Genomic DNA, 57,671 nt, shown 5'->3' with positions numbered 1-57,671 from the left:
CTCTCAGCGCGACACAATTCGGCCATGCAATTGGCGAACAAATGCGGACATTTACTGCTTTGCTGCGGAACGACGCAGCCGATCTCGTCGGATCGTCCGGCATGCTTGACTATTCGCACAGGCTTGGGCGGTTCCATGGCAATGCATGATGCATTCACTGCAAACAGCTAGAATCTTTTTCGGCGTCGGCGTTGCGATAGTCAAGACGGGTCAGGGCCAGAATCATTTGAAATAAACTGGCTTCGTCGCGACAGAACCGCGTATTTCTCGGCCTGACCCACGGTATATCGGCCAACCCCACATTGCTCTTTTATGATTTGGAGACTATGTTCGAACGGAAAGCGCGTTGGCTCGACGGGATGGCGAAGCTCCCGCCATCGATGCCTGTTCGCTGATGACGCGATCAAGCTTCTGGTGTCCTGATCCGTCGAAGAAGATAACGTGGACATGGCTATGACGCAGCGTATTCATGGTTCCGGAAGGCCGCCCAAACCCCAGGCACCCCGGTGTCTGCGCGCCAGACGTCGGGGCGTGCGCGAGCAGGATTGAGAATGGACCATTCAATTCCCGGTGATCTATCGTCGTGGCTTACGCGCATCGGCCTCGGTGCCCACGCTGCGAACTTTATTTCGCAAGGTATCGACTGGGATGTGATAGGTGATCTGTCCGAGCAGGATCTCAGAGAGCTGGGGCTCCAGCTTGGCGAGCGCAAGCGCCTGCTGAAAGCGCTGGGGGGGTTGAACAGCACTGGCGCGCTGTCGTGCGAGCCGGCCACTCCGACAGACGCGACAGAAAAAGTCCGTCCAGTCCCGCCGATCCAATCGATGCCGGCTGAGCGACGGCAGGTGACTGCCATGTTCGTGGACCTGGTCGGCTCGACGGAGCTAACCCATCATCTGGATCCAGAAGACACGCGCCGCCTGCTGGGTGGCTACCATGAGGTCTGCGCGAGCGCCATAGAAACACATGAAGGCCATATCGCACAGTACCTCGGCGACGGGCTTGTCGTCTACTTCGGCTATCCACGGGCGCACGAGGACGACCCAGTGCGGGCGGTGATGGCCGGGCTCGCGATTCTCTCAACGCTCGGGCACGCCAGTGCCGCCACCGCAACAGGCGGGCACGGGCGCATGCACGTTCGCATTGGCATTGAGACCGGTCTTGTTGTCGCCGGCGAGGTTGGCGCAGGTTCGTCGCTGGACCGTCAGGCGATTGTCGGTGAGACGCCCATCATCGCGGCGCGGCTGCAGGCGATTGCCCCGTCGGACTCGCTCGTGGTTGGGCCGGCTACCAAGCGGTTGGTCGAGCGATCGTTCGTGCTTGAAGAGCTCGGCTGGCGGGAACTGAAGGGAATCTCCGAACAGGTTCTCATCCACCGCGTTCTCGCGCAGTCCGAACCGCGAGCCCGATCAGAGATTTCGCTCATCGGTCGGGTACCCGAGCTGGAGATGATCCGTCAGCGTTGGCAGCAGAGCACCGACGGGGAGATGCGTTGCGTGCTGCTCACGGGGGAGCCGGGCATCGGCAAGTCCCGAGTGCTGCGCGCTTTCGGCAGCGCGATCGACGCCGAAGCGCACGCGGTGGTGTCGCTGCACTGCTCTGCTTACTACCGCAACAGTCCCTTTTGGCCCCTCGTACAGTGGCTGCAGCACAGGTTCGGCATCGGTCAGAAGGCCGGGGATGGCAGCGATGCCAGCCGGCTCGACGCGAGCATTCGGGCAATGGACGTCGACCACGCAGAGACAGTGGTGGTGCTCTCTTCGCTACTGGGCGTGTCCACCGACGGACAACAACCCGCGCTCGACGCGTCCTCGCCAGATTTCAGGAGTCGCTATCTGAACGTGCTTATCGCTCTCATTGCGCAGTTGGCTAGTACACAGCCACTACTGGTCGTTGTCGAGGACGCGCACTGGGTTGATCCGTCCACGTTTGATTTCATCACGGTGATGCTTGAACGTCTGGTGTGCGCGAAGCTGATGATCCTGATCACGGCCCGTCCCGAATTCCAGCCGCGATGGCCCTGCCCGCATCTTGTCCAGCTCAATCTGGACAGGCTTTCGCGCAGTGACTGCAACGCGATGATAGAGCGCATGACACCGGGCAAGCCGCTGCCCCAGGTCGTCGTCGACATGATCGTCGCGAAAACGGATGGCGTACCGCTCTTCGTCGAGGAACTGACCAAAGCAGTGATCCAGGGAGACTTTCTGCGCGATGCAGGCAGCCATTATGAACTCAAGCCGACGTCGCGGATGATTGCGATCCCAGACACGCTTCAGGGCTCACTGCTCTCCCGGCTCGACCGGCTTGAACCGGCGGTACGGGAAGCCGCCCTGATCGCGTCGACGATCGGGCGCGAGTTCAGTCGCAGGCTGCTCTCGATCATTTCGACCATTCCCGAGAGCGAGCTGCAGCAAACCCTCAACCAGCTGATCGCGGCTGAAATCATACTGCCCGCACCGCGCGCGCCCACGACAGGGAACACATTTCTCTTTCGTCATGCATTGATCCAGGAGATCGCCTACCAGTCCCTGCTGATAACGCGCCGTCGGCACTACCACGCCAGGATTGCCACCGCACTCGAAGAGCAGTACCCGCAGGTGGCGGAGCAGCAACCGGAACTACTTGCCCAGAATCTCACGGCTGCAGAGTTGCATGAACCCGCCATCGCTTACTGGCAGCGCGCTGGCGAGCGTGCGCTGACGCGCGCCGCCTTCACTGAGGCGATTGTTCACGCGGAGCGTGGACTGCAACTGGTCGACAGTCTCCACGTGGACCAGAACGCTCGCGTTAATCGCATGCTGCCCCTTATGCTTATCCGCGGCGAGGCCGAACAGAGATTGGGGCGGCGCGACGCAATGGTCACGTTTCGCGACGCCGCAAAGATGGCACGGGACGCGAAGCTGCGCGGATACCTGCTTCAGGCGGCGCTCGGATTTGACCAGGCTGAAACGTTTCTCGAAGGCTCGGGCAAAGAGTCCATCGCGCTCCTCGAAGAGGCGCTTGTACAGCACGGAACCGAAGAGACGGTCGAACGCTGCCGCCTGTTGAGCCGACTCGTGCGCACGTCTCAAATGACGGGGGAGTCGAACCGGGGCCTGCAGTTCGCCATCGAAGCAGTCGCGCTTGCGAGACGCCTGAACGATCGGCCAAGTCTGTTTGACGCGCTCGCATGCAAGCTGATGCATGTCGGCGCCGAGCCGCTACCTGCGCACGTCTTTGCTGCCCGTCGCGAGGTGATGCAGGAACTTCTCCAGATTGCCGAAGAGCTTGGCGATGCTCATTCCATCGGGCATGCGTGCGCGAGATGTTTGACAGGATATCTGGAGATAGGCGAGCTGGAGCGATTTGAAGCAACGCTGGAGCGCTACCGCGAGATTGCCACGAGCGGCCGGCACTTCGTCGATCGGTGGTGCACGACCGCTGCACAGGCCATGCAAGCGATACTGATGGGCGACTTCGCCGCAGCTGAAGACAAGGCAACGGAGTCGCTCAAGCTCGCGCAAAGCGGTAAAGGGGAATTCGCAGCGGGTGTCTATGGGGTGCAGATGTTCACGATACGTCGCGAACAGGGACGCCTCGCTGAGGTCGCGCCGGTGCTCAGACAGTTCGTCAGGGAGCACCCTACCGACTCGATCTGGCGGCCGGGCCTCATGTTGATCTGGACGGACTTGGGTTTTGACGAGTACGCCCGTGACGGTCTAGACCAGATGGAACTGACCGACTCGGCAATTCCTGTGGACAGCAAGCGGCTTATTACCCTCGCGTATCTGGCGGAAGTCGCGGTGCGTCTCGAGGAACGAGAGCCGGCGGCGCGTATTTATGAATTGCTTCGGCCCTTCCAGGATCAGGCCGTGACGGTTCCCGCGTTCACGCTGTGCTGTGGTGCGACGGCGCGTTACCTCGGCATGCTCGCCAGCGTCCTCGGCGACTGGAAGGCTGCATATAACTACTTCGAGTATGCGCTGGAGATGGACGCCCGCCTGCAGGCTTGGCCTTGGCTAGCGCATAGCCAGCATGAATTTGCCATGATGCTGGCCGCCCGCAATCAAGACAGTGACAAAAGCCGGGCGGCGCAGTTGCTCGCAGCATCCGCGGAGACGGCCGGACAGCTAGGGATGTTCGCTTTGCTACAACGCATCAACGGGATCAGCCCTGACGATCAGGTCAGGAACTCCTGAGAAGCATGTTGAATGTCTTCCCCACGAGCAGTAATGCGTCCATTCTTAAAGGAGATCGTCATGCCGCGATTCATCATTGAGCGCAATTTCGCTGAGAAACTTGAACTGACCAACGAGGCGGCGTTGGGGATAAAACAGATCAATGACGAGGAAGGCGTTCAATGGCTTTTTTCATTTCTCAGTGCCGACAAGAAGAAGACGTACTGCCTCTATGAGGCACCGAACGCCGAAGCGATCTTGTCTGCCGCGCGACGTTGCCAGATACCAGCAGATGCGATCGTTGAAGTCAGTGATCTGCGTCCGGAAATGTACGCCTAGCACTGCGCAGACGCCGGTACGCCCTGCGGCTTACCCCGGGCGTCCGCTTTCCTACGCGCAGCTATTCGCAGTGGGTTGATCCGTTGCCGCCACGTGGGGTGATCATGAGCGAGAACGACAATCTCGTGCAGCCTTACCCCGATCCCCGAGCGAGGCGCACGTTGCGCGGCCAGAGGGCGCTTACGTCGCTCAGCGCCGATACGTTCGCGGGTCTGCTGACTGCGCTGGTCGCGCTGTCGTACGCTGCTGGCTACGGTGCCATGATCTTTTCAGCGGGGCTTTCGCCGTGGCTTGCGTCCGGTATGCCGACGGCCCTTACGAGTTGCGTAATAGTCGCGTTCGTGGTCAGCCTCGCGAGCTCTCAATCCTTCATGATCGCCGGCCCCGATTCAAACGGGACCGCGCTGCTTGCCAGTCTGGCAGCGGCTACTGCCTTGTCTGTCCATGCCGCCGGAGGCAGCGACGGCGCGGTGCTTTCGACTGTGCTCCTGCTAATTGCCGTGTCGTCCGTCACCACCGGTGCTCTGCTTCTTGTGCTCGCAAACTGGAAACGGGGCAACGTGATCCAATACGTGCCGTTTCCGGTCATCGGCGGCTTTCTTGCGGGTACGGGCCTGCTACTCGTGGAGGGTGCACTGCGCGTGTTTACCGATGTGCCTCTCGGTGCCGAAATGCCGCGCGCCCTGATGCAGCTGCCGTGGCTTGCCACCGTCCCCGCACTCTTCGTTAGCGTCGCTCTGCTGGTGCTCACCCGCTTGATGCCGAGCTCGCGGTATGTGATCGTACTGCCCGCCATCCTGACGCTCGGTGTCGCAGTTTTCTACATCGGGCTGATAGTCTCTGGGCGGAGTATCGAGGACGCGCAACGCATGGGTCTGCTGTTTCAATACAAGCCGATCGCTACCGTGCAACTGCCATTCTCGCTCGTTCATCAAGCCCGGCTACCTGCGCTCGCTTCGAGCGCACCAGAAATTCTCGCAATCGCTGCGGTCTCGTCGATGACAGTGCTTCTGAACACGACGAGCATCGGCGTGGCGACCGGGCACGACATTGACTACACCCGCGAAATGCGTGCGGTAGGCCTCGCGAACATCGTGACCGGTGCCGTGGGCGGACTGGTCGGCGCGCAATCAATGACTCGCACAATGATCCACTGGCGTCTGGGCGTGCGGAGGCGGCGCGCGGGTGTCCTCGCGGCGGTCTTTTCGTTTGTGGCGGTCGCGTTTTACCCCGGCCTGATGGCCATCCTGCCCAAGCCCGTACTGGTCGGGCTTCAGCTCTTTGTCGGTGCGACAATGCTGACCGAATGGCTCGTCGATTCGTTCAGGCGACTGCCGTGGCATGACTATCTGCTTATTCCAGCGATCATGGTGTGCGTGGCGGCCTATGGCATCGTGGCAGGCGTGGTGCTTGGCGTGATCGCGGCGTGTTTGTTGTTTGTCGTGCGTTATGGGCACGTCAACTGTCTGCGCCTCGAATTCGACGGCCGCGGGCGGCGCTCGAACCTCGAGCGCACCATTGAGGAAAATCGCGTGCTAGACGCTGAAGCGCAGGCGCTCTACGGTGTCGCGCTGCAAGGCTTTTTGTTCTTCGGCACCGCGCACGCGATCCTCGCTCATATTCGCGCGCGAATCGAAGTACCAACCGCTACAGCCCATGCTCACGCGGGTGTGCGGTTGGTGCTTGTGGATTTTGCGCGCGTGCACGGAGTGGACGCATCGTGCATTGCGAGCTTCGAGCGGCTGCGCGACGCCTGCGCCCGCGTGAATGCAAAGCTCGTTTTGACGGGCCTTTCGCCGGCGCTGCGCAAGTGGTTTGCTGACGGCGTCACAGACCCCCAAAATCCCAGCGGCCCGTACTATTCGACCGATCTCGATAGTGGGCTTGAATGGATTGAAACTCAACTTCTGGGTGCGGCGCACGTGACAGGCACCAGCGCATCTGTCTTGGATCTACCTGATACCCTTCATGCGCTGAGGCCGCATTTGGACACGCTCTCGCTCGCGCGTGGCGAGTACGTGTTCCGGCAAGCGGATCCATCGGACGCGATCTACTTCGTTCAGAGCGGCCGGGTGACCGTGGCACTACCCGGGGGCGAAGGACGTATGCTGCGACTCAGGAGCTTCGGCGCGGGAACGATCGTCGGCGAGATGGGCGCGTACACCGGCGCGCGTCGCAGCGCGGACGTTGTCGCCGATGAGCCGACCGTGGTCTTGCGGCTCGCGATTTCAACGCTCCGGCGTATCGACATAGACGATCCGGCCCTCGCCGGACGCATGCACATGTTCGTCGCGCGCGTGCTGGCGACGCGGCTCGCCGTGGCGGACGAGCAAATCCGGGTAGCGCAATGAGGTTCAACAGGTCGTCGATCCGGTTGACGGGTGATCCGCAATTCGCTCGATGATCTTCGGCCGGACAGTTGCACACGCTCAGCGCGTTCGAGGTGTTCGGGCAGTGGCTTGCGTTAGGCGCGCGCTTGCGTCGTTGCTATGAATTGCCCGAGCCAGCGCGGGCGGCCACGCCTTCGTCGGTCTGCAGGTCTTCAAGTCGCAATTCAAGCTGTTCGATCTAACGCTCCAGCTTCTCGGACTTGCGACGGAACTGCATGCGACGCAACTTCGCAATCGTCGGGTTCGGTTCAAGTGCTCGCGGCATTGACGATCTCGTTCGTCGCAGCGAGCAGGCAGCCCGGCGTCGACCCATTTCCATTGGCTATCTGCCGCACCACGGGCCGGAAAGTGAACCGGTTTGCAATTCCGTTTGCGTTGCCGAGCACCGGCAGAATCAATGTCGTCGAGGTGCCGCGTGCCAGCGTGACTTGCGAGAGTGGGCGCGGTTGCGGGAGTTTTTCAACAGAATCGGCCGACTACTGTCCGATGTGTTCGCGCGAACTGAACGCGGTGAAATCGCGACTGCTGAAACTGGGAGGTCGGGAGAGGTCGCCGATGGCGTCGTGACGGGTTGATTCAAAGGACCGGCTTCGATTTTATTGCGCAACTAACCGTCTGGCCGCCAGCAACCCGATAACCGCCGGTTCCCGGCGCCTCGCTTCAGCCGGCAGGGCAGGTGGCGCGCTCGGTCGCTTGCCTCTGGCTGTCATGGGCGTCTCGAGCGTCGATGGTCGACGTCCTTGCAATTTTCCGAGGAAGGTACAGCTGGAAGGTGTTGCCGCGTGATTTTGCGTCTCATGCGCTCCAATGTACTCGTCGGAGGAAGCTGGCGATGCGTGCAGCAGAATATGTACAAGTAGCCCCAGCCGGGATTCATCGGATCGACACCACATCGCCGTCTCCTGGCAATCACCTGCGTGGCGAAAGCGGCGATCCCTGCGCTTCAATTTACAGGCTGCCGGGCGCGCACATATGCCAGCAGCGCGAGGCGGTCCCGGCGTTTTGGAAGAGCTGGGCGCGCGTTAATGCCCCTTCGGTTGACAGTCGACCTGTAATGTCAAGATTCGCGTGCCGAACCGTTTGGCGTCTCATGCGTGTCGGGCGCGTCGGTGATCCGGGCGCCTATAGCGTAGCCAGGCATCGGACGCGCAGAAGGCCGATGGGGGCTGTGTGAAAGCTAGTGAGTTATGCCCCGTTGCTATCCCTCGAGCCGTGGTTGGCCTAAGGGCGGGTATGTGAGGGCGACAGGTCATTCAACGATAGTCTCCGGCTTTTGCGGACGTTCAGCGATGGGGGGCGAGGGACGGCTCCACAAGGTGGTATCTGCGAAGCGACTATTCACCACTGGACGACATACATCGCTGTGGCGACGCGCCAAAGAGTCGCCGGAACATCACAGTAAGCGCGCTGACGTACTGTATCCGAGGTCGACGGCGCCCCGGCGCACCTGATCGCCAGGGCGTCGGGAGGAGCCTGTGGACTACGCGTGAAGTCCCCGTAGCGAAATCGACTTCGTGCAAGCGCGACCGTCTTGTTGTGCCTCGGAATGGCATGCAAAGAAGTACCGCACCGAGGCGCCACTGGGTAGTGTGGATTGCCGTGCGTCTCTACCGTAGTACCCGCACATTGAGGTCGCACCAACCATTGCTTTCCGCACGGCTTCGCTTCCTCTTAGAATGGCCGCCTTAGCCCATTCTCCGCTTCGCCATCATCTTGCTAATCGCTCGTCATAGCCGTTCCGTTCGTTTGATACTCGCCGCGTTCGTGCTTTGGCTCGTGAGTGCACTTGTGATCGTCGGTGTGTTGGTTCTGTCCGAGACTTCCCGGCTACGACGGGACTTCGCGGCTCAGAGCGAAGCCACATACGAAATCATTCGCCAGCGCCTCGATCAGAACGAGGCAGTACTGGCCGGCATTGACTCCATGCTGCACACGTTTCCCGGCGTTGAGTCGGCGGGCCTGAGGGATTATTCACGGCAAATGCTGGCGCGATATCCGCACATCTACATGATTGAACTGCAGCCGCGTGTAGAAGAATCTGATCTTTCGCGGTTCGAGGCATGGGCGAGAAAGGCGATTTACCCGCAGTTCTACGTCAAGGACTACGGATACGGCGGAGAGCGACACTGGCATCCAGTGTCAGGGCGTCCGACTTATTACCCGATCACATTCATGGAGCCGCAGGCCCACGAGGCTCTTCCCGTTCTCGGCCTCGATGTCTATGCCGACAACAAATTCCGGGCAGCCATCGACGAGGCCATCCGTACCGGAAAGCCGTCAATCTCTGCGCCATTCGATCTGTATGAGGGCGGAAGGGCCTACCTGATCTTTAAAGCCGTCTATGCCCACGTGCCCGATGATCTGGCATCGAGGCCGCGTCTTGCGAGCCGGGTGGTGTCGATGTTGATCCACACCGGAAAATTTTTGAGCCGCAACGAAGTGCCGTCGCCGTTGGTCTCGATGCGTATCTACGAACAGGGCTTTGGCTACGACCAGCCGGACGGGATCATCGATCGCGTGGACGCGAAACCTGTTCCCGCGTGGATCAGGCGGTTCACGCCGGAATTCGTGTATCGAAAAACACTCCCGAGCCAGACACAGCCATTCGTGTTCGAAACGCGGCGGCAGCTTGGGGCGGAGGTCATTCCCGTGTTGCCGGTCGTGCTGGCGCTGATTGTTACCTTCGTGATTAGCCTGCTCGCGCTCGTCATCTATCAGCAGCAGATCGTAAGCAGGCGGATCGCGCGAGAAACTGAGCGACACATGTATCTGCGGGAAGAGCAAGCGCAGGTCGCCCGCTTGCACACGATGGGCGAAATGGCCTCGGGAATCGCCCATGAGCTAAACCAGCCATTGGCAGCAATTCTTAGCTACAACCAGGCATGTGTTCGCATGCTGCATGAATCGAACCCGGATCTCGTGGCAATCGAAGGTGCCATGAAATCAATGACCGGTCAGGCAAAGCGGGCGGCCGATATCATTGTGCGACTGCGAGCATTTGTCAGCAAGCGCCCGGCTCAGGTTCTTCCGTTGGATGTGCGGAAGGTCGTGGAGAGTGCGCTCTCATTGGCCGAGCCGTGGCTAAGGCAGGGCTCGGTGGTGGTCAACGTCGATATGCCGGAGCAGATTCCGGATGTGCTTGCAGATAGCGTGCAGATAGAGCAGGTAGTGCTCAACCTCATCCGCAATGCGGTTGAGGCGATGGATTCTATGCCCGCAGGCGGTCGCGTCATGTCGCTGGCGCTGAAGCATGACGAGCGGGCGGTAACCTTACTTGTGCGCGATACCGGGCCGGGCATCTCCGAAGACGTGCGTAAGATGCTGTTCCACCCTTTCCACACCAGCAAGGCCGACGGAATGGGACTTGGCTTGACTATTTGCCAGTCCATTGCGGAAACCTACGGGGGAACTGTGATCGAAAACCCGTCAATGTCGTTCGGCGCTGAATTTCAATTGATCTTGCCGATCAGGGAAACAAGGAATTCGTCATGACGTCCACCGACGAAACAGTCGTCTATCTGGTCGATGATGATGCAGCGGTGCGTGACGCCTTGGCGCTGCTTATTCGGTCTATCGGCCTGAAATCCAAGACCTACGGAGACCCGGCAGCGTTCCTCGCCGACCTTAAGGGCGACGAGGTAGGTTGCGTCGTCCTTGATATCCGTATGCCTGCGTTGAACGGGTTTGCTGTTCAGGAGCGGTTGATTGCGATGGGATGCAGTCTGCCCATCATCTTGATTACGGGGCATGGCGACGTGGCCCAATGTCGGCGCGCGTTTCGGGCCGGTGCTGTAGATTTCCTGACGAAGCCGGTTGACGAGACTGCACTGATCGAAAGCCTGCAAACGGCGATACATCGCGGCCGGGAACAGCAGGGCATGCGGCAGCAGATTAACGAGGCCCGTGAACGGATTAGCCGTTTGACACCGCGAGAACGGTCCGTCTTCGATCTCGTTTGCGACGGCTTGCAGAACAAGTCGATTGCAGACCGCTTGCATCTGTCACTGCGAACAGTGGAGGCGTATCGCGCTTCTCTCTTCGAGAAGCTTGAAGTGGCATCGGTTGCCGATCTGGTTCGACTGCGGCTTATCGGCAACGACCGCCAAAACTTGATACCGTAGTTTCCGCATTTTTTCCCGTATTTCCCTGACTGATTTGCCCGGTTGCCTAACCATAGAATCGGGACGATAGTGGCCTTTCACCTATCGGATCCCGATTCGGTTGGAAGTTGCCAGGGAACCGGAATCAATCGCACCTCCAGAGGCGGTGTAGCAGTGTGCGTCGCAGCGACGTCGCTACCCATTTTCTATGTACGGGAAAAGAATGAAGAAGATTTTGCAGGCTGCGGCCATATCAGTCTGCATTACTAATGCCTATGCGGATGCCAAAGTCCCGTCCCAATTTCAGGGTAAGTGGGCACCGACTTCAGATTGCAGGAAGGCAAAGAATCCGCAGGATACCGAGGCTGCGATGTCGGTCGTACAAATTGATGCGACCAGCGTGTCATACGGCGAGGCGCAATGTTCGCTGACTAAAGTGTCGGCTGCCGAGGCGTCTCATTTGGATGGGATGTTTGATTGTCAGGGTGATGGTGTAGGGGGAAAGGTAGCACTGAGCCTGAAGCTTGAAGGCGGAAAACTGCGTCTCGTGGACAAGGCGGGAAGTATCTGGCGGAGCACAGAGGCACTCCCGCGCTGCAAGTGATCAGTTGTGTGCTGTTGCAGGGTAGACCGACCATTGAAAGTCATTCAGATCACCTACGGAAAATATCAAGTCGAAGAAAACGCTGTAGATCGTCGGGGTTCTCGTGGTGGCATTTTTTTGCGTATAAGGGTGGTGCTCATTTCAATGAGCGATCCGAGAGTACGTCGGATGACCCGAAGTTGAATTCTACTTGTCAGTTCGAGACGAGCCTTCTCGGATGAGCAACGCTCCGGCATGTCAATAGTGCTCGGGCAATGATTTCGTTTGCAAGTCCTGCAAACGCGTGACCGTTGGATGTGCGTAAGCAGCAAGTCGAACAGGTGATTGACGCTATGGCACTGGAAATTGAACATATTGATGCGATTGCACGATCGAAGCAACGCGATGTTTTGTTTGTCGAATTTCGCCGAATCAATCATGACCGGTCCTTAGGGAGGCTGGTCGGTGTATCGGAGTGGCGAGAGCTTCATGCAAGACAGCAAATAATCGACTGGCTGAATGCAGAGGGCATCGGATGGAATCCGTGTGGCGAATTCGCCCATCTGGATGTGCGCTTCGGATATCGCGGACAGATATACATTGACATACCCTTCGACCGGGATCTGTACGCATATCGGGAACTGGAGGCGTTTCTGGAAAATCCGGATGGAACGATGCGGATACCGGGAGCCCGCTTTTGCTGCGTAGCGATTGATGATGCGATGAATAACGCCGAGCACGATGAACCCGGCTTCTTGGAGAGGTTGACAGACCGGTTCTAGTTAAAAGGGATCTCTCGGCGGCGGGAATTCCGGTTTATGCGGCTACCATCAGTAAAGAATTCAAAATTAACGCGATGTCGCGACGACGAAGATAGAAATGGAAGCCTGCAAGCGGGGGAGAGCTTCGGTGCGGAAGCGGTTGAGTTAACTCGCCCGTTAGGATCTCTCGATCTGTACAAGGCCTAAGGGTAGGTATCGAAGAGGACAAGGCATTCCGTACCTGTCGCTGGCCAGCCGCTTCACGTTGCAGTGGTCAGCCAACGTGCAGCTGCGTTCCGTAAAGACGGTGGCCGCCCGGGACTTTCACGAGACGGAACCAACTCCGGGCGTGTGGGCAGTTGGCGGGCAAGGTGGTGACGTCACCGCGGTTGGTGTATGCGCCAACGAACGGCGTCGCGCGGGAATCCGGTCTTGCGCTGTGTCCCGGCGACATCGAAGGTCGTTGTGCCTTCACGCGTCATCGCTGCATAAGCACATGACTCTGATTGTATGGGGTCGTCTCAAAGGTGTGAGGGATTCTGATTGCCGACGCGTGGCGTCGGAGGTCGCGCTTTAACCTGCTCAGGAAAACGCGACCGCCCGGACAGTTTTTCAGTAGATGACATGGGGGCTAATCCGAAGGGCCGATATTTACATCGTTTGTAGAAATCGGGGATGTAAAACGTTTGCCATAAGGTTTTTATTCGACACATCAGGCGGGTTGCAAAACGCATAGATTGAACATTGCTGGGATCATTCACAATGATGCATCCGGGGTGCTAAAGTTCCGTCGGATTCTGCCGACAATCACGAGCATAAGAACCGCGCTATCGAAGTAATTCACGGTGCGCGGCATTGATAAATGCGCACTGGGGCTCTGCGCGGAGCAGGTAACCTGTCTCTATCAAGCCATGAAGTTAACGAGAGAAAAATGAGAAAAGAGAAAACGACCGGTAAGGCATGTATTGCTGTTGCGATGGCAGTTCTGTTCACGAGCGGGGTTGCTCAGGCACAGGAATCAGCCAACGACGAGCTGAATTCGTGTGTCAAGAAGGAGCAGGTCCTGACGACGGCGAAGGGAGCGGGGATCGGTGCGATCACCGGGCTGACTGCAATGCTTGTGACGCACAAGAATCAGGATGCCGGTAAGGCTGCCTTGATTGGCGCGGTGGCTGGTGGTGTGGCTGGTGGTATTGCGGGATTCGCAACCGCCTACTACACGGCGATCGATACCTGCTACAAAAAAAATCCCTCCTGGATGCCGGAGTCGAATATCCAGCGCACCAAGGACTACGACAACGTCAAGAAGCAGATTCACTATCGCCCCAGCCAGGGCATCGTGACGCGTGTTGAGTCAGTGAATATTGCCGGACCGGTCAAAGCCGCTGGTCAGGCCGAGGTCGACAGCGCGTTTATCGTCATGACGCCGGACGGCGCCGAGACGCCCGCTACCGTGGAGCGAAAGCTGTTCGTTGTGGGTGACGATGGCAAGGAGACGGAATTGAAGTTCCCCGGCCAGACTTCGGAGCAGCACACGTTCGAGCCGGGCGAGCAGACGGACGTTGTGCGAATTCCTGTTCCGCCCGATGCCAAGGCGGGCAGCGTGTACCGCGTGCAATTCAGTGTGGCCGCAGGCGAAAAAGCGCCGGTCGTCGCGTCCCAGAAATTTACCGTCACCGAATAAGCGTCGCGGTTCCTGCACGCTGTTTTGCGTTCGCCTGTGGACGGGGTGATGCGCGCGCCATCGGGTTCGGTGGCGCGCATTCGACTGCCTTGCTACGTGTCAACCAATGAAAACGTTTCTAGTGCGCCTGATGGTCCTGGGCGGATCGCTGCTCCTTTCAGCATGCGCAGCCAGTAGCCTGCCGGGTTTCCAGAACGCCTATAAGAGCTACGATGTTCCGCCGTCACTCGTCAATCGGATCAAGGTCAAGTTCCGCGAACATGGCCTTGCGGGCGCAACGGTAGTGCGTGATAGCACCGGCCGAATCCAGCTCGCCGGCGAATATCGCAACGAAGACGAAGTCGACACCGCATTCCTTATTACACAGTCCATCGTGGGGCTGAAGTCGACTTCGCCAATCTATCCGGAACGGATTGACCACACGCGCTGGGAGGCCGCCGCCGGTCAGGCACTCGCGGACTACACGCGGGCGCAGAAGCACGCGTCGGCAACGCCCGTGCGGCGGGCGCTTGTCGTCGGTATCAATCATTTTGCGGATCCGTACCACCTGCCAGACATCCTGGGCGCTGACGATGCCGTCGTCGTCCAGGGCTACCTGCGACAGGCTGGTTATCAGGTCACGGCGCTGCTCAACGAACGCGCGACCCAGGCGAACATCACGGCTGCGATTGCGAAGCTCGACCAGGAAATTGGGCCGAACGATGACGTTTTCATTTACATCTCGAGTCACGGCAACGCGCCGGTACCGACACCGGGCGGTCGGGATCTGCGCAAGATGTCAATCATGACCTACGACTCGGGCGACCAGAGCACGGTCCGCTCGAACGACCGCACCGAAGTCCTGCTGCATTTCCAGGCGCATTCGGTGCCCGATACGCTGGTTCAGAATCTCGCACGCAAGCCTAGCCACACGATGCGCGTTGTGATCGACACCTGCTATAGCGGCGACATGCTCGACGATATCGCCGATGACAGCACGGCCTACATTCTGCGTGCCAACGGCGGCAAAAGCGAGCACGAGGGAATTTCTCTGGCTGCGTGGACGGGCGAGGCCTATGCCGCGAAGGGGATCCACTTCGCCGACGATGCGGGCAGCGGTGCGACGCAAGGTGGCACGGTCAGAACGACGATCGATCGCAGTCGCAGTGGCTACAACATCATTACTGCGACGAGCCCGGAGGAGGAATCGCTCGGCCCGAAGTCAGGCCACTTCACGAGTCCGCTCGCGCCCGACCAGACCCTCACGGGATCGTTCTTCACCCAGTCGCTGTTCGCATACCTTGCGCACTACAAGGGACAACTCGGCCCCGCGTTCCGCGACGCGCAGACCTTCACGTCGCAAAAAGCGCTTAACGGCGGGAAGCATCAAACGCCGCGCCAGTACTCGACCATTCCCGATCAGCAGAACGATCTTTATCAGTAAGCGGCCGGGTTCGGCTCGCAGACGTTAGTCCATAGGAGAATCGACATGCGGTATCCCCTCGTCGCGCTTTCGCTGGCCGTGCTTGCATCCCACGCCTTCGCGGAAGACGAATTCACGGCGAAATCGCTGTTCTTCGCACAAGACAACGCCGTAGTTGCCGTGGGCACCGGCGCATCGCCAACCGCCGTCGCGGCGGCGTCTGCGCCAGCGACCGACGGCGTCCAGCAAACGGCCGGCGCTGGCAAGATCGTGAAGGTCTCGCAAAAGAAGAAGGTCGCCCGGATTGGCGCAAGCTACTTCATTCGCCTCAAGGAAAACGACGGCACCACGCAAGACGTTCTGGCGCGCCGCGTGTTCAAGAGCGGCGAGCACTTCCAACTCGGTGTGAAGGTCAACCGGCCTTCGTACGTCTACATTCTCAATGAAGCACCGGACGGCACCGTAACGCAGATCTACCCGCAGGCGTCGCAGGACAACTTCGTCGACGCGATGGGCGTCGTTTTCTTCCCGGCCAAAGGCTCGTTCGTTTTCGACAGCAATCCGGGTATGGAAAAGCTGATGGTCTATCTCACGCCCGAGCGCGAGCACGGTGATGTCACACGCCGCCTGCGCCACGTCGCACCGGATCTCGTCTCGACGCCCCTGACGCAGACTGCGTCTGACGCGGGTTCGTGCGCAGCAGCGCCTGTAGCCGCGACGGCTGCGGCGGACACCGGGGCGAGCGGCGCGGCGGCGCTGAGTCTTGCGGACGCTGGCACCGGTTACGCCGCGAAGGGCATCGCCTTTGCGCCCGATACGAATACGGGCTGCGGCGCGAAGGTAGCGGCGAACGATACTCAGGAGTTTGCCGCCAAGGGAATCGCCTTTAGCGACGACGCCACGCCTGCTGCAGGTGGCCAGGTCGCATCCTACGTTGTCAAGCAGGCGAAGAAGCCCGAAGCCGCGAATCTCTACCTGAAGATCAATCTCGCCCACGAGTGACGCACGTCGTCATGGACCTCTGAACGGACAGCTTCGACCATGGAACACAACCATCTGATCATCGGCCTTGGCGGCTCGGGCGGAAAAATCATCCGCAACCTGCGCAAGACCATCGAACGCAATCGCGATGCGCAGGGCAACAGTCCTTCGGATGCGTGCTTCGAGTACCTCTACGTCGATACGTCGACCGATGAGCTCGACAAGCACGACGAATGGAAGGTGCTCGGCAAGGACATCGATCTTGCGCGCAGCCAGTACGTCGTCAACACAGCGAGCAGCGTGCGTCCCGTGCTCGACGATCCCGATTCGTTCCCGGGCCTGCGCGACTGGATCGAGCCGCGCAGTATCTTCGGCTTCGTCAAGCCGGGAATCGCGGGTGCAGCGCAGCGCCGCAAGCTCGGTCGCCTCGTCTTCGCGCAGAATGCCCCACAATTCGTGAAGGCCGTCGAGGACCGCATGCGCCTGCTCGAAAGCGGACCGGGCCGCACGGGCGTGACAATTCACGTTGTCTGCGGGCTTGCGGGCGGCACCGGTAGCGGATCGGTCGTGGACGCTGTCGCGCTTATCCGCAACAAGTATCCCAATCCGGATCTTCACCGCATCCTCATCTACGCGCTGCTGCCGGAGAAGGACTCGAAGCGCGTGCGTGACGTGGCGGGCTTTTCGAACTACTACGCGAATGGCTACGCGGCGCTCGCCGAGCTCAACGCGATTGCGGTCGGGCAATATCATCCCGCGAATGTGCTCGACGGCTCTCCGATGGAGCACGACGTCTACTTCAACGGCTGCTATCTCGTGAGCAATCTCAACGAGCACAACCTGCAGTTCGACGTCGACACGGAGATTCCGCGCGTTGTCGCTGAGTTCATCTACCAGAAGACGCTCAACAAGCAGTGGGAAGGGCTCGGCCGCGCGGAAAAGGGCGAGAACGATATCAAGAATTTCGAAAGCGAAGCGGATATCGGCAAGGCACGCGCGAAGCTGTTTCTGTCATTTGGCGTCGAGCGCATCGTGGTGCCGGAGCAGGAAATCAAGGAGTTTCTGGCCTACGGCTTCGCGGAACAGGCCACGCGCCAGCTCATGTTCAACAACTTTCGCCAGGGCGAAGGTTATGCCGACGAGCCTCTGCAGAAGGACTGGGGCTCAGAGGTGCGCAAACCCGAAGTCGCACGCCAGCTGCTGCTAAGCGACGCGCATCTGATGCTCGAGACCGGCATCCTGGAGGACGATGCGAAGAACGCGATGTGGAAGCCGGCGCGCGAGTACTGGAAGCAGATCGTGAGCCGCCTGGCACCGGAGATCCAGGCCGACCAGACGCTCGAACAGACCAACTGGACACACGCGCTCAATACACGTCTCGCGAAGGTTTTCGACGAGACGTACCGCACCATGGGCGGCGTGCGCAAGTTCTACGAGATCAAGGGCAACGCGCGTCCCGAAATGGCGCGCCACATCTGTTCGGTGATCGAGAAGGAACTGTTCAGCCAGTGGAAGGTGGGCACGCATTCGCTTATCCAGCTGCGTCAGTTCGTGGATGCGCAGCTCGCGGTGCTGGACGAGCGCCTCGCCGTGTTCAACGAAGAAATCGCAAAGGCGCCCGCGGCCGAACAGGCCATCCTGCAACGCATCGCCGAGCTGGCGACGCAGTTCAACAAGGTCGGCTTCTTTGGCCAGCATTTGACCGACAAGCGCAGTTCGCTGTTCGCGGACATCGCGAACCAGCATCAGGATCTGTATGCGCTTCGCACGCTCCACGAGGGGCGGCGCTTTGCGAGCAGCCTGCTGCCGTTTGTCAAGGACGGTCTCACGACGCTGCGCGGCCTCATCGACGAGTTGCACCAGAATCTCGCCGCTGCGACCGAGAGAGTGCGTCAGGAACAGGCCGCGCGTCTTGAGGGAGCGGATGCGATCTACCAGCAGCGCATCTTCGATCGCAACGCCATCACCAATGTGATGAAGGCTGTCGTCGTCGACGAGCAGGCGCAGGCCGCGCGCACGCAGCGTGTGCGTCAGTCGATCATCGATCTCGCCGGCACCGACGCGGACTCGTTCGACAAGCTTTCCCGTAGCCTGTCGCTCGGGGCGATCCTCTCGACGATCACCCAGGCGTCGGCGAGCATCGTTGAGTCGGCGCATGCTGAGATCTCGAAGAATCTGCCACCGGTGTTGCACGTCAATATCGTTGAGCGTCTGCAAAAGCAGTATGACGCGAATCCCAGCGGCCTGAAGAATTTCGTCTCCGGTCTCTACGAGACCTCGGGGACGATGCTTCAGTACAACAAGACCGAAGTCGACCGCATGGTGGCAGGCAACGAAGGCGGCTCGCGCGGCACAGCGAGGACGGTCGGCGTGTTCCTGCCCGAATGCGAAAGCCAGAAGGACTTCCACGCGAACCTGACTGCGCTCTTCGAGGCACAGAAGGACCCCGCGTCCGACACGGTCGTCGCGGCAGGCAAGCTCTCGAACGAGATCGTCATCATGAAAATTGCATCCCTGATGCCGGTGCGGTTCATTGAACCGCTCGCGATGCTCAAGCGTCATTACGATGGCCTGCTCGGTGACTACAACGAATCCTGGCTGCTGCATGGCGCCGGTAACGGGAAGAACCTGCCGCCGCTCTATGCGCGTACCGCAACCGAAATTGCGAACCAGGCCAAACGGCAGCCGTACCGGCTTATCGGGCGCCTGCTCGAGATGATCAAGCTGCGCGAAAACCGCACCACGGGCGAGCCGGAATGGGTCTTCGTCTACGAGAGCGACGGGCTGCCCACCTCAAAGGTACTGGCGGGTCGGTCCTGGCAGGACGTGCTTGAGGGCGACCAGGCAGCGGGAGTTCAGGAGCTGATCGAGAAGGAGATCGCTCGCCGTCTTGACGCAGGCTACAAGCATCGCGAGCAGAAGGAAGCGCTCCTTGAGCAGTTCAACAAGCTCGCTCGCGAGCAGTTCGAAAAGAGTGGCGAGGATACCGAAGATCCAGCTTACAAGGCGCTGGTGCGGATGAAGCCGCTGGTGCGCGAGATCGTTGGTTTGACCAATGCGGCGGCCGAGCCGGCTTGAGTGCGGTGATCCGAACGATAAAGAGAACATAAGGACCAACATGACGAGTTACAAGTGCCCGACGCTCGGCGACTGCGAGCGCGCAAACAGCGGAGAGCTTTTCGAGCGGGCGCCGGGGGAGGACCTGAAATGCCCGGGTTGTGGAACCTTGCTCGAGCAGCAGATCAAGCCTGTCTCCGCGCGCGGCCCACGCAAGCCGGTGATCGTTGCGGCAGTGACGGGCGTTGTCGCGCTGGCGCTCGCAGGCGGCGGAGCTGGCGTCTACTACAAGAAGACGCACGGCGCGGCAACTGAGGGCGCGGATAGCGCAGCCCAGGCGCAAACGCAAATGCAGGCGTCTGAGCCTGTAGCAGTGGCAGCCGCGCCTGCATCGGCGACTGTCGCGGCGGCAAGCGACGCACAACCGTCGGCTACGCAAGCCGCAAGCGGCATTGCGCCGAGCGCAGCCGAGATCGCCGCGCTGCGCAAGTCGGGAGACGCAAAGCTCGCACAGGGTGACGCCGCTGGGGCCGAGGCGGCCAGCAACGACGCCGCGACCAAGGAGATGATCAAGGTTGCCATCGCGGACATTGCGCAAGGCAAGCTCGATGATGCCGACAAGGAACTCAAAGACGCGGCGACGCGGGACCCGAAGCAGTCGCTCGTCTACTACAACCTGGGCGTGTTGCGCCTGAAGCAGGGCCGCACCGACGACGCACTGAAGCAGTTCGAGGCGAGCTTCCTCAACGGCTTTGCGTACTTCGACGAGATGGACAAGGATCCGGACCTGGACAGCATTCGCCGCGATCCGCGCTTTACCGCGCTCGTCAGCAAGTATCGCGCTGCCACGACGTGATGCGGCCGATCCGGCTGGCGGCCATCGCCGCCATGGTTCCCCTCGCGCTGGCCGCGGGCTGCTCCAGGAGCGATGGTGCGTCGGTGCTTGGGCACTGGCGCGCGGAGCGCATGCAGGTCTACAGCGTGAAGTTGCCGCTCGGCCCGGATGTCGTGATCAGCAAGGATGCGATCTCGAGTCCGGGGGTGGACGCGAAAATCCCGCTCGACGGCATTGAGCGCAAGGGCGACGAGGCGGTGCTCGATACGACCTACGGCATGGGGATATCGCTCTATTTCGTGAGTCCCGATCGCGTGTACGTGAACGTGCCGATCATCGGAAAGGTGTATTACCGGCGTGTAGATGATTCGCCGGTAGGGACGACTGATGTCGCCACCGCAACAGCGCAACATGCCGTTCAGGCGGTCGTCCCAGTAGGGCCGTCGGTCATCACGCCAGCAGCACGGCCTGCTGAGGTTAGGCAGGTTGCCGCTGCGGCGACCGTTGCGAGCAACGATACGGCGCAGGGGCTCATGCAGCAGGCAGAGACGGCGCTACGGGCAGGTGAAGACGCGCAAGCCGAAAAACTGCTGTCCCAGGCCCAGGCATCTCCGTCGGCACACCCGCTCGTCGACTACGATCTTGCAGTTCTGGCGGCGAAACGCTCTGATGCGGACAGCGCGATCGGTCATCTGAATCAGGCGTTTAAACACGGCTACCGGCAATTCGCGACACTGGATGCAACGCCCGAATTCGAAGCATTGCGACAGGATGTGCGCTATCAGGCACTCGTCGCCCGCTATCGATGAGCGGTGCAGAAGACACGCCCGTTACAATCGATTGATTTCCTCTTGGGAGAAGATATGAACGACACATCGCGCAACATGATGCTTTACGACGCGCAGAAGAAGAGTGTAGGCGTCGCGTTTCTGTTCTGGTTTTTTCTGGGTTACCTCGGAGCACACAGGTTCTACACGGGAAGGGCGCTGACGGCCATCGCACAGATTGCCCTGACGTTGGTCGGCGCGGCGACGACGTGGGCAGGCATCGGTTTTTTCCTGCTGATCGTCGTTGGCATCTGGGTATTGGTCGATGCGTTCATGCTGCCAGGCATTGTACGGCGCTATAACGTGGCGCTTGCAGGCCAGATAAGCTGAAGTCGTTTTGGTCTGTGCGCGACCCCTCAATCTCGCTGATTTCGGGGGGGCGTCAAGAATAGCGGGGCATTCGACGCACGCTTTACTTAAACGACTGCGAACGGCTTCAAAGCTGATGTATTTCTCCCCGGCCCGTCCAGTGCGGCGAACGGTGCAACGGAAGTGTTGTCGTTCTGACAAGACAAAGGAAAGAATCATGAAGAAGGCAAGCTATATGGCGATAGCACTCTCTCTGAGCCTCGGCGCTGGTCAGGCCGTTGCAGCAGGATGTCTTAAAGGGGCTGCAGTCGGTGCTGTAGCCGGGCACGTAGCTGGGCATCACGCAGTTGCCGGCGCGCTCGTAGGTTGCGCAGTTGGGCGCCATATGGCCAAAGAAAAGGCAAAGAGGGCGGCTGAGGAACGCGCAGCCGCGCAGGCGCAGTAGACGCCAGTTGGGAAAGTCGACAGCAACTGATGCGTCAGACGTTTCCACGTTGCTGGCGGATTTCCTTCTTCTCGCTAAATCCCGCACGACTTCAGTTGGTTAGCTCAGAAGACGGCCGTATTCGGTATGACGCCGCAGGCGCTCACTGGTTCGGCTAGGACAAGGTTGCGATGAGCGAACAGCTCGCGATGTTCGGATTCGCGACGTTCCTGCTCGGGCTGATCTTTCTGCGGAACACGCCGCTCGTCACCAGGTAGCTCAGAAGGAGAAATTCCTCGGCTACTTACTCGTCTTTGCGTCGATGATCTTGTTGATAGTGTCTGCCAGCGCTTTGGCGTTATCGGTAAGCTCGCTGTGTGCTTTGTCGAAGTCAGGGCTTCCATTGCCGATTTCGGTCAACGTCACCGTGAGGTTTGCTGGCATGCACGTGGCTTTGGGAGCGCAGTACAGTTGTCCGGCAGCGTCTTTGCCATCTTCGTGGGGGATTGAAAACCATGGGGAGGGTTCGATGTTGGTGGGTAAACCGGCGGCTACCACGTTTGATCCGGGACTTTGCAGGTCAACTGGCTGAACCGGACACGTGTTGTCGGAAGCGTCGCAATCGGGTAGCGGAATCGCTGGCAAAGCCAGAATTAGATCGGCGACGTTGGAGGTCTCTTTCGCCGATGTTGCAGATATTGCGTATTCGACGGTCACCTTCACCTTTGATTTCCCGTCGTCGTCCGGGGTTGCCATTGCTTTGCTCATCGAGAGCATGTAGTAAAGCGGGACGATACGAAATGCGGGTGGCTGAATGCCAGTACTAGGTTCGATTCTGGCGACGAGCAGGAAGTGTAGCTGGGACGGGTCGATGCCTTTGCCATCTTTGAGTACCTTCCCGGGAGCCATGCCCACAACTACGCAAGAAAAGTTCAGGTCGTGGTTCGATGAGTCAAGGTTTAGCCACAGGCCGTTCAGATCGATGGTTGACGCATCCGGGGACGGGCTATATTTCTTCTTGACCGTATCGATGTACTCGCTTATTTCGCCTGAGATCTCTGACGCCATCCAGGATACCGCCGCCGCCAGAAGTATCCCGGCCACGGGTGCAACATCAGGTGTTTTCATTCCGCGGCATGTATCCAGTATTGCTTTTAGCGGGACCATTGCTTTAGCGTTTGCCGAATTTGGACTGTCGTCGGTCTGCGTTATTTTATAGCCTGATGATGCATCATCAGCTTTGATAACGTAGACGAAAAGCTGGTCGCCCGTGACATAGCTGTTCATGTTCTTTCGGCTGCTAGCCGTGACGGCTTCGGTGAAAGCGCATCCGTTCAGTGTAAAGAGTAAAATGATGAGCGAGAGAAATTGCGTGCATCGCATGATTTTGGCCTCCGGTTGGTTAGCTGCGTGTTTCCGGTGTTTACGATGGAGCATGCCAAAATGCGGGGATGCGATTCGAGCGAATGCGACCGCTTTGTGCGGTAACGCACGAAGTTGATACGTTTTGAGCAAGGGGGGGCGTCGAGGTCGGGAGAGACCGTCCGGCGCGGGCGGCTCGACGTTCAGATGTTTCTGGCGGAGTCCAGCTTTCTGCGGAACATTTCACTGGTCACGCGGTACCTGAGTGACCTTTGAATGGAGCTCAAACCAGGCCGAGTTGCTCGAGAAAAGAGGTGCACAGCAACGCCGCGCCGACAATCAGCGAGGCGAGATCATTGTTGGTGTACTTCATGTAGTGATCCGCGCGATCTCTTTTGATATCCTCTTCATTAGCGGCTAAGGCTGGAGAGGACCGTGCCGCTTGCACTATCTTGTTTGTATTCCTGAATAGCCGGTTGACAAGCATTTGCCGGAGTGGCGGTAAAACGAGAAGAATTGATCCGAAAAGACCGAGCACGCTATCGTGCTTGGTCGGGTACTGGTGATACCCGACCCAGAGCCCAATAACCAAAGCGACCCACCCCAGCCAGAAGTACGCCAATCTGAGCATCGCTCGCATGGAGTCAGACTTGCTTGACGATTGCATGTCGCGGAGGCTCCGTCTCCGGGTATCGCTCCAGTCGAGCATTCGTCTGTTCGCTCGGGGCGTCCAAAGGTACAAGCTGGAACTCCACGCGGTATTTGAACGCGGATGCGATTGCCGCTATGGTGCCGAGCGAAACCGGGGCGTCAGTTTCAGCAGAAAGCAGATCTTCAAGCTCTGCGGGACTTACACCGGCGCGCACCGCCGCTTCGCGTGCCGCTCCAGTGATGCCGTCTGGGCCGGCCGCTTCATGGAGAGCCGATACGGCGGCGAAGAGCGCTCGGGCCTCAAAATCTGCGCGGGTCAGCATAGGGTTGTTTCGCATGTCTTCTCGCAGGGCGGCGAGAATGCCACGGATTGATGCGTCGGAGGCTGGGCCCATGATTTGCTCCCAAGCTATATGTGGTTGTGCCGTTTGACTGCGAGGTCGACACGTTCCTGTTCCGGTATCAAATCGGATGCTGCGTAGAGGAAACGGACCTCATCATCGTTGAACCTGCTGTTTGCTCGGTTCACAAGCGAGAAGTACATAGTAAATCCCCTGGACCTGATCTGTCTGAACAGGCACAGCGGGCTCACCGTAACCCCTGTCCGGATCACCAGGTTTCTGGCTACGGGCCTGCCATAGCAATTCGCGTAGGCTCCGTTGTCCTGATAGACCCGTCCCATCAGGTTGCAAAAATCAATCCTCGCTAGCGCACCGTCAGGCGAAGGCGAGGCAGCGATGCTAAGCAGGTCCTGCCCCAGATCCGAATCGCCCGGCATCGGGCTGCTGTATTCGTGGACGAACATGACCGAGTTGGCTCTCTTTTTTGTTGCGCTGCACCAATCGATAGTGCAGACGTCAACCGGCTACTTCACTCTGCTCGGATATTGCGGCAAAAAAAGCGCTGTAAATGTACGTCCCCCTGCATAATCTAGCGGACTTTCCGGACAAGTGCACTTGTTGCAGGTGCTCATGGAAGAACGTTAATTTACATGATGATGCGGGTGTTATGTCAGATGCGCCCCGCCAGGCCTTATGCCGCAAGGCTTCGCCGCGCGCCGATAACTTGTTCGCCCCTCAAAACCACGAAATACCATATTTCGAGGAAGCGGGTATAATAAGGCGTGACCTTTCCCGCTACCCCGACACGGAGTCCGCGATGCGTCCTGCCCCGATCCTTGAACACGAAAAGGCGGCGCTCGAACGCCCGCTGAACCTCGCCAGGGCGACACCGGCCAGAGCCGCCGCGTGGCCGGTTTCCTGCTGGCCTGGTGGAACGCGTGCCAGTGCGGCAGCTACGACCTGACGACGGCTTGGGGCGTGGATGACACGATCATGGAGGACATGTGCGTGGTGTTTCGCCTCGCCTCGCGCGTGCACACCTATCCCGACACGCTGGGCTATGGCGCGCAGTTCGAGGCCATCGTGCGCGTGGCGCCCCGAACTCATCACGGAGTAATCCATCATGCGACGTGTTTTTTTTGATGTCGCCCAGGCCAGCGCTGCCGTGAAGGCGGGGGGGGTGCTGTCCGCGATCCTGCGCGCCGAGAAGGGCGCTTTCTATATCGAGCTCGAAACCCGCGAATCGGGCGTGGCCGAGCTCGTGACCTCGAACGGCCGCGAGCGGCGCGAGTTCCGCGATCCGGGCCAGGCCCTGAAGGTCGTGCGCGAACTTGGCGTGGCGACCGGCCGTTTCGCGCTCGAGGAGTGGGACACGCGCGCCCCGAAGGCCCCGGCCTGGACGCGCCCGGACCGGAGCGCGCACATGAGGCGGCGCAACCAGCTGGCCGACGACGCGGCCGAGTTCGAGGCCGACGTGCTGCAGGCGATGGCCGAGGCCGACCGCTCCGGCACGCCGTTTGTCCCGCACGATGAGGTGATGGCGCAGCTCGATGCGAAGCTTGCCGCGACCGCGAGGAAGGCCGCGCGCAAGGGCCGCGCATGATCGTCGAGTGGCTGCCGCGTGCAGTGGAACAGCTGCTTTCGATCATCGATTACGTGAGTGAGGACAGTCCGGCCGCCGCCGTCGCGCTCGGACAGGCCATCCGCGAGAAGACCACCATGCTCGCGACGTACCCGAACCGATACCGGACGGGCCGCGTCAGGGGGACCCGAGAAATGGTCGTGATACCTACCTATATCGTCGTGTACCGCGTGGCCGGTGAACGGGTGCAGATCCTTCGTGTTCGCCACGCGCGGCAACGCCGCTAGGGCTGCGGCCTTCGCCGGTTAGAACCGGTACGTGCGCGGTGAAGTCTGCGCAACGGGCCTGTCGAGCGGCTTGATATCGGGACGCGGTTGCAGCCCCGCCTGCCACAGGTCCCACGTTGCCTGCAGCCCCATCCATGCGTCGGGTGTCGTGCCGAGCCATGCGGAAAGGCGAAGCGCGATGTTTGGCGTAGTGGCCGCGTTGGCATTCAAAAGGTTCGAGAGCGTACAGCGATTGATCCGCAATGCTTCTGCAGCCTGTGAAACGGTCATGCCTCGCGGCAGCCATGTGCGCAGGACTGCACCGGGATGCACCGGGTTGTGCATTCTGTCCGCGTCTGACGGCTTCAGTGAGCGTGGCGCGGCGTCGGCCAGCGCCAGCGCGCTGAGTCGCGCCATTTCGCGTATTCAAGCCGGGCGGGGACAGGCATCCAGGGGGCAGCTAACGAGGCGATCCGGTTATCCACTCCGATCTCTCGGGGGCCGCAGTTCGGCCATTGCGGACTTTGAGGTGCACTTGGTGCTACGTCAGCAACGCGGCGGAATGCTGACGGTGGCTGCATCGAGCAGCCCGACGTCAGCTTCCTGCATCAGCGAACTCATACTTTCGACCCGAAGGAGCCGCTCAAAGAGTCGCCTTGCCGAAGGCGAGAATCGGAGTGAAGGGGTCATCGGTGCTCCTTGGAGCGCAGCCGGGGCCTGTATCCCGCCACCCATCCCTCGTCGGCTGTATCCACGGGGCCCACGGTGATTATTTTAGACCCCGGACCGGTTGTGACCGCGGCGCGTTTGGTGTATTCGCGGCCGCCTCCGCGGAGATCCGGTGGTGTACGCACCGCTTTCGGTGCGCACCAAAAATCTACCCGGAATCCCCGGTTATGATCAGCGCCTCCTCCACCCGCTTATTACCTCGATGCCGATCGACAACTGCACCCACACATTCGACGAACTTGCCGCCACGGTCCTGCCCGCTCACCTGGAAAGGTTGAAGACCGCGCTGCAATCGCCGATGCCGGCCACCACCTTCGTGGGATTCAAGAGCGCCCGGCGCGAGCTGTTGACCAAGCTCGGGCATAGCACCGACTTCCCCGGATGCTATGTGTTCACAGACGTTGACCGCCCGGTGTACGTTGGGATCTCCCGCGGAGTCGTTAAACGCCTGGTGCAGCACCTCAACTTCGAATCCCACTTCACCGCGAGCTTGGTCTACAAAATGGCCAGCGAGGACTTCCCTCACGAAATGAAGCGCGATCAGGCCATGAAGGACGACCAGTTCCGCGAGGTCTTCCTGACCGCCCAGGGCCGTCTGCGCGAGATGTCGGTCGCGTTCGTCCAGATCGACAACGACCTCGAGCTGTACCTGTTTGAGGTGATGGCGTCGATGCACTTCGACACCGACACATGGAATACCTTCCGCACCCACTGATCAGGTGGGCCCATCGGGCCCTGCGTTGCAGACGCTGACGACTCGTCGGTATCTGCGCATCAAGGCAATCCCCACGCTGCTCCGCCCGGCGCTCCGGCGCTGTCGCTATACTGTCGCCACAACATGCGAGAAACAGACGGGGGCCGGGGATGAAGGAGCAACATCGTGGACGCCATGGCGAACGCCTGGCCACGTGCCTGATGGCGATCGTGGGCAGCACCTTGCTCCTCGCCGGGTGCGGTGACCGCTCCGTGTCCGGGTCGTACGTGTCCCACGCCGGCAACCAAGCGGACCTCCTCCAAATCACCGAGACCCCCGACCACCACTTCACCGGCACGATCCGCCACACCGGGCTGAACAACGACGGCACTCTTTCGTCAAGCAGCACCAACGTGTCCGGGTCGGTCGACGGGAACAGCATCACGCTTACCGTCCTAGCGACACCCCTGCCTATCGGGCAGAACTTCAGCGGGTCCGTGACGGGCGACGGGATCGACCTCACGGTGGCCAATGGCGCCCAGACCGGCATCGAGCACTTCACTAAGGGCCAGCCCTCTGACTTCGACGCGGTGGTCGTCCTGCTCAACCAAGCAGGCCAGCCGATCATCGCCGCGCGCCAACGGGGTCAACGCGTCGATCAGATCAACCGCCAAGTCAACGCCCTCACCGACAGCATCAATAGTTTCGTCGCGAGCGCGCACCAGCATCTCGAACGCCTGCCCCGGGCCCAGACCTACTACGAGCACGCAGTGACGGTTGAGCAGGCGAAGCTCGATCGCGCCCAGCGCCTCGAAGCCACCGGCAACGGTGTCGCGCAAGGCCAGGCCGGGGTCATCGTCGGTCAGATGAGCGTCGACAAGTCCCAGATTTCGATCGTGGACGACAACCTCGACCGCGCCCAGAACGAGGAGACCTCGGCGGAAAACGCCCTCAACGCCCGCATCGCCCAGTGGCGTGGCACCTGCCTGGACGGAAGCACCGTCAAGGTGGGCGACGTGATCCCGGACATGGGACCGTGCAAAGCGCTGTCGCGCGCCGTCGCCGCGTACAACGCCGTGCTACCTCCGCTGCACACCGCTTTAGCGTCAGCGGTCCAGGCCCGTTCGCACGGTCACGCTCAGCTCGCCACGATCTGGCAAGCGGCCGACCACGTGCATTGAACATCATGCCGGTCGCAGGGATCGGTTAACCAAGCCTTGGCCGGCTACCGACCGCCGCATCGGGCTGTTGCCACCCAGAACGGCCCTTCAAGCATGCACAATATTTAGGGCTGCTTCCGGTGCGCAACCGCCATTCGGTTATCCGCACATGCGAATTGGCCGGGAACACGGGTGTAGTTCCCGAAGCCATTCACTCCAAAGTCAAGCAACAAGGGACTCTTTACCACGCGCGACTTCGTCTACGTTCCAACGAAAGACGAATATCGCTGGCCCGCCGGCAAGCGCGCAATACGTGGGCTCACAACCGTTGAAAACGGTATGACGCCGCAGCGTCTTTCCGCACGGCAGCATTTGATAAATAGTTCTAAGCAAATTCTATCAATAATAATCGATAATTGTTTTCCGTCAAGCTAGAAGGTGTGGCGACTGTTCGCTGCCGAACCTAGCTTTTCGTACCGGATAGTCTACGATTCATCATGCCAATTGGAAATATAAAGTTGACCATCCTAGGATAGTAACTGCGACGGGAGGCTGATATGAATTTGAACTATAGTTTCCTCGTTTTCAGCCTTATTTTATTCAATTCCTCAATCTGCTTCGGACAGACGCCGATACAGACAGAATTATGCAAAAGTTTGCGCCCAGCTGGCTTGATTCAACACGATGCGGCAATATCGGGTGGGTTAAAGAAAATCGCCCTATCCAAGGAAAGCTGGTCGGCAATTCATAAACAGCGGGCCTGTTTAAAAGCGTATAGCCAGGGCTTCCCGGGCGGGGAAGACGCATTTTTGCACGCAAACTCCACTGCACTAAAATCTGATCTCGACAACTTAACTGAGCTTTTTCGCAGAGAGCAAAGTTCAGTAAGTGCGATGCCTGACTCGGAATATGAAAGCAGACTGACCGTCCTAAGTGAGCACATTAGTGGGAAAGCTGACACTGATCGCTCTTTAACCAATGACGATCGTGTCACGTTAAGAATCTATAAAATCAGAAATGGATGGGATAAAAATCAGGTGCTTCTGTGGGGGAACATGTGGTACATCCGAACACTATACAAGGAAGGAAAATACGAGGCAGCAGCTCAACAAGCAGATGCGGTTCGTAAAGTATTTAACACGCGCGTTGCTCCGATTCAAGTTTGGGACGATGCTGAAGAAAATACCTATTTCTCGACTCAAGCGCTAGCGAACATTATAGCCACTCTCGGATATCGTGCAGGAGCTACTTTAGTAAAATCGGATCCTCAAAAGAGCAAAATACTTGTGCAGAATTTTGCTGCAGATCGCGATGCCTTGGTGCCTATTTTTCCTGAAGCTGGGGGCGATCCCACAGAGCAAATTCGCGCTGCCTATTGTCATTAGTTAGTATTGGGTTAGAAATGGCTAAGTTAATTTTGAAGTCTATCGGCTTCTTTCTTGTAACCTCCATGCTGTTTCTGTATGGAGGTATTTCGACAGCAAAAGATGATGCCTGCTCTCAGGTTCTAACGAATGACATCGCAGGGAAAACTGGAGATGAACCTAAACCAGCAGCATCTTCGATATTAGATGCGCAATTAAAATTATTTAATAGATCCAATGATCTTGCAAAAGCAGTCGTGATCCATATCGATGGATTGTTTGAAAATAAAAAATATTCTGTCTTTGCAGGTGAAAGTCAGCCAATTTACGAAGGGGCCGATTTGTTGGCGGCGGCGGATGCGATTGACGCCTATAGTAAAAATGCTGACGTTGTTTTTGCAAGTTTCGAAGGCTTGCCGGTCGGAAAACAACTACAAATTCAGGCTACATTCAAAATTAGATGGGCGGCTGTCAAAGGGAAAGCTGATCTTCGAATCATAGATGGAAACCCGCGAGAAGATTTTCAGGTATTCGCTTCAGATTTTTTTTCCACAAAATATAAGATCGAGAAGGTGTCCGATCCGGTTCTCGTTTCGACTGGTGAGCAGAGAGGCTGGTTTAAAATTGTGTTGTCTTTTGTAAGGGAAGTAGGAGGTAAAGTGCAACGGTGCTTTCTCGAATTATTCTTCAAGAGCGAAGCCAACTCAGATGCGGCCCGTTTGATTTTGAGAGATCTTTATACGCAAAACAGACAGCCGGATCAAAATGCTGCTCTTGTGTTGGTGCATTTGGTCTCGGATCTCCGAAAGAAGTATCCGCAGATGAGGCCAGAGGACATACAAGCACGATTTGTCGATCAGTTTGGAAACAATACGTTGGCACTGTTGGATAAACTGATCGAAGAATATGTCTCTGCCACCTAAAGTAAGCCGCCTGTCAGAGATAGTGCGGCCGGCCGACTGTGTTGTTGCATTCGGCTTGCCTATGTCCGAGGCAGAGTTTGACGAAAGTCTGAAAGCTGGCCCTGCGGCATATGCTTCAAAATACCTAGGTGGATGGTCTCAGTATGAAACGCAATTGGCGAGTCAGTTAAACGTTTTCTCGGATGAATTGAGTGGGCTCGGAGTTAAAATAATAAAGAATTTAGATATCGAGGAATTGCGACTGATATTTTTGGATAAAACGGTAGTCGTTGTCGTGATTTTTTCGCATTGGGCGGGGCGATCGGTCGAAATGCACGGTAGACTTGTTGATGCCGAGGAAATAGTTCGATGCGTTCCGCAGGATTTTTTCGGAATTTTTGATATTTGCGTGTGCAGACCGATGTTCCTGATTGAACGGCTATCGAGAGATAGACAGAACTGTACTGTCAGGCATATTCCGGTTAAGGCGGATCCGGAAATGTGGTGGCTATATTTTTTATGTCTTTTTCGTTTGCTGGCGTCTGGAAATCGCAACTATTTAGATGCAACCGTTGAGGTAAGTCAGGCGTTTATTAATTGGCGAGGATAACATGGTAGGCGTTATATCGGGTCGATCGGACATTGAAGCATATCTGACTCAAATCGGGCAAAATTCGCCGCTGGACCTGGATGAGAGCAGGCGCGAAATCACTGACGAAGACAGTAAATTTCTTCTTCAACGTTTCGACAAAACGCAGCGCCTCGCCGACGTAGCACTAATTGCTGCTATCGCCACGCTGTTGATCATCTTTTTTATCTTTACGGCGTTAATCTTCATCTATCGAAATAACTTGGCGTATTTTTCCACATTGACCGGCGGGGATCTTCTCTCCATGCTGACGATCGTTTCATGGCTGAGGCGACTTTGGCTTGAAAAAACCACAATCGAAACACTCCGCGTCTTCTTGGTCAAGATGAAACCAGAGGACGCGGCACAAATCATCACTACCTTTTACTTTAATGCTATGAAGCAGTCGCCAAACATCCAAAAAGCTGGAAGAAAAGTCAAGCAGGCTTTGAGCTAACCAGCCCCAAAGACGATGGCGCCCTCGCTTGATATTGGCCGTAATTCTTCAAGCGGACAATTCCTTAGACCGTATAGAGCATGGTAACTGCTCAGCGTAAGCATGCAAGTCCGCTTGTTTGGGCGAACGTAGCTGTCTGTCAGCTTCCAGAGTGATGCAGACGTTCCAATGTCAAGTCTCCCAGTTCGCTGAACGGCAGGTTGTGGCCGGTTTCGCGCGGACGGAGGAGCGCCTAAAAGCAGCCGCACGAACTCAAATTCAGTCCGTGCGGCGTGTCCCGCTAGATTTCAGTCTGCTCGGATATCTCCAGGGCATCGTCAACTTCGATCCCGAGGTAGCGCACTGTGCTTTCGAGCTTGCTGCGACCAAGCAGCAGTTGGACAGCCCTGAGATTCTTTGTGCGCTTGTAAATCAACGTCACTTTGGTGCGACGCATCGAATGAGTGCCATAAGCGGTTGGGTCAAGCCCCGCCGCGGCTGCCCATTGATGTACGATCCGGGCGTATTGCCGCGTCGAAATGTGCGGATACGCCGAAAGTCGACTCGGGAAAAGACATTGCTCCGGCCTCAGCGAGGCCTTCTCGAGCCAAGCTCCAACGGCCGATCGGGTCGGCTCCGTCAGTTCAAACTGTACGGGTCGCCGGGTCTTTTGCTGAACGACCAGCGCCCGGGGCAATACCTGATTGCCGTGAATGACGTCGCGAACTCTCAGACTGACAAGGTCACAGCCGCGCAGCTTGCTGTCGATGGCCAGGTTAAACAAAGCGAGATCACGGACTGCGTGGGCGTTCTGGAGGTGGATCCTGATGGCCCAGACGTCTTTTGGCCTCAGCGGAGGCTTTTGGCCGATGAGCTTTCCTTTGTTCCATGCCTCACGGGCTTGTTCGGTCTTCATGACAGACCCCCAAAAGAAGATGGGAGTTCGATTTTGTTACCCAGCTCGGGCTTCTGCTTACGATCGATTTCCCGGAGGCTTGCAACCGGCCACAAGCCGTCGTTCGCATGCGCCGTCGTACAGTGATTCGAGCGACCGCTCCGCATTAGTCAGCGGCCGTCAAGGGAGCTTATCGATATGTCGTCGCGAGATAAACAGGGCTAGCCTCATTGTCGAACAGCCTTGACGGGCGTCAAAAAGCCCGCTGCAACCAGAGTCCGAAAACCAAGAAGGGCGGATGACGAAGGAGGAACGGAGTGGTCGCCAGCTGTTGAGCTGGAACTCCGGCGTCTGGAGTTGATGGTTGCGCCGCGAGGGTAGCCGTGGGCGAGAGCGGATTGCCTCGTAGACAAAGTCGGCTTTGGTGAACAGACCTTTCTTCCGTGATGCAGATGTAAGTGGCTTGGGAACGTATGCACGGATGTCGTTCAGCTCACATGCCCTTATCTCCGGCCCGCTGAAGTACCCCCGGTCAGCGACAACCTTCAGCTTCAATCTGCCCATCGCGTGCTTTGCAGAGATCGCCATTCTGCTGAGTTGTCCGTGATCGTTTCCGACATTAGTTACCTCGTGCTCAATGATCAGATGGTGTTTCGTATCCACCGCCGCCTGCACGTTATAGCCCACTATGCCGGAGCCTCTTCCGCTTGTCGCCATGGAGCGCGCGTCGGGGTCAGTCATCGACAGTTGCTTCTCCGGTTGTTTCTCTAGTTGCTTCCTGATCTGTGCAAGTTCACGCATCTGCAGGCGCAAGCGGGCGATCTTCTCGTACAGTCGAACGGTCTTTGGAGCGAAACCTGTTGCGCTGGTTCTGTCTGCCGTTTCAATCAGGTCGAGATATCGCTGCACACTCTCCTCGATCTGCCGCTGGCGCTTGTCGAGCTTGCCCGTTGTGTAATTCAGGTCCCGGCTATTTGATGCCTTGAACTTGCTGCCGTCGATGGCCACCATGTCGCTGGATAGCAGCTTTAGTCCGCGGCACAGTTCGACGAAACGCCGACATGTATTGCGAATGGCTGTGCCGCTGTCACGGCGGAAATCTGCGATCGTCTTGAAGTCCGGAGCGAGACGGCCCGTTAGCCACATTAGCTCGACATTGCGCTGACACTCGCGCTCCAGGCGCCGGCTGGACGGTATCCGGTTCAGATAGCCGTATATGTAGATCTTGAGCATCACACCGGGGTGATAGGAGGGACGACCGGTGGTCGCCGGCTTGATGCCGGTGAAGCCCAGTTCCGCGAGATCCAACTCGTCGACGAAGGCGTCTATGACTCTGACTGGGTTATCTTCGCCGATGTAGTCATCGACACATTCGGGAAGTAGTGCGACCTGTTTGCGGTCATCGCCTTCAACGAATCGCTTCATGAGTCACCCAGATCTCAGTGCGTTGATTCAGTTTAGGCGACTAACACGTTTTCACACAGGCTGGGTCGGCAGAGTTGCCGATAAAGAAGGGTTAGACAGAGGCACCAAAACGGTCTACGGACCGTGCCCGGCGGGACTTCTTGCGTTTCGGGAAGAAGCAGTTGCAGATGACGTGAGACGAGCTCGCAGCACGTGTTAGCGCGGCTAGTGGAATTGGTACGCAGGTGACACGTCTGGGACAACGGGAATATGGCCACATAGCCGCGCTTCGACTTGGGAATCAAAGAATAACATCATGGAAGATTGCATACGGATCGGGGCCGGCGTACTGTTCTCTGCTGTCGTCCTGGGCCCTGAATGGGGACGTGAGTATCAGCGAACGGCCGCGCCATCTCCACATGTTCCGAGCATGCACGCGCTTTCGCCGGTCGCTGGAGCAACCGTGCGAGGTTCACGTGACGGGGACGTGCGCAGCAGCGAGCAGATGACGTTGCTCTAAAGGAGGCAAGGAAGAATTCATGGGCACCCTACGAACGAAAGCAAGCGAACTGGTCGAACGATTCATCGAAGAGGCAATCTCGACCGGCCTAACATGGGACGAAGCCGTCGCCGTGTTCGGTCTCGCGGCGAAGGCATCGGCTCAGGCTGCGGCGGCGGCCGGCGAAGGCACGGAGGCTGAGTGCCTTGCACACGCCCGGAAGCGGTTTGAGGAAGCATTCGCGCAGCAAGTCCACGTGGTCGTGGCTGATGCCTCGGTGTCATCGCTTGACGCTGCGGCCGGCGACAACGTTCTGCTTACAACTGCCCACCGGCGGCCAGTACACAAACATCATTGAGTCGGAAAATAAGACAATGAGACAGGTCATTCCGTACACTGCGCGTCGGGCCAAGCAACGCATAAGGGGAATTTATGGCTGAAGTCAATACCGCGCTCATCGCATTCATCGGCGTGCTTGCTGGCGGCTATTTCAACAATTTCCTTGGCGAAGATTACAGGCGCTTTCGCGATGGGCAGGCGCTCGCCGGTGCGTTGGCCGGTGAACTGGAGTCACACGCCGAGCCCCTCAAATGGATGAAAGACGGGCTGGAGAAGATGGCTCTACAGGCGATGACTGAAGAAGGTTTGGCCCTGCCAGAGTGGCCGATTCCGCCCAGCCCGATCTTCGACAGCAACACGGCAAAGATTGGATTGCTAGGCGCGGAGATGGCCAAGGAAGTTGCGTATGTGTACGAGAACTTGCGCGCCTTCCGTATCAACTTCCATCAGCTATCGAAACACCACCACGAGATAAAGAACAAGGAGTGGAACGTGGCGATGGTGAATGGATGCGCTGCTGCACTCCACCGCGCAGAGCACCGAGGGTTGCCGCTGATTGAGTCGTTGAAGCGATATGCAGATGTGAAGTACGGGTCACTTCCATCGACGCGCAAACAGTACAAGATTGGCGCGGGCATCCTCATAGCACTCGTGTTGTTCGCCCTCATCGGCTCCTGCTCATCGTCCAGCGAACAGAATTGCACGACCGTTGTAGATCAAGCAAAGGGCACTTCAACTACCGTCTGCAAGTAATCGAGTCCCGCCCGCGTCCCATGATGACTTCGAGCCGCGCGCGCATGGGTTGAAATCGCCTTAACTAGGCGGTCTAGTTGCTTATGGACCCGGGAAGCGAAGATCACCCAACACGTATTCGAGCGTTGAGGCTACATCTCCCGCCCGCTCTCTGAAGTCGCGAACCTTTTCTAGGTCTGCCTTCTTGGTTTCGTCATTGAACTTCCTGATTTCCGACTTGAACTTTGACTCGTCAAGATCGATCCAGATTTGCCAAGGATTGTGAGCAAGCAGGTTCCGTTCGATAGCTAAGTTTTGAGCCTCCTTGAGATGGCGAAGCGCAACCGCCTTCTCTTTTTCTTGCCCCTTCAATCGCTCGACAAGCTTGATCACCAAATCAGTACGCGCCTTGAACTGCTGGCCGCCCATAAGTTCGTCAAGTCTGTCACTCGAAAGCTTCTTCATGTAGCTGTATGTCACCCGCTCGATCATCGCAAACGCCCAGATTGCCTCTCCGAGTGCTTGTGCAAGCTCCGCCTTCATATCTTCAAGGTATTGGATTTTGTCCATATTTGGGCCACGCTCCTATTCCGCTGTTGTAGGCGTGTCTGGTACTGGCGGCCATGCGGGCTTGTGCAACTTCACCCACGTCTGCAACCTCCTGCGTGCAGAATCGCCGACTGTTTGGATCTTCAGATGATCGCAGATTGCCTTCCACGTAGTCAGGCCGCGCTTGTTCTTCAGTTCTGGCACGGTCGCAGCCCATTCCTGAGCGCTTGGGGAAGGCGCTTTCTTTGGTTGCGCTTGCGCTGCTGCCATAGACTCAGCAAGCAGTTCGTTCAAATCGACCTGCGGCTGGTGATTGTCGCCCATGAATCGATCCAGCACGCGTTTGAGCGCGGCGTTAAACGACAGATTCTCAAACGGCTTCGGATTGGCGAGCCGTTCGACAAGGCGTGCTACGTCTTCGTCAACTTCGAATTTGGGCATTTGGCTGGTCTTCTACTATGGAGATTCCAGTGTGCCACTAGTGGTTAACAGTGCAAGAACTAAATCACTAGTGGAAGGCATTCGGCGATTTCCGAGCAGATAATTGCCTGTACAACTCGCGCGGCCTTCTTGAGTTCATCGCTGCTCATCTGGATCAGCACCCATGCAAGTCTGGAGGGTCGAGTTTTTCGATTGCAGCGTTGTGCATGCGTTTTCACACATCTTGACCGATAGTTGCCAACCGGTGTGCAATCGGAGAGAGCGTTGCAGCGAGTGGTAGCGCACGACGCCGGTGAACGGCAACTATCGTGAGCGAAGCGGCCCTTGTCCGATCGGATGGCTGGTGGACCGGCCGCTCGTGGCCGCACTGCGCCCCACGGCCGAGCAAGACGATCGCATCGGGGGCGCCCCATGCAAAAGGCATAACCCGACCCACTTCAGTCCTTTGACCCGGCGGGACCTCAATGGCAGCTTTTAAGGTACTGGGGCCTCTCGCTCGATCTGGCCGGCTGGAGACTAGCTAGCCAAGGCTAATGGCCGTACTCGCGTGCCAGCCATGCGCCGACGTCGTTAATCCGCCGGTGCTTCGCATAGAATTTCCACTCGTCACGCATCGGTTTCACCGCTGCAAGGAATGCTCGCCGGTCCGTTTCTTTCCAGCCGGGGGCGGCAGCAACTGAATGTTCGAGCAGAGTGCCCAGCGCAAAGGGATCTGCGTTTTCAAACTCTTGCCGCGTCTCCTGCGCGAACTGCTGCATAACCTTCCACTTTTCCTGAAGTGCACGATGTTGCTCATCGTCGGAGGCGATGGGACCGCCCGTCCGCGCTTGCTCGTCTGCCGCTCGCCGCGCCATTGCATCGTTGACGAGCGCCATATGCCTGTCCAACTCAGCGAAGAATGCGTTAAAGGACGATGTCGCAAGATCGCGAAGCGTGATCCGGTGAAATGGATCGAGGCTTTTATCGATATCGACGCTCTTTATGTCGAGGGACTCCAAAAGCGCCTGAATCCGCGTGACGAGGTCCTGTGTTTCAGGTTTGGGGATTGGCCCAGCCCATCGGCCCGCTCTAGCCATCAAGTGAACCGAGATGTCGGCAAACAACTGGCTCGCCAGCCGTAACTTCGCGAGAAGCCGGTCGACTTCCTCGATCTTTTCGTCCAGTTTTTTAGTCTTGGCCTCAAAGCCGAATCCCTTGATGAACTCGAAGTGGTTAATATTCGCGAGCAGCAAGATCAAGATGCCTGCCGACAGGCAGGCTGTTGCGGCAGTTACGCGATCAGCCATCGCGATCCACAGACCCGTGGCGACTGCAACAGCGCCGAGCAAGTTGCCAACGAACGTTCTCGTTCTTTCCATGAATTATTTCCCTGTTCGATAGACCAGATTATTGTAGGTCCTAACCTGATGTAGCTTGGGGGGTTACGTCAACGCGATCTCGTCCAACCACTCCCTCAATCTCGGCGAGCCGATTGAGCTTGCGCAGTAGACTCGTTACTCGATAATTGAGCCTTGGGCCGCTACCAATGGCCCCGCCGATTGCGTCGACAGAAATCAACCCCGTTCGCTGTAACGCTCCCAACGCAGCGTTATAGCTTTCGTGCGCCTCGAAAACTCCAGGCACCATCTCGGCGCGGGTTTCGTTCATTGGGTCGGCACCCAGACGTGGCGCCCCGTCCGGATTTGTTGAGTACCGCAAAAATGTACCTAATAGGGTGATTTCGTCGCGTCGTAGAGAAGCAAGAAGGTCAGCGTAGTACAGAAAGTCGTCGGCGACGATACTCCTATCCCGCACTTGTCCGGCATATACCGACGCAAGCAATCGAAGATTCAATCGCCCGGCCCCCTCTTGGGAGGCACGCCAATATCTGTATAGGATCGACACTGATTCGTCTATGTCGTCTGTAGTAGGGGATGCGCAGCCGTGACGAATTTCGTCCAGAAGGATCTCACGAGCAGTTTCCTTCCGTCTTTCCATGACCGCGGACAATGCCGATCCAAGTGCAGCCCTGCCAACGCTGGCTATTGAACTAGATGTCGCGGTGAGTGCGTCGCTGAACAAAGCCCCAATCAAATTTGAAAGGTCTGCCATGGTGTAGGTGTTGGAAAGATCTCTTAGGTGAGCGGCGTGAACAATGCGCTAAGTTTCCGGGCGAGATCCGTCGGCGCCTTTTTGATGTCATAGATCTCGGACCATGAGTAGACGTGCTGGCCTGCGGCCTTGGCGCGATCGTAGTGGCCACCGGTATCATTCGTGACCACCATAGCGCCTTGCGAAAGTGCAGCGAGGAAGGCATCAGTACGGTGTTTCGGGATAGCCTTACCGGCACGCGCCTTGATCTTGGTTGACCGGATGATCTCGGCCATTTCTTTGGTAGCCCACATGCCGTTATCAAATCCAGAATAGCCGCCCCCCGCTTCCGAAAAGCCAAAGATTCCGTGCTCTGTTGCAGCTACGAGAAGCGCACGGCACAACTCCTTCTCGGCCAGCGAGACCCGCTCGTTTTCGATGGCCTGCCGGTACTCTTCTGCCAGATCGGGCGTTACTGACAAAACGAATTCGCTACCTGCCACCGCCAGGATAGGATTGACTCCCGCCCGGATCAAGTCGGGCAGCACATTGTTATCGAGATAAAGGTTCATGCCGTTCCTTTAGTTCTATCTATTTCTTGAGGGCCTCCACACACAACCGTCCGAACGCTCGGGCGCATCGGCATAGCGCTGCGAGCCCAATGCCTCGATTGTCACCGATCCTATCACTACGCCGAATGGCTCTTCCTGGCAGCACTGCGTCGCACGACCGGGTACGACGATCGTCTCCGCCGCGCCATTTATGCGGTTGACATAAATCGATCCTCTCCAGCCATTGGTCACGCCCTCAGATTAGCATTTCAAACGTCTGTTTCCCCTTGGAGAGCGGACCTCGCGCGTCGATTATCCTCGTCGGGGCGGTTTGGCATTCGTCCCAGCCAGCATTTTTTCAGAGTAGGGATTTCTATCGCCAATAGTTTTTGACGTTCACCCGCGCTGACGTACAAAAATGGGTGATCCGATGACAATCTCGTCGACAATTGGAGCTTCCAATCTATTCAATTGGCCCTTGTCTGATACGATCCGGCCACCGTAAAGAGCAATTCCCTCTATCCAGAGGCTTTCCTCCCGCCCAGGTAGACGCAACGCAAAACTACGGCCAGTACCTTCGTTGCGTACGCGATATACCTCACATTCGTAACCTGCACCGATACGTTCCTCGATTTGGAACGGCGGAAATGAAAATCCGACATAGTCTTTTGCCGACGCCATGGACCTTCCTTTGCGATTGATTGTTCGGCCGTCGCATATGAACACGTGCTTCAATACAAATGCCGCCGCCTTTTCATTTGCAAGGGCACGTCATCCGACGCCCGGGACCTTTCCAAATCCCGGTCTTATGCGCCCCACAACATCACAACGCGCGTCGTGGCCCACGTTTGAAAATGAAGACCATCATGTCAAAAAAGAACGCTGTGGGTGTAAGCGCAATGGCACCGCGCAGACCGGCAGAATAATAGGCGGCATGCCTTACGATTCCGGTATTCGAATGTGCGCCTCCGCACGAATCTCGAGCGATAGTGCCGCTATCCGACTTGTTTCAAAACCTAGAAACTGGCGATTCAATACAAAGCGGATGCAGATCGGCGATCAAGGCAGTTGTCACCGGGAATTGCAATGGAGTCAGACGCGCAGGAGGGAGAAAGTGAGCGGCCCAACGGCCCATCACGGCAACGCCCGCTCAACGGCTGGACTCGAAGTGTAAGAGACCTTCCGGGCGTCCTGCGGTTGGACGAACGAACGGCGGAAACTGGCCGGTTGCAAGCCTCCGGGAAATCGATCGTAAGCAGAAGCCCGAGCTGGGTAACAAAATCGAACTCCCATCTTCTTGTGGGAGTCTGTCATGAAGACCGAACAAGCCCGTGAGGCATGGATCAAAGGAAAGCTCATCGGCCAAAAGCCTCCGCTGAGGCCAAAAGACGTCTGGGCCATCAGGATCCACCTCCAGAACGCCCACGCAGTCCGTGATCTCGCTTTGTTTAACCTGGCCATCGACAGCAAGCTGCGCGGCTGTGACCTTGTCAGTCTGAGAGTTCGCGACGTCATTCACGGCAATCAGGTATTGCCCCGGGCGCTGGTCGTTCAGCAAAAGACCCGGCGACCCGTACAGTTTGAACTGACGGAGCCGACCCAATCGGCCGTTGGAGCTTGGCTCGAGAAGGCCTCGCTGAGGCCGGAGCAATGTCTTTTCCCGAGTCGACTTTCGGCGTATCCGCACATTTCGACGCGGCAATACGCCCGGATCGTACATCAATGGGCAGCCGCGGCGGGGCTTGACCCAACCGCTTATGGCACTCATTCGATGCGTCGCACCAAAGTGACGTTGATTTACAAGCGCACAAAGAATCTCAGGGCTGTCCAACTGCTGCTTGGTCACAGCAAGCTCGAAAGCACAGTGCGCTACCTCGGGATCGAAGTTGACGATGCCTGGAGATATCCGAGCAGACTGAAATCTAGCGGGACACGCCGCACGGACTGAATTTGAGTTCGTGCGGCTGCTTTTAGGCGCTCCTCTGTCCGCGCGAAACCGGCCACATTCAGCCGTTCGACATTGCGCGTAAGCTGACATTCAGGTGTCTGCTCCCGTTTAGAAAGCAGCCGCTTACCGTTCAAACATCGCTCTCGGTATCGGCCCTTGCGGTCATCGATTCGCAGTCTGCTTGCGCTCCATCAAACGACTGCTTTGTATGAGCAGATACACGGCGATCTGAGCGACTGCCGCTCATCCGAAGAGAGGACTGTCGTGCAGAGGAGTCTGGCCGCTATCTCCGCCGGGCTGAAACAGCAAATTGGCAAGGGGAGTAGAGCGCAATTTGCTGCGAGTAAACTGGAACCAAAATATGCAGTTTAACCGGTTCAGAGGGGATCAAAATGAGCCAGTTTGCATGGACACTAATCTCGTCAAGCTCGCTAAGCGTCTTGCTCACGGGAGCGCTGGCATGGCTTACGCGCACTTGGATTGGCGAACGCTTACGAGGTGCGATTCGCTCCGAGTACGATGCAAAGCTTGAAACGCTGAAGGCACAGTTGAAGTCTTCCGCTGATGCTATGCTCGAAACTCATAAAGCGCAGCTAAAAGCGCAGAGTGACGTCGAACTCGAGCGTCTGCGGACATCGCTGGCGATTGCGGCTGCCGAGCGGAGTGTGACCCACAGCTGGCTCACTCAGCGCCGATTCGAGGCAATTGCCGCAATCTATGGTCCGCTCGTGCAGTTCGCCGAATTGCTTGCCCAGTACCGTTGGGACTATGAGGTAGGGCGTGAAGCGTCCGTGAAAGAACAAAGAAGGCAAGAGACCTATCAAGCTCAACAGGCGTTCAGGGACGCATTCGCTCATCATCAAATATTTCTAGCCAAGTCGAGTGCTGATCGCATCCTGGAGATGGTGCCGAAGCTAATACAGCCGATCAAGGACCTCGAGGCCGATCCGGAGCAAACTGGCCATACTACGGTTCCTTACCAAGAGTGGCAGAAAGAAGCGCACGCGGCGATGGATCTCCTCGAAACTGATCTTCGCATGCTGATGGGCGACGTCGAGGACGCGAAGCGATGAGCGCGCATATTTGGCGCGACGGACTGGTCAACGCGGAAGTTTAGCAAGAAGCAACTTTCCAGCAAGTCTCCAACGAGTTTCAAGCGCCAATGGAAACCTGCCATTCGAAAGCAGTCGTCGCGGAACGACTGCAACGGGATGTCGTGAACAACCGAATTGGCCCGACCCGCCAGCCACCGATTGAATTCGACAGCCGATGTACTCCGAATCCCGCCATTTGGTGGGCGAACACGCGACCGAGAAGGTCGAAACTGTGAGTTGGCGGATTCACAAAGCGGCTGCCTGTCTCCTTCCGGCGACGTCGTCGATCGCGGTGCAAGCGCCGTGGTTTCTCTCGCGTCGACATTGCGTGATCTGAGCGAATGAACTCAGCGTCACGACACGCCCGAACTTCAGGGCTACCGCGTCCGCTTCTAGCGTCGGGATTCGTCGGCGCAGGCTCTCAATGCGGCTTGTGGAAGATTCGCCGCCATGAATCGGGCTAGGTCGAACATCCCGTGCGCGTGCACCGAACCGGAAGGAAGAAGCGTTCGCCAGCTCCAGTTGTCGAGATAGCGAATGTCGATCCACTCTTGTCCTTGATTTCTTTCGTTGCCCGGATCTCCAAAATGCAGGAGTGAGCGCAGACTCGCCAGGATCTCACCGCGATTGTAAATTCGGTATATCGTGAGCCCGTCTGCCTGCTCCGCGAAATCGGGCGCGCTTCGCTTGCCGGAGACCGGTGAGGGATCGAACGCGTAGACGACTTTCACGGCAGGAACACCGCTTTTGGCCGACAGCGAATAGGCAAATCGTTGAGCGAGGCCCCCGCCAAGAGAATGTCCCGTAGCGATGACATGGGCTCTCTTGAGCCATGCCCATTGCGGCTCTGCCACGCGCCGATTGAACTCGGTGATGAAAGTCGGCACGAAGGTATCGGTCAGGACGGAATACTCGTCGGTGGGATGGAGCGGCGCCAAGAGCCATCGAAGATTGGCTTTCCAGTCATCCATGCTGCTGGCAGCCGTACCACCGAACGCGACGATGACTTGCCCCTTGTCCTCGTTGGACCAGACCTCGGCTCTCAGATGGCCATTCAAGGACTGACACTGGATTGTGGCCGCCGCATCAACGGCAGGGTTCTCTGCTGGCTGAACGGCAGGTTGTGGCCGCCGCACGTTGTCCTGCTTTCCGAGCTGCTCACAGTACTGACTTGCCACTTCAACCGAATGACGTTTCAGCGCGGCGTGTAACGACAAACTGAAACTACACTCACCGCGCCATCGCTTTCCGATAGGTGAAGACCGCTCCCGCAAAGTCGGTGGGTGGCGCCTCGCCTTTGCGGCGTGCTTTTTCAATGGCCGTCTCGTGCTTCATGTCGGTGGCGTCGAAGTGCAGGGATTTGCCGAGAACGTCCGCGCATGCATACTCGTCGCGTGCAATTTCGCCGCCGCCGATGAAAAAAAAGATGTCGGAGGCCTCGACCATGACGCGGGATGTCGGAGAAAGTGTTGTGCCGTTATCGAGGTATCCGCCCCACTGGTCATCTTCAATGACGAACACGCAGTCGACGTCATCTGAAAACGGAACCTGCTCCCTTAGCGCCTGTGAGGACACGATGCCAATGGTTTTGAATGCGTTCGGCAATGAGGGCGACTTCGCAAGTGTATATACGAGCCCGATGCCTACCGATGTCGCGCCAGAACAGACGACGTCGGCGGTCGGGTCCAGTGCGCTGAGCAGTTCTAACAGGCGGCCTTCAACGAATGCCTCGTCTTCATATCCGGCAGAGGAAAATCCCGAAAACGTCGCGAGCCGACATCCTGGACCGAGCATGTCTCGAATCCTGAGGATCGCGTCGTCGACATCGCGTGGACGAATGATCTGTGCCTTGCTCGCTTCGGTCATGACTCGTCACTCGTGAACTGCGGTTCGCGTTGTGGTTCGCGCCGGCCGACCCTCGAGGCCGCGCACCCGCATCGCCTGATCAAGGGTCGTCGTGTTCGAGCCAGCATGGTACGACGAAACCGAACGTCGTGCCCGCGTACGATGTTCGCATCATGAAATGGCGATGGTTCGATCGACAGGCAGCGAGACGACATCGCCGGGATCTTCGAATTCCTCGTCGGCCGCTGCGCAACCTGGATATCTGGAGCGTTCACGCTGAAGCCACGAAACGATCTCCGCGTCGATAAAGTGAATCTGGCCAAGGTACATGTATTCTGGAAAACCCGTGGTTCCGAGCGTGGCCGTGTCCCACCAGCAGGACGCCTCGCAGGAGAGGGGCGGCGGCTCCTTCACGCGGCCGTACTCGTACGGCACCCATTGCGATCCGGCAGTGTTGTTCGTCATGACGGCCAGTACGTGCGTGCAGTTCAGCAACGCCATTTCGATGATCGCCGCAGTGAGTATGCTGACTTCGAAGGGGTTCAACGGCCGGCCCAACCGCTGGCTCAGCAATTGAACCTGTGCGTTGCGCGCCGGGTCCAGATCGATCACGTCGAGCCAGTAATTGAAGCGGTTCTGAAAAGCCAGTTTTGCGATGCTGCGGGCATACGGCTCATCGATCTGACGATGAGAGATGAACAAGCGTGGACACGTAGGCAACGGGATGCCGAACCGGAGTCTGCGTAGGTCACGAATCCATTCGTGCGCAAGATCGAAGTTGCCGCCGAACGGAAATTGTTGCATACCCGCTTCCCATTCCAGACGACCGAAAGGCGCCCATGGAAGGGGGGCAAACCGCAAGTCAGGCGATAACAAGGAGTGCCGTGGGCTTCGGCGGCGTTAAGTCAACGCTGTGCGAACAGATGTTGGGCAACGAATGCGTCCTCGTTGTACGGACATATGTTTCTCGGCGCACGAGACGACTTTCGCTTCCGCCAACATCCGCGAAAGGGCGATCGCGCGTCGATATCGCTCGAGGACGATGTGCGCATCGCGCCGCCTCGATGTCGTCCGATGGTTCCATTGCATGAAGCGATTCAATACGCAACGCCGATGACGGCACCAGCAAGTGTCGCTGGGCGGTCCGCGCTTCGTTCGCTGCCTCCCGCGCACGAGGAAAATGGCTGGAAGATGTGAAGCGGGCGCACTAAAGTATTTGAGTTCACACCGGCCCGATTTTGGGGGGACCTGCTGAGCAGCCCTTCCGACTTCGGCGCTCAGCCGTGCAATGCGAAGGACCCGATGCAGGCGGTCTGAACGATCACGGCTTCGAACTCTTTTGTGTGCGAGGTTGCCCGATGCGAACATCCTTATTCGTTATATCCGACCTCCATCTTGGTGGCGCGCCCGCGAGCAATGGGCAGCCCGGCTTCCAGATTACCCCGCCGCGCACCCAGGCGATGCTTGCCGAGTTCATCGACCGACTGCCGGGTCGAAGTGCCACGGCGGACGTGGGGCTCGTCATTGCCGGCGATATCGTCGACTTTCTGGCCGAAGAGACGTGGCTGGCGTTCACGAGCGACCCGAATGCGGCGTGCGCCAAGCTCCGCCGCATCCTCGACGACACCGCGCCCATCTGGGCCTCGCTGCGACGATTCGTGGAGCAGCGCGACGGCGCGCTGACGCTCATGCTCGGCAACCACGACATCGAGATATCGCTGCCGGCGTCACGCCAACTCCTGCGCGAACGGCTGGGGGGAGGGCGGATCGACTTCATCTTCGATAACGAAGCGTTAAGTGTCGGTCCCGTGCTGATCGAGCATGGCAACCGGTTCGACGAGTGGAACGCGGTGCCGCATGGCGCGCTGAGACGCGTACGTTCGCAGTTGTCTCGCGGGTTGCCGGTGCAGCCCGAGTTTCCGGCGCTACCTGGCAGCCGGCTCGTCGTCGACGTGATGAATCCGCTCAAGCGGCAGTATGCGTTCGTTGACCTGCTCAAGCCTGAGGACGCCGGCGCGCTTCCCATTCTGGCCGCGCTGGGAGCGGGCGGAATACGGGACGCCTGGAAGTTTTTTCAGAGATTTCGTGACGCCTGCCGCGTGGATTACGACGAGACTCGCGAGCCGCTTAGCGCGGAGTACATCGGCGCGGGCGATCAGTCCGACGAGGAAATGTTCGATCTGGCAATGGAGATCGAGAACGGCGGCGATGCATCGCAGATCAACGCAATAGGCGATGCCATGCGTGCCGCCAGCTCGGCGGTCAGCAACCTTGATCGGAAAGTCCGGCGCGACGCGTTGTTCAAGGCGATTCGCGGCAGGGCATCTCGTTTGCTCGGCGCATTCGAGGTCGACAAGGAAGACGACAAGTATCTGACTCCGGCTCGCACGGCAGCGGACGCCGGTTTCAAGGTGGTGGTCTATGGGCACACGCATCTCGTGAAGCGCGTGCGGCTGGGCGATGCCGCATCGGATTGGCCGGTCTACCTCAACACGGGAACTTGGGCGGATCTGATGCGCATGCCGGACGCCGTCTGGGCCCCTGACGAGAGCCACGCACTCAACGCGTTGACACGATTCATTGCCGATCTGGAGAGCGGCGCGCTCGATGACTGGCGCCGAGCCGTTCCGACCTACGCGAAGATCGAGATCGACGGCGAGACGCTCATCGATGCCGACGTCTACTTTGCCGATGGCGCGGGCGCCGAGCGCGTGAGCACCGATGCGCTTCTTCAACGCCTGGCGGGGGGGGCGCCGCATGATTGATATCGTGAATGGTCTCTCCCGTCTGAAGGAAACCTGCGTGTTCATCCGCGGTCCGGATGGCTCTGGCACTGGCTATCTCGTCGCGCCACAGCGCATCGGCACAGCATTGCACGTGGTCCGATCCTGGCAGAAAGGTCAGTTCTTTCCCGTCATGATCGGGGTGAACGGTCAGATGCGTCAGGCATACCTGATCAAATCCGACAGCGCCACCGATTCCGCCGTGCTCGGTTTCGACGAGCCGATCGATGTCGTGCCGCTGCCGGTCGCGCAGCCGCTCGCGGTCAATTGCGAATGGGCGGGATATGGATTTCCGGCGTCGGCGGTCAAGACGGCGAATCCTCATGGATTGCCGATCGACGGCCGCGTGATGGATCCGCAGACGACGAACGATGTCGGCCAGACAGCGATCCTGCTCTACTCTCACGAAATCGCGGCGGGCAACGCGTCGCCGTTGCACGGCTTTTCCGGCAGTCCGGTACTCGTCGACGGCGCGCTCGCGGGGCATCTGACGAAGCATATCGGCGATGCTGACGACAAGCGCCGTGCCGCATATGGCTACGTCTATGCGTGTCCGATCAGCGAAGTGATCAAGCTGCTGGATGTCGAACTGGAGACAGTGACGATCGAGCCGACCGCGATCACTACGCGCGAGCAGTCGATACCGTCGATCGGCGCGGACGAGTTTCACGTGTTCGTCAGCTATCGATCGACCGACCGTCCCTGGGCCATGCGTCTCGTCACGCGGCTGGAGGGCGCGGGGCTGCGCGTGTTCATCGACCAGAACGAGCTGAAGCCAGGCGGATATCTGGCGGGTCAGCTCCAGTCCGCGCTCGCGCGCAGTCGTGCGGCCGTGCTGCTCGTGAGCCAGGGTTGGATCGAATCGCCGTGGTGCCAGGAAGAGGCGAACGTGCTCATTCAGCGTGACGTGAGCGACAAGCGTTTCATGCTCGTGCCGCTGCGCATCGACAAGAGCACCATGCCGCCCATGCTCAATGCGCGCGTGTGGCTGGATTTCAGCGATATGGCCGAGCCTGGAGGCGGTGCGCTCGATCGTCTGCTTAATGCGCTCATCGACATTGTGCCCGGAGAGAGAAGCGAGCCGTCCGAACGTGCGGACGAGACCGATCTGCGTGTAACGGACCGGTTCGTCGCGGAGATCAGGACCGCGGGCAAGGGCGACGTCAGCGGCGTCTGGACAACCGTGTCCGAATGGCGCGCAACCGGACTGACTGACGTCGCGCCGTTGATTGCCGCAGCCGAAGTCTTCAGCGGCAAAGGTTGGTTCGAATCCACGCTCGACGTGCTCGCCGACATGCCGCCGTCGGTGCGCGTGCGTCAGCTGCGCGCTTTCGCCTTTCGCAAGTTGGGGCAGATCGACAAGGCGATCCGGAAGCTCGAAGCGTTCAAGGAAGAAGGGCAACTGGACGCGGAGACGGCCGGCCTGCTTGCCGGCTGTTACAAGGCCCGCTGGCAGCAGGCGGACGATCACAACTTCGCACAACTGGCCTATCTCACCTATCGTGAGGCATACGAGCTTTACGACGATCCGTTCAACGGCATCAACACGGCGGCGATGGCGCTCCACTGCAACGAACGCAACGTGATGATCGCGGTCGCCACGCAAGTGCGCGACAAACTGCTCAAGAAGCGTGAAGCGGACCGCGACCACTGGGATCTCGCGACCTTGGGCGAGGCGTCCCTGCTGCTTAGCCGTTTCGACGACGCGCGTGACTGGTATCGCAAGGCGGCCGCACGAGCGGCTGGGCTGCCCGAGAACATTGCCGTGATGCGCCGTCAGGCGCGACTGAACCTCGGCGCACTGGGCGAACCGAAGGAAAAGTTCGACGACCTGTTGCGCGTACCACGCGTGCTTGTGTACTTCGGGCACATGGTCGACGCGCCGGGCCGTCCGATTCCGCGTTTTCCGGCGAGCAAGGTGGGCGCGCTTGTCAACGCCGTGCGTAGCAAGATCCAGAGTTATGGATTGCTGTGCGGATATGGGCAAGCCGCTCGTGGTACCGACCTCATCGTGCTCCAGGTGTTACTCGATCGTGGTTCGCCGGCCGAAGTCGTCCTGCCGATGCCGATGGAGGATTTTTTCGCGTTGTCCGTCGGCGAAAAATGGAAGGATCGCTTCGAGGTCGTTCGCAGGAGTGCATGCGTCCATTTCGCCGAGCCGGTGCGAAAGCGGCGGCCAACGAACGAGGAACTCGAACAGGCGTTCGCGGAGGCAAACCGGGAAGTCATGCGGCGGGCGACCGAGTTTGCGCGCCGCCTCGATAGCACGCCCATCGTGCTCGCGGTCTGGGATGGGCGGGAGGGCGATGGCCCCGGTGGCACGGCAGACGCCGTCGAACTGTGGCAGCAGGCCGGTTACGACGTGGACTTGATCGATATCGACAAGGTCTGAGCGATCCGCGCAGGCAACGGTCATGCGCTGATGGACACGCGTCGGGCGATCAGAGAGACGGAGGGAGTGTGCGGATCTTCGTGTCGTCCTCGTTCGAGGATCTGAAAGAACATCGCGCTGCGGCGATCCGCGTCTTGAGGCAGCTCGGCCATGAAGTGCTCGCGATGGAGGATCTCGTGGCGGCGGCGTCGACACCGCTCAACAAGGTTCTGGAGATGGTCGACCGCAGCGATGCCTATGTTGGGCTATTCGGGTGGCGCTACGGCTATGTCCCGGGCGCGGGCTTCAGACGTAAGGCCAATGGAAAGGACACCATGCTCGGTGCCGACTCCGTCGCGGACGGAGAAACGTCGATCACGCACTTCGAGTATCTCCGCGCATTGGAGCGCGGAATCCCGATCATGGCATTTCTGCTTGACGAGCAATATCCGTGGCCGCCTCAACTGATCGATGGCTTCGATGCCGCGCATCCGCAAGCGCAGCCCAACACCAAAAAGATCCGAGCACTCCGGCAGAAGCTTCAACTGGAACGAATCGTGTCGTGGTTCACCACGCCGACGGACCTGGAAGCACGCGTCGGCACAGCGGTGACAATGGCGGGACTTACGCGGCAGCTCAATCTTGAAGAAGCGCAGTTGCTTCCCGCGGAAGCTGGAGCGGCGAGCGACAGTGCGGCTGGCGAAGGCATCAAGAATGCCATCGTGGCAGCGGGCGATATCGGGCGCGCATTGAAAATCGACCTCGCCACGAGTTGGTGGTCGACACGTCTTTACCTGATTGCAGCGCTTGCGAACCGCTTTACCCAGGTGAAGCGCATTCTGGTCGTCGATTCACGCCCAGCCGACAACCCACAGCAATCCCCTCCGCCGGTGCATGAATCGCCTGCTCTTCGGGATGAACGCTTCGTCGGCCAGCTCTCTGTCAGCGCTATTCTTGCGATGCTCGAGCCACCGGTGATCGCGAGGAGCACGTTTTTGGCGTCGCTGCAGGTTCGCCCCGTGATAAGCGAAGACACGTCGATCGCGATAGACCAACTGGTGCTTGAGTGGGCGTGTTCGTTCAACGATATGATCGGCAATCACATCCATGAACAGGCCGTCAAGGTGGATCTCACAGCGGAAAGGCTACGGCGGCGGTTTGGTGATGCCATGCTGCAACAACCCATACGGATCGCCGACCTGAAACGCGCATCCGAGGTCGATATCCTTCGACTGCTAGATTATCCGAACGACTTCGTGCCGGTGGTCACGCGTGTCGCCGGCACAAGTAAAGGGACGTATTTTGAACGCGTGGACATGGTGGACAAAGTCGCGCTCAACGCACGGCTCGCGCGAAGTTATCTGGAGGAACTGCTGGATCGCGCGCGCATTCGATGAGCGTAGGCGTCGTTTGGCCCGTTCGTCGAGGAGTGCGCCGCCCGTCTCACTGGAGCGCAGTGGCAACCTGCTTGAACAACGCAAACCTTTCATTGACTCCCGTCGTGCTCCCGTTAATGCGACGCGTGATTTCCGTAAAATCCTCCAGGTCGTCGTCGCCGGTGCGATCGTCTGCCAACTCGTTGAGTCCGCGGGTCTGCCAGAACCACGCGCCGCTCAGGCATGCATTCACCGGTTGGGCGAGCAGTTCCGGATGTTCGATGAGACCGACGCCGATGGCCTTGGCGGCCGCCGCATAGTTGCTTCGGCCGGTGAGCTGAATGATGCCGCGTCCGCGGAAGCGGTAGCCGTCGTCGCTAGCGACATCGCCGTTGCCCATACGATTCGCGTAGACGTAGTCCCCGAGCTTCCGCGGATTGTTCACATACGGGGCGGCGGAAGCGACGTTTGGAAACCGGTTGGGCCAGACTTTGATCAGATTCGACGCGGTGTAGTTGAGGTTCTCTTCGAGGTGATTAAACTGACCCGACTCATAACCGGTTTGTGCCAGAAAGCTTGCAATGCGATCCGGCGTATCGATGCCGAATTTTGGTAGTGCTGAATTAAGCGCGTTCGCCCAGACATCCGGTGCTGCGCAGTGCGGAAAGGCTTGCTTCATGATTGCGGCATTCAACATGGAACGCTCCTGATATTCCAGGCCGTCGGGCTGGGAGTCTCCATCGGGAAGGCGCATCGGCGTGCGAAGTCAATTCAAACGGATAGCTTCCGCAAGCCTTGGTGTGAAATCGAAGATAGTGCGCGCCTAACGGGAAAGCAAGAATAGCAATGTGCGGTGGCGAACACTCCGGACATCGGCGCAAGCACATCACGACCATTCATCGTGATGTCGCTCTCCGGTTGGATGCTTTTCATTTGATTGATAAACGCCTATTGTAAATTTGTCGAGCTATCGGGAAAAGTTCGACACTCCGAATTAATAGACCCAGCAGATAGAGCAAGCGGATGCGAGAATTTGCTTCCGGCTGCTCGCTGGCTTATTGGCTTGTCGGCTTATTGCGTAAGCGTAGACCTACCTACCTTCGGTCCGATATGGTAATCGACGATCACGACAATCCGATGCGCTCCGCGCCCATGGCGGAAGCCGACTGGAAGCGTTTGATCCGGCAAATTCGCGAGGGTTTCGTGGTGCCGGTGCTCGGATCGCAATTGCTGTCCGACGAACAAGGGTCGTCCACAGTGCAACGCGACGTTGCCGAACGTTTGCTCAAATTGCATGACATACCCGAAACGGCTTGGCCCGAAATGCGGCCGTTTCGCGAACTGAATGCTGCCGTCTCCTGGCTGCGTGGCAAGGCCAAGGTGAAAGCACAGACGCTCTACGTCGACGTGTCCGAAATCTACAGCGATCTGGCGAACGATTCGGCGCCGCTGCCCAAACCGATTCGCCAACTCGCGGAGATCACCGACTTTCGCCTATTCGTGAGTATGACGAGCGATCCGTTGCTCGCCGCGGCACTGAAGGGGCTTCGTCACACGCGTGAGATCGTGCACGCGCCGAAGCTGCCTTCCGACGAGTGGCAGGACATGCCTGCGAGCGCGAGCGCCGGACCCGATGGCGATGCATGGGTACTGTACATGTTCGGCAAGGCGCGACCCGCTCCGGTCTATGCGATCCACGACGAGGACGTGCTCGAATACGCCCATAACATCATGGCGCGCGGCAGCAACGTTCCGGTCAACTTTCTCAGAGCGTTGCAGGACCGCAACCTTCTTTTGCTCGGATGTGGCTTGCCTGACTGGCTCGGACGGTTTTTCCTGCGGCTGACGAACAAAGACCGGCTATCGGAGAAATCGCGTCACGAATGGCTTGTGGAAGCGCTGCGTGGCGGGCAAGTGGACGATGAGTTAACGACCTTTCTCAATAATTTCAGTGAGGATACAGAATTTGTCCAGTCGCAGTCACCGGCGGCGTTTGTCGACGAACTGCACAGGCGTTGGACGAGTGGCGGCATCGGTACGCCTCCAACCGGCCCCCGCCTAACAAGAAGCTGTCCAGTTTTCTTCGTCAGCTATTCGCGCGGCACCGACGCCCCGCGCGCCGTCCGAGTTGTAGAAGCGCTGCGGCAGCTCGGATGCACCGAAGACGACATCTGGTTCGACCGAAGTAACATCGAAGTGGGTGATTCCTTCGCGCGGGATATCTCGAACGGGATCGAGTCTTGCCGTTACTTTCTCGTCTTACTATCCCATCAGGCCATGCAACGGGAACAAGCCTTCGTGTTTCGTGAGTGGCGGGCGGCAGACAAGATTGCGGAATCCATGAATCGCCGTTTCATCGTGCCTCTCGTGATCGACCATGAATATGAGCCGTCCAGCTACGGCCGGGATATTGTCGACTGGCGCCATCTGCAGTTCGGTCACGCGCCCGACGGCGTTCTTGATGATTCGTCGCTTAGCCTCCTGAAGCAGTTGCTTCGCGATGCACGCAACCCGACTCGTATATGAAGATTGTATTTCCGGCCATTCGTTGGCATGCCGTAGTGCCTGAAGTGAGCTACGCCCGCGGGAGGGAAGAGGAGATCGCGACCGCAACGGCGGGTCCATCTCTCGACGACCAGCATCCCTGGCCGGGGCTCGCGCCTTACGATGAAGCGTCGAAGGAATGGTTCCAGGGCCGCGACAACGAAGCTGAAAGCTTCGTGAGCCTCATCGTTGCTCACGCAGTGGTTAGCCTGTATGGCAAGTCTGGGCTGGGCAAGAGTTCGCTGCTGCAGGCCGGCGCTTTCCCGCGGCTTCGTGTAAGAGGCTTTCTCCCGGTTTATGCGCGGCTCGATTTCACGGCATCCATTTCACCATCGGATCAGCTTTTGAGGCTTTTGCTCGGCGCAGCGGACGCCTCGGGCATCGAGCGCGTCGAGCCTGCGCCTGGCGAGGGACTGTGGGAATACCTGCACCGCCCTGATTTCGAGCTTTGGACTCCTGATAACCACTTGTGCACACCGGTCCTGGTGCTGGACCAGTTCGAGGAAGCGTTCTCACGCGGGGGAGGGGCGCAGTCGCTCATGCCGTTGTTCAAGAGCCTTGGCGATTTGATCGAAAACCGCATTCCGTCAGCGATCGCTTCCGACAAGCACTTGCTGGAGTCACTGGACGTGTTCCGATGCCGCTACCGTATCGTGCTTGCGTTCCGTGAAGACTATCTTCCCGATATGCGAGCGTGGGAACCGCGCCTGCCCTCATTGCTGCGGCAATGGATGCGCCTTCTGCCGATGAAGCGGGAGGCGGCGGTGTCGTCGGTGGAGCGCGCGGGTCACGCGGTGATTGCTGAAGGTGTAGCAGATTCGATCGTCAATTTCGTCGCCAGCCGGGCAGGTGGCGGGGACTTCGACGCTACCGTCGAGCCGGTGATGCTCAGCCTGTGCTGCACCCGGTTGAATCGGAGGCGCTTGCCGGGACAATTGATCGATGGGGAATTGCTGCGTGCAGCCGGTCCCGATATCATCGACGACTTCTATGCAGAGGCGATGCAGGGCTTGCCGGACAATGTGCATCGATTCGTGGAGGATCACCTGGTGCAGGGACGCAGCCGGGGCAGCTATGCACGCGATGAAGCCATCGAACAGGGTTTCATCGATGCGGCACAACTTGAGCGTCTTACTTCAGTGCACCGGTTGCTGCGGGTGGACCCGCAAGGCGACGTTCTGCGTATCGAACTCATTCATGACCGACTTGTGGAAGTGGTGCGTCAACAACATGAAAGGCGGCGCGTGCGCGAAGAAGATGAGGCGGCTCGGTGCGCGTCCGCTGAGCGATTTCGCCGGCAGGTTGCGTTGGCGACTGTGATTGGCTCCGTGTTCGTGGCGCTCGTTGTCATTGTCCTCTCTGTGTACGCGTTTAACCAGGCTAGAAGTGCGCAAGCGGCACGCTCCGCTGCGGAGAGGGCTGAGGCCACAGCAAAGCAAGCTCTTGCGAAAGCAAACGCCGCAGCTGCACTCGCGAAGCAGCAACTCGCGCAGAGGACCGTGCTCACGAGTAACGGGTGGTACGCAGGCGACGATCCCAAACAACTCGACGACGCGATTAAGGCCAACGAAGCGATTATTCGCATGCTCAATTCCTCGACGCCAGCCGACCGGGCACGCCGACTTGCGACAACCGTGCAGATCTTTCCCAAGAACATCGATCAACCACGTGTGACCAAAGCGATGGGCGAACTCGGGTTCGACGCGAAATTAGCCACGCCAAAAATTACAAATGGTCCCACAAACGCTGTTTTCTTCGGCTCCGGCAGTAACATAGAGGACGTCAAGCTTGTAGTGCTAGCGCTTATTCGGTCTGGCCTTGTCGTGCGAACGATACAGCCCATTCCAATAGACGTTCCGGGTAGCAAGAGTTCGCTTATCCAGACTGGTGCGAATCTTGACGCTATCGATCGGCCACCCTACACCACAGATGAAGTTGTTCAGGCTAGAGCATTTACGGGTGCGTCGCGAGCGCTCGAGAGGTGACTTGATCAACCGATCGGTATGGCGCAATCGCGCTCGGCCGGTATTCGTAGCGTCCCCGCTTGAAAACGCGCGAATTGCGCCCATCGCTGCTTGTGAACCGTCATCGCGATAGGGCGCGTAACTAGTGTGCCCGTTCAGCGTCGCTGATTCGGCAAACTCTGTCGATCGAGTGAGGGAACCGACTAATCTTGTGGCACGCTCATCCCCGAGTGCGTTCCAGAACGTCGAAAAGTAGGTTGAGTAGTTCGTCAACCCGGTTCGTAATTCCAAACGCGAACGGTGGCGTTCCGAGTGCCGGGTTGAATTGCCCAACAGTGAAGATCACAGGCACATCTAACCCGAAATCACGTTTTTTCTCGAGAAACCGGAGGCCCTCATCTTTCACTATGCCACGCCGCATGTCCGATATCACGACATCGAAGGCGCCTTCGCGAAGCGCGTCCAATGCGGCCTCGGTAGTCGTCACTACCTGGACCTTCATGCTCAAACTGACCAGGATTGCCGTGACTTGGGCCATCTCCTCAGGTACGTCATTCACCATTAGCAACTGTGCGTCGCGGATTACGCTCGCCGATCTCGCAGCGCGCCTTGCCACCTGCGAACGGCCCAGCGCTGTGGATACCAATTCGCGCGCGGGTATTTTTTCCAGATTGTCCTTTACCTTCAGATAAAGGAGAAAGCGCCCGAGCGAGGATGCGACCTTATAAGCTAGGTCCTCCGGCGTAGTGAAGGTATCGACGACCGTCTTTTTCCGAAGTCGCTCGATGAATTCGTGCAGGCGTTGCTGCCCCGATCCCATTTCGATGGACTTCGGCGGCCATGGATACTCTTCGTCAACTACGAAGCAGAATGTCGGTTTTTCTTTTTCCTGTGCGAAGTCATATTCCTGCTCTGTGATGGATCTGGTTTGACTTTGGGGTATGAAGCCATATCGGTGAGCGTATATGCCGACCAACGCATCCGAGTCCTGAATCTCCCCAAGGCAGGCAACGGATGCCTCGTCCGGCCGTGCACCGAATACTTCCATTCGCACGCCTTGTTGCCCGAGCCGCTCAATGGCCTGCGCCGCTGCTTCGCGGTGGCGAACGAGGTCTTTGTATGTCGAACTGAGGAAGATCTTCATTGCAATCTTCTCCCTTTGAGCGTTCAGGCTAGAGTAGTCGAGAACGGCTAACAGGTCTAGGCCGCAAAGTTTGTCCGAACGGGATTGGTGGTCCCCGAATCCACACGATTTGTTACCCGTCGTGACTCAACGAATAGCTAGATGATTCTGTGCACCGGTTTTCGTTCAAGACCCGCGCAGATCCCAAGTGGGGCTTCCGTGGGATCTTGCGCATGTGTGCGTCGCTGGAATACAACGGTTCGTTGACTGAGCACAGATGGCCGCTAACTTTCTGCGGCTGAGTGCACGGAGAGGTATGCATACAAGGGGCGCGGCACGACGAGTTCGTCGGCATTGGGGGAAATCTGGCGCGTCGATGGTGGCGTCTGGACGGTGAGGGCACGTTTTCAACTCTTCGAGTTATTCATAAAAGTACAGGCCTTATGATAAGAATACTTATCTTCACATCCGCTTTGCGCGACGACTTGGGGCGCCACTATGATTCTGGCGGAAATTCTGACCAGCATCCCACACGGTATGAATCACCACTTCGAATTCGTTGCCTTCGCGCTGCCGGTCAGAATCGCTTGCGCCGCCCGTCGCGGCGCTCGTGGCTGCGTATGACCCATGAGCCGTGCCCAGCCCAGTTGCTCGACCGGGCGCGACGTCGGTCCCTGCACGTCTCGCCGCGGGCAGGATTGTCTGATGCGGTTTTTCGGGGGCCGCCACGCTGCTTCGGGGCCAGCTGTCAATCGAGCAAAACCGAAGCAGGCTAAGATCGCGCTGACCATATTCGAGGGGGAATCATGGCTACGCTCAGGGAACTGAAAGCGCAAATGGCCGCCTTGGAGGAGCAGGCGGCGTCGGCCCGACTCGCAGAAATTGAAGAAGTGCTCGCAGACATCAGGGCCAAGGTAGCCGACTATGGGTTTACCGAGCGGGACATCTTCGGACGCCGGAGGGGCACGCGTGCGACGCCCGGCGGGGGTGTCGTGCCTCCCAAATATCGTGATCCAAAGACGGGCGCGACCCGGTCGGGCAGGGGGCGTGCGCCTAACTAATGGAATGGACGCCCCCACCCGAAACGGCATCGGTGTGCCAAAGTGGAAGTGTCGAAGCTACCACTTAATCGAGGAGGGCGCCCAACATGAAGATTACGACGATTGGCATTGATTTGGC

At 58.4% G+C, this 57,671-nt stretch carries 47 protein-coding genes and 3 pseudogenes; 35 read left to right on the top strand and 15 right to left on the bottom strand.

Annotation, left to right across the window (positions count from 1 at the left end):
- Positions 1–551: 551 nt before the first annotated feature.
- The 15 genes from AB3X99_RS37360 to AB3X99_RS37290 all read left to right on the top strand — a co-directional run bounded on the left by AB3X99_RS37360 (position 552) and on the right by AB3X99_RS37290 (position 21,870).
- On the top strand, positions 552–4,178 hold the full coding sequence (locus AB3X99_RS37360; protein WP_368619824.1) for an AAA family ATPase: 3,627 nt from the start codon (positions 552–554) through the stop codon (positions 4,176–4,178).
- A gap of 60 nt (positions 4,179–4,238) precedes the next feature.
- Positions 4,239–4,496, top strand: coding sequence for a DUF4242 domain-containing protein (locus tag AB3X99_RS37355; RefSeq protein WP_368619823.1), 258 nt, complete (start codon positions 4,239–4,241; stop codon positions 4,494–4,496).
- Positions 4,497–4,600: 104 nt separating this feature from the next.
- Positions 4,601–6,847 (top strand): SulP family inorganic anion transporter, encoded by a 2,247-nt coding sequence (locus tag AB3X99_RS37350; protein ID WP_368619822.1) that lies wholly within the window; start codon positions 4,601–4,603, stop codon positions 6,845–6,847.
- A gap of 1,815 nt (positions 6,848–8,662) precedes the next feature.
- Complete coding sequence (locus tag AB3X99_RS37345; protein WP_368619821.1) at positions 8,663–10,378, top strand: CHASE domain-containing protein; 1,716 nt, start codon at positions 8,663–8,665, stop codon at positions 10,376–10,378.
- Positions 10,375–11,007 (top strand): response regulator transcription factor, encoded by a 633-nt coding sequence (locus AB3X99_RS37340; RefSeq protein ID WP_368619820.1) that lies wholly within the window; start codon positions 10,375–10,377, stop codon positions 11,005–11,007. The genes AB3X99_RS37345 and AB3X99_RS37340 overlap by 4 nt, the downstream gene beginning before the upstream one ends.
- A 202-nt stretch (positions 11,008–11,209) precedes the next feature.
- Positions 11,210–11,590 carry a hypothetical protein gene (locus AB3X99_RS37335; RefSeq protein ID WP_368619819.1) on the top strand — a complete coding sequence of 127 codons (381 nt, stop codon included), beginning with the start codon at positions 11,210–11,212 and terminating at the stop codon, positions 11,588–11,590.
- A 296-nt stretch (positions 11,591–11,886) separates the two neighbouring features.
- On the top strand, positions 11,887–12,351 hold the full coding sequence (locus AB3X99_RS37330) for a hypothetical protein (RefSeq protein ID WP_368619833.1): 465 nt from the start codon (positions 11,887–11,889) through the stop codon (positions 12,349–12,351).
- 910 nt (positions 12,352–13,261) lie between these two features.
- A complete protein-coding gene (locus tag AB3X99_RS37325) occupies positions 13,262–14,014 on the top strand; it encodes a hypothetical protein (RefSeq protein WP_368603079.1) in 753 nt (250 codons plus the stop codon).
- A gap of 106 nt (positions 14,015–14,120) precedes the next feature.
- On the top strand, positions 14,121–15,437 hold the full coding sequence (locus AB3X99_RS37320; RefSeq protein WP_368619818.1) for a caspase family protein: 1,317 nt from the start codon (positions 14,121–14,123) through the stop codon (positions 15,435–15,437).
- Positions 15,438–15,482: 45 nt separating this feature from the next.
- Positions 15,483–16,418 (top strand): DUF4384 domain-containing protein, encoded by a 936-nt coding sequence (locus AB3X99_RS37315; protein ID WP_368619817.1) that lies wholly within the window; start codon positions 15,483–15,485, stop codon positions 16,416–16,418.
- A 39-nt stretch (positions 16,419–16,457) separates the two neighbouring features.
- On the top strand, positions 16,458–19,475 hold the full coding sequence (locus tag AB3X99_RS37310; RefSeq protein WP_368619816.1) for a tubulin-like doman-containing protein: 3,018 nt from the start codon (positions 16,458–16,460) through the stop codon (positions 19,473–19,475).
- A gap of 40 nt (positions 19,476–19,515) precedes the next feature.
- Positions 19,516–20,310: a tetratricopeptide repeat protein gene (locus AB3X99_RS37305; protein ID WP_368619815.1), complete on the top strand. Its 795-nt coding sequence runs from the start codon at positions 19,516–19,518 to the stop codon at positions 20,308–20,310.
- Positions 20,307–21,098: a hypothetical protein gene (locus AB3X99_RS37300; RefSeq protein ID WP_368619814.1), complete on the top strand. Its 792-nt coding sequence runs from the start codon at positions 20,307–20,309 to the stop codon at positions 21,096–21,098. Before AB3X99_RS37305 ends, AB3X99_RS37300 begins: the two co-directional genes overlap by 4 nt.
- A gap of 54 nt (positions 21,099–21,152) precedes the next feature.
- Positions 21,153–21,446 carry a TM2 domain-containing protein gene (locus AB3X99_RS37295; protein WP_368603073.1) on the top strand — a complete coding sequence of 98 codons (294 nt, stop codon included), beginning with the start codon at positions 21,153–21,155 and terminating at the stop codon, positions 21,444–21,446.
- A 196-nt stretch (positions 21,447–21,642) separates the two neighbouring features.
- Positions 21,643–21,870: a hypothetical protein gene (locus AB3X99_RS37290; protein WP_368619813.1), complete on the top strand. Its 228-nt coding sequence runs from the start codon at positions 21,643–21,645 to the stop codon at positions 21,868–21,870.
- Between the two features lie 279 nt (positions 21,871–22,149).
- On the opposite strand, the gene AB3X99_RS37285 is transcribed toward AB3X99_RS37290, so the two are convergent.
- Complete coding sequence (locus AB3X99_RS37285) at positions 22,150–23,136, bottom strand: hypothetical protein (RefSeq protein ID WP_368619812.1); 987 nt, start codon at positions 23,134–23,136, stop codon at positions 22,150–22,152.
- A 719-nt stretch (positions 23,137–23,855) separates the two neighbouring features.
- Entirely contained in the window at positions 23,856–24,257 is a 402-nt protein-coding gene (locus AB3X99_RS37280) for a hypothetical protein (RefSeq protein ID WP_368619811.1), read from the bottom strand.
- Positions 24,258–25,109: 852 nt separating this feature from the next.
- Here AB3X99_RS37280 and AB3X99_RS37275 point away from each other — a divergent pair.
- The 3 genes from AB3X99_RS37275 to AB3X99_RS37265 are packed head-to-tail and all read left to right on the top strand — an operon-like array spanning position 25,110 to position 26,072.
- Positions 25,110–25,346: a hypothetical protein gene (locus AB3X99_RS37275; protein WP_368619810.1), complete on the top strand. Its 237-nt coding sequence runs from the start codon at positions 25,110–25,112 to the stop codon at positions 25,344–25,346.
- The gene (locus AB3X99_RS37270) at positions 25,327–25,806 is read left to right on the top strand and encodes a hypothetical protein (RefSeq protein ID WP_368619809.1); all 480 of its coding nucleotides are present in this window, start codon (positions 25,327–25,329) and stop codon (positions 25,804–25,806) included. The genes AB3X99_RS37275 and AB3X99_RS37270 overlap by 20 nt, the downstream gene beginning before the upstream one ends.
- Entirely contained in the window at positions 25,803–26,072 is a 270-nt protein-coding gene (locus tag AB3X99_RS37265) for a type II toxin-antitoxin system RelE/ParE family toxin (RefSeq protein WP_368619808.1), read from the top strand. Before AB3X99_RS37270 ends, AB3X99_RS37265 begins: the two co-directional genes overlap by 4 nt.
- A gap of 18 nt (positions 26,073–26,090) precedes the next feature.
- On the opposite strand, the gene AB3X99_RS37260 is transcribed toward AB3X99_RS37265, so the two are convergent.
- Positions 26,091–26,468: a HigA family addiction module antitoxin gene (locus AB3X99_RS37260; RefSeq protein ID WP_368619807.1), complete on the bottom strand. Its 378-nt coding sequence runs from the start codon at positions 26,466–26,468 to the stop codon at positions 26,091–26,093.
- 427 nt (positions 26,469–26,895) lie between these two features.
- Between AB3X99_RS37260 and AB3X99_RS37255 the strand changes: the two genes are divergently transcribed.
- The 7 genes and pseudogenes from AB3X99_RS37255 to AB3X99_RS37225 all read left to right on the top strand — a co-directional run bounded on the left by AB3X99_RS37255 (position 26,896) and on the right by AB3X99_RS37225 (position 31,985).
- Entirely contained in the window at positions 26,896–27,495 is a 600-nt protein-coding gene (locus AB3X99_RS37255; RefSeq protein ID WP_368619806.1) for a hypothetical protein, read from the top strand.
- A 149-nt stretch (positions 27,496–27,644) separates the two neighbouring features.
- Positions 27,645–28,655, top strand: coding sequence for a hypothetical protein (locus tag AB3X99_RS37250; RefSeq protein WP_368619805.1), 1,011 nt, complete (start codon positions 27,645–27,647; stop codon positions 28,653–28,655).
- Positions 28,656–28,795: 140 nt separating this feature from the next.
- A pseudogene (locus tag AB3X99_RS37245) lies at positions 28,796–28,976 on the top strand (IS5/IS1182 family transposase); the annotation flags it as partial.
- 215 nt (positions 28,977–29,191) lie between these two features.
- Entirely contained in the window at positions 29,192–30,019 is an 828-nt protein-coding gene (locus AB3X99_RS37240; protein ID WP_368619804.1) for a hypothetical protein, read from the top strand.
- Between the two features lie 17 nt (positions 30,020–30,036).
- On the top strand, positions 30,037–30,921 hold the full coding sequence (locus AB3X99_RS37235) for a hypothetical protein (RefSeq protein WP_368619803.1): 885 nt from the start codon (positions 30,037–30,039) through the stop codon (positions 30,919–30,921).
- A 61-nt stretch (positions 30,922–30,982) separates the two neighbouring features.
- Positions 30,983–31,510, top strand: a complete 528-nt coding sequence (locus tag AB3X99_RS37230; protein WP_368619802.1) for a hypothetical protein — start codon at positions 30,983–30,985, stop codon at positions 31,508–31,510.
- A gap of 1 nt (position 31,511) precedes the next feature.
- The gene (locus tag AB3X99_RS37225; RefSeq protein WP_368619801.1) at positions 31,512–31,985 is read left to right on the top strand and encodes a hypothetical protein; all 474 of its coding nucleotides are present in this window, start codon (positions 31,512–31,514) and stop codon (positions 31,983–31,985) included.
- 280 nt (positions 31,986–32,265) lie between these two features.
- On the opposite strand, the gene AB3X99_RS37220 is transcribed toward AB3X99_RS37225, so the two are convergent.
- Both AB3X99_RS37220 and AB3X99_RS37215 read right to left on the bottom strand, forming a co-directional pair.
- Positions 32,266–32,880, bottom strand: a complete 615-nt coding sequence (locus tag AB3X99_RS37220; protein WP_368619800.1) for a tyrosine-type recombinase/integrase — start codon at positions 32,878–32,880, stop codon at positions 32,266–32,268.
- A gap of 378 nt (positions 32,881–33,258) precedes the next feature.
- Positions 33,259–34,284 (bottom strand): annotated as a pseudogene (locus AB3X99_RS37215) (IS1182 family transposase); the annotation flags it as partial.
- Between the two features lie 518 nt (positions 34,285–34,802).
- Between AB3X99_RS37215 and AB3X99_RS37210 the strand changes: the two are divergent.
- On the top strand, positions 34,803–35,120 hold the full coding sequence (locus tag AB3X99_RS37210; protein WP_368619799.1) for a hypothetical protein: 318 nt from the start codon (positions 34,803–34,805) through the stop codon (positions 35,118–35,120).
- A 74-nt stretch (positions 35,121–35,194) separates the two neighbouring features.
- Positions 35,195–35,854 (top strand): hypothetical protein, encoded by a 660-nt coding sequence (locus AB3X99_RS37205; protein ID WP_368619798.1) that lies wholly within the window; start codon positions 35,195–35,197, stop codon positions 35,852–35,854.
- A gap of 81 nt (positions 35,855–35,935) precedes the next feature.
- On the opposite strand, the gene AB3X99_RS37200 is transcribed toward AB3X99_RS37205, so the two are convergent.
- From AB3X99_RS37200 to AB3X99_RS37180, 5 genes are all read right to left on the bottom strand, one after another.
- Positions 35,936–36,403, bottom strand: a complete 468-nt coding sequence (locus tag AB3X99_RS37200) for a hypothetical protein (protein WP_368619797.1) — start codon at positions 36,401–36,403, stop codon at positions 35,936–35,938.
- Positions 36,404–36,418: 15 nt separating this feature from the next.
- A complete protein-coding gene (locus AB3X99_RS37195) occupies positions 36,419–36,823 on the bottom strand; it encodes a hypothetical protein (protein ID WP_368619796.1) in 405 nt (134 codons plus the stop codon).
- A gap of 530 nt (positions 36,824–37,353) precedes the next feature.
- On the bottom strand, positions 37,354–38,181 hold the full coding sequence (locus tag AB3X99_RS37190; RefSeq protein ID WP_368619795.1) for a hypothetical protein: 828 nt from the start codon (positions 38,179–38,181) through the stop codon (positions 37,354–37,356).
- Between the two features lie 756 nt (positions 38,182–38,937).
- Positions 38,938–39,465, bottom strand: coding sequence for a hypothetical protein (locus tag AB3X99_RS37185; protein ID WP_368619794.1), 528 nt, complete (start codon positions 39,463–39,465; stop codon positions 38,938–38,940).
- 375 nt (positions 39,466–39,840) lie between these two features.
- Entirely contained in the window at positions 39,841–40,125 is a 285-nt protein-coding gene (locus AB3X99_RS37180) for a hypothetical protein (RefSeq protein ID WP_368619793.1), read from the bottom strand.
- 631 nt (positions 40,126–40,756) lie between these two features.
- Between AB3X99_RS37180 and AB3X99_RS37175 the strand changes: the two are divergent.
- Together AB3X99_RS37175 and AB3X99_RS37170 are read left to right on the top strand one after the other, a co-directional pair.
- Positions 40,757–41,370: pseudogene (locus tag AB3X99_RS37175) on the top strand (tyrosine-type recombinase/integrase).
- Between the two features lie 414 nt (positions 41,371–41,784).
- Positions 41,785–42,465, top strand: a complete 681-nt coding sequence (locus tag AB3X99_RS37170) for a hypothetical protein (protein WP_368619792.1) — start codon at positions 41,785–41,787, stop codon at positions 42,463–42,465.
- A gap of 413 nt (positions 42,466–42,878) precedes the next feature.
- Here the strand turns inward: AB3X99_RS37170 and AB3X99_RS37165 are convergent, their stop codons facing one another.
- From AB3X99_RS37165 to AB3X99_RS37155, 3 genes are all read right to left on the bottom strand, one after another.
- Positions 42,879–43,703 (bottom strand): hypothetical protein, encoded by an 825-nt coding sequence (locus AB3X99_RS37165; RefSeq protein WP_368619791.1) that lies wholly within the window; start codon positions 43,701–43,703, stop codon positions 42,879–42,881.
- 13 nt (positions 43,704–43,716) lie between these two features.
- Entirely contained in the window at positions 43,717–44,352 is a 636-nt protein-coding gene (locus AB3X99_RS37160) for a hypothetical protein (protein WP_368619790.1), read from the bottom strand.
- A 150-nt stretch (positions 44,353–44,502) separates the two neighbouring features.
- Positions 44,503–45,207, bottom strand: coding sequence for a hypothetical protein (locus AB3X99_RS37155; RefSeq protein ID WP_368619789.1), 705 nt, complete (start codon positions 45,205–45,207; stop codon positions 44,503–44,505).
- 584 nt (positions 45,208–45,791) lie between these two features.
- Between AB3X99_RS37155 and AB3X99_RS37150 the strand changes: the two genes are divergently transcribed.
- From AB3X99_RS37150 to AB3X99_RS37140, 3 genes are all read left to right on the top strand, one after another.
- The gene (locus AB3X99_RS37150; protein WP_368619788.1) at positions 45,792–47,096 is read left to right on the top strand and encodes a hypothetical protein; all 1,305 of its coding nucleotides are present in this window, start codon (positions 45,792–45,794) and stop codon (positions 47,094–47,096) included.
- A gap of 4 nt (positions 47,097–47,100) precedes the next feature.
- Complete coding sequence (locus AB3X99_RS37145; protein WP_368619787.1) at positions 47,101–49,506, top strand: TIR domain-containing protein; 2,406 nt, start codon at positions 47,101–47,103, stop codon at positions 49,504–49,506.
- Between the two features lie 68 nt (positions 49,507–49,574).
- Positions 49,575–50,882: a DUF4062 domain-containing protein gene (locus AB3X99_RS37140; RefSeq protein ID WP_368619786.1), complete on the top strand. Its 1,308-nt coding sequence runs from the start codon at positions 49,575–49,577 to the stop codon at positions 50,880–50,882.
- Positions 50,883–50,928: 46 nt separating this feature from the next.
- Here the strand turns inward: AB3X99_RS37140 and AB3X99_RS37135 are convergent, their stop codons facing one another.
- Positions 50,929–51,558 carry a glycoside hydrolase family 19 protein gene (locus tag AB3X99_RS37135; protein WP_368619785.1) on the bottom strand — a complete coding sequence of 210 codons (630 nt, stop codon included), beginning with the start codon at positions 51,556–51,558 and terminating at the stop codon, positions 50,929–50,931.
- Between the two features lie 326 nt (positions 51,559–51,884).
- On the opposite strand from AB3X99_RS37135, the gene AB3X99_RS37130 reads away from it, so the two are divergent.
- On the top strand, positions 51,885–53,387 hold the full coding sequence (locus AB3X99_RS37130; protein ID WP_368619784.1) for a toll/interleukin-1 receptor domain-containing protein: 1,503 nt from the start codon (positions 51,885–51,887) through the stop codon (positions 53,385–53,387).
- Positions 53,384–55,390 carry a hypothetical protein gene (locus tag AB3X99_RS37125; protein ID WP_368619783.1) on the top strand — a complete coding sequence of 669 codons (2,007 nt, stop codon included), beginning with the start codon at positions 53,384–53,386 and terminating at the stop codon, positions 55,388–55,390. Before AB3X99_RS37130 ends, AB3X99_RS37125 begins: the two co-directional genes overlap by 4 nt.
- A 199-nt stretch (positions 55,391–55,589) precedes the next feature.
- On the opposite strand, the gene AB3X99_RS37120 is transcribed toward AB3X99_RS37125, so the two are convergent.
- On the bottom strand, positions 55,590–56,513 hold the full coding sequence (locus AB3X99_RS37120) for a DUF4062 domain-containing protein (protein WP_368619782.1): 924 nt from the start codon (positions 56,511–56,513) through the stop codon (positions 55,590–55,592).
- Between the two features lie 785 nt (positions 56,514–57,298).
- Here AB3X99_RS37120 and AB3X99_RS37115 point away from each other — a divergent pair.
- On the top strand, positions 57,299–57,553 hold the full coding sequence (locus AB3X99_RS37115) for an H-NS histone family protein (RefSeq protein WP_368619781.1): 255 nt from the start codon (positions 57,299–57,301) through the stop codon (positions 57,551–57,553).
- Positions 57,554–57,671 lie beyond the last annotated feature (118 nt).

The sequence above is a fragment of the Paraburkholderia sp. BR10882 genome, from assembly GCF_040948855.1.
Lineage (GTDB): Bacteria > Pseudomonadota > Gammaproteobacteria > Burkholderiales > Burkholderiaceae > Paraburkholderia > Paraburkholderia nodosa_A.
Note: the sequence above shows the minus strand (reverse complement) of the source record. Positions and strands in the feature narration are given on the sequence as shown.

Bases quoted from the DNA above. Each gene is read 5' to 3' on its own strand.
- AB3X99_RS37360 (WP_368619824.1), top strand. From the start codon at position 552: ATGGACCATTCAATTCCCGGTGATCTATCGTCGTGGCTTACGCGCATC.
- AB3X99_RS37355 (WP_368619823.1), top strand. From the start codon at position 4,239: ATGCCGCGATTCATCATTGAGCGCAATTTCGCTGAGAAACTTGAACTG.
- AB3X99_RS37350 (WP_368619822.1), top strand. From the start codon at position 4,601: ATGAGCGAGAACGACAATCTCGTGCAGCCTTACCCCGATCCCCGAGCG.
- AB3X99_RS37340 (WP_368619820.1), top strand. From the start codon at position 10,375: ATGACGTCCACCGACGAAACAGTCGTCTATCTGGTCGATGATGATGCA.
- AB3X99_RS37335 (WP_368619819.1), top strand. From the start codon at position 11,210: ATGAAGAAGATTTTGCAGGCTGCGGCCATATCAGTCTGCATTACTAAT.
- AB3X99_RS37325 (WP_368603079.1), top strand. From the start codon at position 13,262: ATGAGAAAAGAGAAAACGACCGGTAAGGCATGTATTGCTGTTGCGATG.
- AB3X99_RS37320 (WP_368619818.1), top strand. From the start codon at position 14,121: ATGAAAACGTTTCTAGTGCGCCTGATGGTCCTGGGCGGATCGCTGCTC.
- AB3X99_RS37315 (WP_368619817.1), top strand. From the start codon at position 15,483: ATGCGGTATCCCCTCGTCGCGCTTTCGCTGGCCGTGCTTGCATCCCAC.
- AB3X99_RS37310 (WP_368619816.1), top strand. From the start codon at position 16,458: ATGGAACACAACCATCTGATCATCGGCCTTGGCGGCTCGGGCGGAAAA.
- AB3X99_RS37305 (WP_368619815.1), top strand. From the start codon at position 19,516: ATGACGAGTTACAAGTGCCCGACGCTCGGCGACTGCGAGCGCGCAAAC.
- AB3X99_RS37295 (WP_368603073.1), top strand. From the start codon at position 21,153: ATGAACGACACATCGCGCAACATGATGCTTTACGACGCGCAGAAGAAG.
- AB3X99_RS37290 (WP_368619813.1), top strand. From the start codon at position 21,643: ATGAAGAAGGCAAGCTATATGGCGATAGCACTCTCTCTGAGCCTCGGC.
- AB3X99_RS37285 (WP_368619812.1), bottom strand. From the start codon at position 23,136: ATGAACAGCTATGTCACGGGCGACCAGCTTTTCGTCTACGTTATCAAA.
- AB3X99_RS37280 (WP_368619811.1), bottom strand. From the start codon at position 24,257: ATGGGCCCAGCCTCCGACGCATCAATCCGTGGCATTCTCGCCGCCCTG.
- AB3X99_RS37270 (WP_368619809.1), top strand. From the start codon at position 25,327: ATGCGACGTGTTTTTTTTGATGTCGCCCAGGCCAGCGCTGCCGTGAAG.
- AB3X99_RS37265 (WP_368619808.1), top strand. From the start codon at position 25,803: ATGATCGTCGAGTGGCTGCCGCGTGCAGTGGAACAGCTGCTTTCGATC.
- AB3X99_RS37260 (WP_368619807.1), bottom strand. From the start codon at position 26,468: ATGGCGCGACTCAGCGCGCTGGCGCTGGCCGACGCCGCGCCACGCTCA.
- AB3X99_RS37250 (WP_368619805.1), top strand. From the start codon at position 27,645: ATGAAGGAGCAACATCGTGGACGCCATGGCGAACGCCTGGCCACGTGC.
- AB3X99_RS37240 (WP_368619804.1), top strand. From the start codon at position 29,192: ATGAATTTGAACTATAGTTTCCTCGTTTTCAGCCTTATTTTATTCAAT.
- AB3X99_RS37235 (WP_368619803.1), top strand. From the start codon at position 30,037: ATGGCTAAGTTAATTTTGAAGTCTATCGGCTTCTTTCTTGTAACCTCC.
- AB3X99_RS37230 (WP_368619802.1), top strand. From the start codon at position 30,983: ATGTCCGAGGCAGAGTTTGACGAAAGTCTGAAAGCTGGCCCTGCGGCA.
- AB3X99_RS37225 (WP_368619801.1), top strand. From the start codon at position 31,512: ATGGTAGGCGTTATATCGGGTCGATCGGACATTGAAGCATATCTGACT.
- AB3X99_RS37220 (WP_368619800.1), bottom strand. From the start codon at position 32,880: ATGAAGACCGAACAAGCCCGTGAGGCATGGAACAAAGGAAAGCTCATC.
- AB3X99_RS37210 (WP_368619799.1), top strand. From the start codon at position 34,803: ATGGGCACCCTACGAACGAAAGCAAGCGAACTGGTCGAACGATTCATC.
- AB3X99_RS37205 (WP_368619798.1), top strand. From the start codon at position 35,195: ATGGCTGAAGTCAATACCGCGCTCATCGCATTCATCGGCGTGCTTGCT.
- AB3X99_RS37200 (WP_368619797.1), bottom strand. From the start codon at position 36,403: ATGGACAAAATCCAATACCTTGAAGATATGAAGGCGGAGCTTGCACAA.
- AB3X99_RS37195 (WP_368619796.1), bottom strand. From the start codon at position 36,823: ATGCCCAAATTCGAAGTTGACGAAGACGTAGCACGCCTTGTCGAACGG.
- AB3X99_RS37190 (WP_368619795.1), bottom strand. From the start codon at position 38,181: ATGGAAAGAACGAGAACGTTCGTTGGCAACTTGCTCGGCGCTGTTGCA.
- AB3X99_RS37185 (WP_368619794.1), bottom strand. From the start codon at position 39,465: ATGAACCTTTATCTCGATAACAATGTGCTGCCCGACTTGATCCGGGCG.
- AB3X99_RS37180 (WP_368619793.1), bottom strand. From the start codon at position 40,125: ATGGCGTCGGCAAAAGACTATGTCGGATTTTCATTTCCGCCGTTCCAA.
- AB3X99_RS37170 (WP_368619792.1), top strand. From the start codon at position 41,785: ATGAGCCAGTTTGCATGGACACTAATCTCGTCAAGCTCGCTAAGCGTC.
- AB3X99_RS37160 (WP_368619790.1), bottom strand. From the start codon at position 44,352: ATGACCGAAGCGAGCAAGGCACAGATCATTCGTCCACGCGATGTCGAC.
- AB3X99_RS37150 (WP_368619788.1), top strand. From the start codon at position 45,792: ATGCTTGCCGAGTTCATCGACCGACTGCCGGGTCGAAGTGCCACGGCG.
- AB3X99_RS37135 (WP_368619785.1), bottom strand. From the start codon at position 51,558: ATGTTGAATGCCGCAATCATGAAGCAAGCCTTTCCGCACTGCGCAGCA.
- AB3X99_RS37130 (WP_368619784.1), top strand. From the start codon at position 51,885: ATGCGAGAATTTGCTTCCGGCTGCTCGCTGGCTTATTGGCTTGTCGGC.
- AB3X99_RS37125 (WP_368619783.1), top strand. From the start codon at position 53,384: ATGAAGATTGTATTTCCGGCCATTCGTTGGCATGCCGTAGTGCCTGAA.
- AB3X99_RS37120 (WP_368619782.1), bottom strand. From the start codon at position 56,513: ATGAAGATCTTCCTCAGTTCGACATACAAAGACCTCGTTCGCCACCGC.
- AB3X99_RS37115 (WP_368619781.1), top strand. From the start codon at position 57,299: ATGGCTACGCTCAGGGAACTGAAAGCGCAAATGGCCGCCTTGGAGGAG.